Annotated in this window: 41 protein-coding genes, 2 tRNA genes, 1 other RNA gene and 1 pseudogene (1 of these 45 only partly in view); 28 read left to right on the top strand and 17 right to left on the bottom strand. The window is 51.5% G+C overall.

The window, feature by feature from the left end; translation table 11 throughout:
* From HMPREF0636_RS06020 to HMPREF0636_RS05975, 10 genes are all read right to left on the bottom strand, one after another.
* Positions 1–778: the 5' portion of a glycosyltransferase gene (locus HMPREF0636_RS06020; RefSeq protein WP_044169140.1), read on the bottom strand. It extends 341 nt beyond the left edge of the window; only the first 778 of its 1,119 coding nucleotides appear in the window; it begins with the start codon at positions 776–778; its stop codon lies off the left edge, out of view.
* A 405-nt stretch (positions 779–1,183) separates the two neighbouring features.
* Positions 1,184–2,302: a glycosyltransferase family 4 protein gene (locus HMPREF0636_RS06015; protein WP_044169138.1), complete on the bottom strand. Its 1,119-nt coding sequence runs from the start codon at positions 2,300–2,302 to the stop codon at positions 1,184–1,186.
* A 28-nt stretch (positions 2,303–2,330) separates the two neighbouring features.
* Entirely contained in the window at positions 2,331–3,455 is a 1,125-nt protein-coding gene (locus HMPREF0636_RS06010) for a glycosyltransferase family 4 protein (protein ID WP_044169136.1), read from the bottom strand.
* A gap of 5 nt (positions 3,456–3,460) precedes the next feature.
* Positions 3,461–4,717 carry a hypothetical protein gene (locus tag HMPREF0636_RS06005; protein WP_044169134.1) on the bottom strand — a complete coding sequence of 419 codons (1,257 nt, stop codon included), beginning with the start codon at positions 4,715–4,717 and terminating at the stop codon, positions 3,461–3,463.
* 3 nt (positions 4,718–4,720) lie between these two features.
* Positions 4,721–5,722 carry a glycosyltransferase family 2 protein gene (locus HMPREF0636_RS06000; RefSeq protein WP_044169132.1) on the bottom strand — a complete coding sequence of 334 codons (1,002 nt, stop codon included), beginning with the start codon at positions 5,720–5,722 and terminating at the stop codon, positions 4,721–4,723.
* A complete protein-coding gene (locus HMPREF0636_RS05995; protein ID WP_052328772.1) occupies positions 5,715–6,593 on the bottom strand; it encodes a beta-1,6-N-acetylglucosaminyltransferase in 879 nt (292 codons plus the stop codon). The genes HMPREF0636_RS06000 and HMPREF0636_RS05995 overlap by 8 nt, the downstream gene beginning before the upstream one ends.
* A gap of 251 nt (positions 6,594–6,844) precedes the next feature.
* Complete coding sequence (locus tag HMPREF0636_RS05990) at positions 6,845–8,125, bottom strand: OmpA family protein (RefSeq protein WP_052328771.1); 1,281 nt, start codon at positions 8,123–8,125, stop codon at positions 6,845–6,847.
* Positions 8,126–8,389: 264 nt separating this feature from the next.
* A complete protein-coding gene (gene rnc, locus HMPREF0636_RS05985; RefSeq protein ID WP_044169130.1) occupies positions 8,390–9,217 on the bottom strand; it encodes a ribonuclease III in 828 nt (275 codons plus the stop codon).
* An 86-nt stretch (positions 9,218–9,303) separates the two neighbouring features.
* Positions 9,304–10,560 (bottom strand): beta-ketoacyl-ACP synthase II, encoded by a 1,257-nt coding sequence (fabF, locus tag HMPREF0636_RS05980; RefSeq protein ID WP_044169129.1) that lies wholly within the window; start codon positions 10,558–10,560, stop codon positions 9,304–9,306.
* A gap of 34 nt (positions 10,561–10,594) precedes the next feature.
* Positions 10,595–10,834 (bottom strand): acyl carrier protein, encoded by a 240-nt coding sequence (locus HMPREF0636_RS05975; protein ID WP_005468435.1) that lies wholly within the window; start codon positions 10,832–10,834, stop codon positions 10,595–10,597.
* A gap of 167 nt (positions 10,835–11,001) precedes the next feature.
* Between HMPREF0636_RS05975 and purN the strand changes: the two genes are divergently transcribed.
* Entirely contained in the window at positions 11,002–11,571 is a 570-nt protein-coding gene (gene purN, locus HMPREF0636_RS05970; RefSeq protein ID WP_044169127.1) for a phosphoribosylglycinamide formyltransferase, read from the top strand.
* A 24-nt stretch (positions 11,572–11,595) separates the two neighbouring features.
* On the opposite strand, the pseudogene HMPREF0636_RS05965 reads toward purN, so the two are convergent.
* From HMPREF0636_RS05965 to HMPREF0636_RS05945, 5 genes and pseudogenes are all read right to left on the bottom strand, one after another.
* Positions 11,596–12,855, bottom strand: a pseudogene (locus HMPREF0636_RS05965) (malic enzyme-like NAD(P)-binding protein); the annotation flags it as partial.
* A 281-nt stretch (positions 12,856–13,136) separates the two neighbouring features.
* On the bottom strand, positions 13,137–13,706 hold the full coding sequence (gene pth / locus HMPREF0636_RS05960; protein ID WP_044169124.1) for an aminoacyl-tRNA hydrolase: 570 nt from the start codon (positions 13,704–13,706) through the stop codon (positions 13,137–13,139).
* 268 nt (positions 13,707–13,974) lie between these two features.
* Positions 13,975–14,484, bottom strand: coding sequence for a low molecular weight protein-tyrosine-phosphatase (locus HMPREF0636_RS05955; protein WP_044169123.1), 510 nt, complete (start codon positions 14,482–14,484; stop codon positions 13,975–13,977).
* A gap of 1 nt (position 14,485) precedes the next feature.
* Positions 14,486–16,558: an alpha-L-fucosidase gene (locus HMPREF0636_RS05950; protein WP_044169212.1), complete on the bottom strand. Its 2,073-nt coding sequence runs from the start codon at positions 16,556–16,558 to the stop codon at positions 14,486–14,488.
* Between the two features lie 222 nt (positions 16,559–16,780).
* Positions 16,781–17,455, bottom strand: a complete 675-nt coding sequence (locus tag HMPREF0636_RS05945; protein WP_044169122.1) for a YiaD family glycine zipper/OmpA-like lipoprotein — start codon at positions 17,453–17,455, stop codon at positions 16,781–16,783.
* A gap of 298 nt (positions 17,456–17,753) precedes the next feature.
* On the opposite strand from HMPREF0636_RS05945, the gene HMPREF0636_RS05940 reads away from it, so the two are divergent.
* The 23 genes from HMPREF0636_RS05940 to rpoC all read left to right on the top strand — a co-directional run bounded on the left by HMPREF0636_RS05940 (position 17,754) and on the right by rpoC (position 47,415).
* The gene (locus HMPREF0636_RS05940; protein ID WP_081748415.1) at positions 17,754–18,677 is read left to right on the top strand and encodes a mechanosensitive ion channel family protein; all 924 of its coding nucleotides are present in this window, start codon (positions 17,754–17,756) and stop codon (positions 18,675–18,677) included.
* A gap of 3 nt (positions 18,678–18,680) precedes the next feature.
* Positions 18,681–20,702, top strand: coding sequence for an excinuclease ABC subunit UvrB (uvrB, locus tag HMPREF0636_RS05935; protein WP_044169121.1), 2,022 nt, complete (start codon positions 18,681–18,683; stop codon positions 20,700–20,702).
* A 542-nt stretch (positions 20,703–21,244) separates the two neighbouring features.
* Positions 21,245–22,441, top strand: coding sequence for an N-acetylmuramoyl-L-alanine amidase family protein (locus HMPREF0636_RS05930; protein ID WP_005468446.1), 1,197 nt, complete (start codon positions 21,245–21,247; stop codon positions 22,439–22,441).
* Between the two features lie 47 nt (positions 22,442–22,488).
* Entirely contained in the window at positions 22,489–23,367 is an 879-nt protein-coding gene (locus HMPREF0636_RS05925; protein WP_044169119.1) for an MlaD family protein, read from the top strand.
* Between the two features lie 23 nt (positions 23,368–23,390).
* A complete protein-coding gene (locus HMPREF0636_RS05920) occupies positions 23,391–24,410 on the top strand; it encodes an NAD-dependent epimerase/dehydratase family protein (protein WP_044169118.1) in 1,020 nt (339 codons plus the stop codon).
* 419 nt (positions 24,411–24,829) lie between these two features.
* Positions 24,830–28,861, top strand: a complete 4,032-nt coding sequence (locus tag HMPREF0636_RS05910) for a glycoside hydrolase family 2 TIM barrel-domain containing protein (protein ID WP_044169115.1) — start codon at positions 24,830–24,832, stop codon at positions 28,859–28,861.
* A 268-nt stretch (positions 28,862–29,129) separates the two neighbouring features.
* Positions 29,130–29,538: a transfer-messenger RNA gene (gene ssrA / locus HMPREF0636_RS08355) on the top strand.
* A gap of 266 nt (positions 29,539–29,804) precedes the next feature.
* Entirely contained in the window at positions 29,805–30,344 is a 540-nt protein-coding gene (locus tag HMPREF0636_RS05905) for an SPOR domain-containing protein (RefSeq protein WP_044169114.1), read from the top strand.
* Between the two features lie 17 nt (positions 30,345–30,361).
* Entirely contained in the window at positions 30,362–30,925 is a 564-nt protein-coding gene (gene folE, locus HMPREF0636_RS05900) for a GTP cyclohydrolase I FolE (RefSeq protein WP_005468455.1), read from the top strand.
* Between the two features lie 268 nt (positions 30,926–31,193).
* A complete protein-coding gene (locus tag HMPREF0636_RS05895) occupies positions 31,194–31,649 on the top strand; it encodes a DUF695 domain-containing protein (protein ID WP_044169112.1) in 456 nt (151 codons plus the stop codon).
* Between the two features lie 2 nt (positions 31,650–31,651).
* Positions 31,652–32,344 (top strand): pimeloyl-ACP methyl esterase BioG family protein, encoded by a 693-nt coding sequence (locus HMPREF0636_RS05890; protein ID WP_044169111.1) that lies wholly within the window; start codon positions 31,652–31,654, stop codon positions 32,342–32,344.
* Positions 32,345–32,582: 238 nt separating this feature from the next.
* Positions 32,583–33,551: an endonuclease/exonuclease/phosphatase family protein gene (locus tag HMPREF0636_RS05885; protein ID WP_248616887.1), complete on the top strand. Its 969-nt coding sequence runs from the start codon at positions 32,583–32,585 to the stop codon at positions 33,549–33,551.
* Between the two features lie 868 nt (positions 33,552–34,419).
* Positions 34,420–34,491, top strand: a tRNA-Thr gene (locus tag HMPREF0636_RS05880).
* A 66-nt stretch (positions 34,492–34,557) separates the two neighbouring features.
* A complete protein-coding gene (tuf, locus tag HMPREF0636_RS05875) occupies positions 34,558–35,745 on the top strand; it encodes an elongation factor Tu (RefSeq protein ID WP_044169109.1) in 1,188 nt (395 codons plus the stop codon).
* Between the two features lie 52 nt (positions 35,746–35,797).
* Positions 35,798–35,870: transfer RNA gene (locus tag HMPREF0636_RS05870), tRNA-Trp, on the top strand.
* Positions 35,871–35,889: 19 nt separating this feature from the next.
* Complete coding sequence (gene secE / locus HMPREF0636_RS08350; protein WP_005468461.1) at positions 35,890–36,105, top strand: preprotein translocase subunit SecE; 216 nt, start codon at positions 35,890–35,892, stop codon at positions 36,103–36,105.
* A gap of 29 nt (positions 36,106–36,134) precedes the next feature.
* Positions 36,135–36,686, top strand: coding sequence for a transcription termination/antitermination protein NusG (nusG, locus tag HMPREF0636_RS05860; protein ID WP_005468462.1), 552 nt, complete (start codon positions 36,135–36,137; stop codon positions 36,684–36,686).
* A 63-nt stretch (positions 36,687–36,749) separates the two neighbouring features.
* Positions 36,750–37,190, top strand: a complete 441-nt coding sequence (gene rplK / locus HMPREF0636_RS05855) for a 50S ribosomal protein L11 (protein WP_005468463.1) — start codon at positions 36,750–36,752, stop codon at positions 37,188–37,190.
* A 14-nt stretch (positions 37,191–37,204) separates the two neighbouring features.
* Positions 37,205–37,900: a 50S ribosomal protein L1 gene (gene rplA / locus HMPREF0636_RS05850; protein ID WP_005468464.1), complete on the top strand. Its 696-nt coding sequence runs from the start codon at positions 37,205–37,207 to the stop codon at positions 37,898–37,900.
* A gap of 17 nt (positions 37,901–37,917) precedes the next feature.
* The gene (gene rplJ, locus HMPREF0636_RS05845) at positions 37,918–38,439 is read left to right on the top strand and encodes a 50S ribosomal protein L10 (RefSeq protein ID WP_044169107.1); all 522 of its coding nucleotides are present in this window, start codon (positions 37,918–37,920) and stop codon (positions 38,437–38,439) included.
* Between the two features lie 60 nt (positions 38,440–38,499).
* A complete protein-coding gene (gene rplL / locus HMPREF0636_RS05840; protein ID WP_005468467.1) occupies positions 38,500–38,868 on the top strand; it encodes a 50S ribosomal protein L7/L12 in 369 nt (122 codons plus the stop codon).
* A gap of 122 nt (positions 38,869–38,990) precedes the next feature.
* Positions 38,991–42,803 carry a DNA-directed RNA polymerase subunit beta gene (rpoB, locus tag HMPREF0636_RS05835; protein WP_005468471.1) on the top strand — a complete coding sequence of 1,271 codons (3,813 nt, stop codon included), beginning with the start codon at positions 38,991–38,993 and terminating at the stop codon, positions 42,801–42,803.
* A 259-nt stretch (positions 42,804–43,062) separates the two neighbouring features.
* On the top strand, positions 43,063–47,415 hold the full coding sequence (rpoC, locus tag HMPREF0636_RS05830) for a DNA-directed RNA polymerase subunit beta' (protein ID WP_044169106.1): 4,353 nt from the start codon (positions 43,063–43,065) through the stop codon (positions 47,413–47,415).
* A gap of 244 nt (positions 47,416–47,659) precedes the next feature.
* Here the strand turns inward: rpoC and HMPREF0636_RS05825 are convergent, their stop codons facing one another.
* On the bottom strand, positions 47,660–48,523 hold the full coding sequence (locus tag HMPREF0636_RS05825) for a nuclear transport factor 2 family protein (protein WP_081748413.1): 864 nt from the start codon (positions 48,521–48,523) through the stop codon (positions 47,660–47,662).
* Positions 48,524–48,629: 106 nt separating this feature from the next.
* Entirely contained in the window at positions 48,630–49,475 is an 846-nt protein-coding gene (locus HMPREF0636_RS05820) for an AraC family transcriptional regulator (RefSeq protein ID WP_044169105.1), read from the bottom strand.
* 1,074 nt (positions 49,476–50,549) lie between these two features.
* Here HMPREF0636_RS05820 and HMPREF0636_RS05810 point away from each other — a divergent pair.
* Genes HMPREF0636_RS05810 through HMPREF0636_RS05795 form a run of 4 tightly spaced genes read left to right on the top strand, consistent with a single transcriptional unit; the run spans position 50,550 to position 57,617 of the window.
* On the top strand, positions 50,550–53,594 hold the full coding sequence (locus HMPREF0636_RS05810) for a SusC/RagA family TonB-linked outer membrane protein (protein ID WP_044169103.1): 3,045 nt from the start codon (positions 50,550–50,552) through the stop codon (positions 53,592–53,594).
* Positions 53,595–53,632: 38 nt separating this feature from the next.
* Positions 53,633–55,270 (top strand): SusD/RagB family nutrient-binding outer membrane lipoprotein, encoded by a 1,638-nt coding sequence (locus tag HMPREF0636_RS05805; protein WP_044169102.1) that lies wholly within the window; start codon positions 53,633–53,635, stop codon positions 55,268–55,270.
* Positions 55,271–55,289: 19 nt separating this feature from the next.
* Positions 55,290–56,426, top strand: coding sequence for a glycoside hydrolase family 18 (locus tag HMPREF0636_RS05800; protein ID WP_044169101.1), 1,137 nt, complete (start codon positions 55,290–55,292; stop codon positions 56,424–56,426).
* Between the two features lie 21 nt (positions 56,427–56,447).
* On the top strand, positions 56,448–57,617 hold the full coding sequence (locus HMPREF0636_RS05795) for a DUF1735 and LamG domain-containing protein (RefSeq protein ID WP_044169100.1): 1,170 nt from the start codon (positions 56,448–56,450) through the stop codon (positions 57,615–57,617).
* Positions 57,618–57,671: the final 54 nt, after the last annotated feature.

The raw sequence follows: 57,671 nt of genomic DNA, 5'->3' as shown, positions 1-57,671 counted from the left end.
CGGGTTTGAGTTTGCTTGGGATGAAGCCTAGGAGCTTCACACGATCCACGAGTCCGAGCTCTCGGATCCGCTTCTCGAGCTCTGCTCTTAGGGGGCCATCGCCTCCGATGAGCAGTACGTACTCTTCCCCAAGGAGGCTCATGGTCTCTATGAGGTGATGGTATCCCTTGTAGGGGACAAGCCTCCCCATATTGAAGATAATCTTCTTGCCAGGGTAGGTGGCACGAATTGCCTCTATTTCATCCGCGAGCCAGGGGTAAGGATCTACGCCAATAGGGAGGAAATTTACCTTGTCCTGTACCTCTCGGAGGAAGGGCGACTCAGAGACATACACTGGGGTTGTCCCGAGGATGAGATCGGCACGACGTATCAGCCATCGTTGCAGGGGCAGGAAGAGTCTCAAGAGGTGCTTCTGCTTGAGGATATCGCTGTGCCAATGTAGCACAACCTTCCCCTTATAGCCCGAGAGCCTCAGGGCAAGTGTTGCCATGGGGTCTGGGTGATGGATATGGATGAGGTCGTAGCGATGGCAGATCCGTCTCAGACGAAGGATCATCTCTGGTGAGATCATCGTCGCTGCAGCCTTCATGAGCGTATTGGTACGCATGATACGAGACTGCTCGGAGAGGATGACGTCGTCTACCTCTCCGTCGTGAGAGGCACAAAGCATATCGCAGGAGTAGCCTCGTTCATCGAGACCCTCCGTGAATATCATCATCACCTTCTCTACGCCCCCTCGTATGGGGTAGAACTTCCCTAGCTGTAGAATCCTTGTCATACTCGATTCCGTTGTCACATCAAATCACACACTACCTCCATGAGCCAACCGAGGATCATGTTTTCGGGGGAAGGAGAGTGAGTGATACGCACTTTTGAGACTATAAAATTACGTCTAATTCCTAACACTATACTACTGACGTATTTACCTTGTTCACTTTATGGTGTTTTTTGCCTCCCTTCGCTCCCGTTTTTTACTCCCCTAGGATGGTATGAAATAGTAGTAATTAAGACGAGGAGGAGGTGCTGAGGGAACGTGCCGAGAGGTACTGAGGGAAACGAGGAAGAGGTATCGGGGGTACCTAGAGAGAGGTATCCTCAGTACCTCTAGAGAGGGAGCAAATTAAGTGATGATAATGATAATAGGAAATGATAGGCCGCGAGTAGAGGGAGAGGGGCTAGGCTACTAACTTAGGAGTAGTGTGAAGAGCTCCTGCCAGTCCAGTGCTAGAGGGGGAGCTGTCGGACGTATGGGATTGGGGTGGAAAAGCTCGGGGTCTCGCTGGATCGCTCGCTCCATCATACTGGCGAGCGCCTCTGCATTGTCTATGTCAAAGTAAGCCACTTGCCTTGCGCTAGCAGAGGTCTCATGTGCATAAGGCTGGTTAGCCAAGAGCATAGGACGATCATAGGGCATGAACTCAGAGATGGGGAGCCCCCACGTCTCAACCCGAGAAGGGAAGACCAAGCAGTCGGTGCGAGCATATAATGCTTGTAGGTCTGTGGGAGCCTGGAATCCTGCGAAGCGGAGGCTTGCTACGCCTCCCCAGTTTTCCCTGAGCCATCTTGCGTATTTATTCTCTTCCCCAGAGAGGGTGAAGATGGTCTCGAAGGTGCCTTTGCCGAGCTTGTTCTCAAGGATTTGTGAGGCAGAGGCGAGGAGCTCAAAGTTCTTATGTACGTCGGGGGTAGAGGCAAAGAGGAAGGTAAAGGGCTTTGCCTCTCCTTGGGTGGTTTGCCCTTCTGCTTGTTGAGGGGGAGAGGACTTGCGTGGGGGAGGGGCGACAATGAACTTTGCTTCATTGATCCCAAACATGCGACTGAACCCCTCCCTGAGCCAGCGTTGCTGTACTACGAGGTAGCGATTGCGGTGTATCCCGATGCGGTAGGCGAACTTTGTGAGCATCGTAAACAGCGGAATCTTCGGGTCGAAGCTGAAATCCCTAAGCCTCCACTTCATGAAGGGGAAGGAGGTCTGGCAATAGACTGCCTGGCGGAGAGCCTTCACACGAGGCGTGGTATCGTGCAGGGAGAGCCATAGCTCCGTCCCTTCCCCCAGCTCCTGCGAGATCTTGCCCATGGTGTGGTATTCGCACCAAAGTCGCTTGAGCCAGCTATCGGCAGCCCACGGGAGCTCAATGTATTGGATCGAGGGGTAATAGGCTAGCTCTCTGCGATGGACGAGTGCTACGACTTCATATCCTGCCTTGGGTGCCCACTCTGAGAGAAATGAGAGGCACTGCCTGAGGATGGTCAGTGTCCCACCCTTGCGTAGGTTTACAGCAGAGATTACTATTCGCTTCATGATTTTACGTGTAAACAAGCTATGAGGTCTAGAAAAGACCTTGGAAGAGCTCTTGCCACTGTTGCATCACCACATCTACCTGATACCGCTCAGAGGCGTGACGGGCAGCCCCTCCCATCCTACGGCGCATCGGCTCGTCTGCCATCAGCTTCTTGAGCGAAGATAAAAAACGCTCTTCGTCCCCAACTTCTACGAGGAAGCCATCTACACCATCGGTGATCACATCCCTAGGGCCGCAAGGGCAAGCAAATGAGACAATCGGTAGCCCCATCTGCTGTGCCTCTAGCAGCACCATGGGTAGACCCTCGTAGCGGGAGGTCATCACGTAGACGGAGGATGTGCGGTAGACCTCCTGCATCTGATGGGTTGGTTTCTCCAGTGTCACGGAGCTAGAGAGTCCAAGCTTCTCCACAAGAGCTGTTAGCTCCCCTCGAAGTTTTCCATCACCGAAAATATCGAGGTGCCAGTCTGGGAAGTCTGGGGCTACCTTGGCCCAGAGATGGAGTAGGAGCTCAAAGTTCTTCTGAAAGTCATACCGCCCTGCAGCAATTACACGGTGCGTAGAGCAATCCGAGGGGGAGTCTGTTGTAAAGGGAAGAGAATTGGGGATGACGTGTATATTGGGTAGTGCCCCCCAATAGCTTCGATCCTCCTCCGTGAGGACAACGAAGCTATCATAGGGGCGTACGGTGCGTTCGTCGAGTTTCGTGCGCAGGAGGTCAACGAGTCGCCAGAGTCCCTTGCGCCCATATTGTAGGCGTTTGAGTTTGGAGAAGTGATATTCTAGTACCTTCCGACTCCCATCCTGGATACTGGGTAAGATATCGGCATCATCCCCAAACATCGAGACCACCACGTCTGCCCGTAACTCAAGGAGGAGAGCGGTGAGACGTTTCCGATGCAGTCGCTTCTTCCCTGGGTACGAACGAAGCTTTGAGAGGATGCCCTCATCATTGTTTTCATCGTAGTTGATCCCAAGGTCATACTGGGCTATTCCCTCTTGGAAAGGGAAAAAGGGAGCTTTGCCTCTCTGATCTGTCGTGATGATGGTGAGTTCGTGCCCAAGTGAGGCAAGGTAGTTTGCCTTACCCGAGAGCACCCGCTCCATACCTCCAGAGTTTGAGGTGGCAGGGATACAATAGGCGATCTTCATCCGAGCTAAGCCTTTGCTTGTTGAAGGATAAGGGCATCGTCCTCTGGACGTAGCCAAAACATGAAGGTGTAGATCATTAGGATGTCTGAGGAGACCTTCACCCAAACAATGAAGGTCATGGCAAGGAAGCCTAGGAACATCCAGCGATAAGGATAGTACTTCTTCCCTAGCACATAGGCATAGAAGACGAAGGAGAGCGCAAAGGTTACAAAACCAATCAGACCCGAGTAAAGAATCAAGCGACAGTAGCCAATATCGGTACCTTGAGAGAATGTACCATATATCCCTGTCCCGATGATCCACCCCTGGGTATCGGTAGGCCACTTCCACATGGTTTGTAGAACTTCCGTTGAACTGGTAGTAAACTCCCCTCGCTCCACGAAGTTGAAGAAGCCCTCAAAGGCAAAGCGGAGCAGGTGGTAGTAGTAGGGATCAGTATTATAGAGGTAGATGAAGCCCCCTACTGCCAAGGCGGTTATCGAAGTGAAAATCAAGGCAACCTTACCTCGTGAGCGCTTGATGCTCCCAGTGAAAAGAGGGGAGTGAAGGATGTAGATTACCACCCCAACTACTGCACCGACAAAGGTTGTTCGTGCCACCATCGAGCCGATGGCAAGGATGATGAAGAAGGAGATAACGAGATAGGCTACATTGGGGGTCTTCTTTTTAAGATCTTCATCTATACATAGACAACCTGTAATCAAGACTAAGACGAGGGCAAAGCGTACCCCTGCAGGGTCTAGTGCTGTGCTGAAACAACGTAACCGATTGATATCGTCGAAGAAGTCTGTAGCAAAATAGGCTATAGAGTCCGCAAAAGCCTCGAAAGCGGGAACGTTGTCAATCAAGAGAGCGGAGATACACTGAAAGACTGACACTCCCGCTAAATAGTATGCGACGCGAGTGAAGGTGACTTTCCCATACTCCAGTCGCAGCATAGCCATAGCTGGGTACATACTGAAAACCCAAGTAAAGAAGGAGGTCAGGTAGTTGGCATAGCTATAGTCATCTGTACCATTGATGTCTACAGATACGAGATTAATGATTGAATATACTGCAGAGAAGGTAGCCCCACCCAGCATAAGAGCTGTGAAGGGGAGGCCTTTATTCTGACGCCAAGAATCGAAGAGGAACCAAGCTAGCCCGAGGGTGGCCAGCATCATCTTCGTATTGGGACCACTGAGCCAAGCGGTAAAAGAGAAGGAGTAATAGGAACAGTTAAATAATATCCCTATGAAGAGGATCTTGATGAGTTTCCACATAGACTAATGGTAAAGGAGCTTATAGAGACCCTTCATGATAACCTGTGCATATAAGGCGACGAACCAATACTGCCCACGAGCAGCCATCTGCTGGAGAAGCTTTGTGCGCCAAGGTGTCAAGTTGTTGAGCTGTATATAGGGGTGAGACTCTGGGTAAGTTATTCTCCAACGCTCGTAATCTGCTCTCCTGCCAGAGATGAGTAATGGGAGCTTGAGGTTCAACTTCATAAACTGCAGAAGCTCTAGGAGGGATGGGTTAGAAGATGTTTTCTCTAGGTATACTTCTAGCTCTCGGATGTTGGCATTTACCTCCTCCCAATGGGCATCACTATAGGAGTTCGTCAGTGAGCCATCATTACGGACATAGGTATAAAGCGGGCGGTGAATCATTGAGACTGTTTGCACTCGCTGTAGGAGCTTGCCCATGAGCATCATGTCTTCCCCCATATTCTTCCCCGGAAGAAAGCGAAGCGGTGTGGGCTGCTCCAGCACGGACCGCTTGATGAGGAAGAGCCAGAGATTCCAGCGCATCTGCCCCTTGCAACATTGCTCAAAGGCTTCATCTCCAGACTTTACCTCAGGTTGAACCATGCGTCTCTCTGAGTGTCCTTGTTTTAAGATCCATTCACATCCCGTAAGATCGGCGTCCTTCCAAATCGCCTCACGTACGAGTACCTCAATAGTATCTGGGGCAAGCTCATCGTCTGCATCGACAGAGTAGATATACTCTCCTGTCGCAGCATCTAGAGCCGTATTCCGTGCTACGGCTACACCCTTATTCTCCGTATGCCGAAGGAGTTTAACCTTTATCCCTAGCTGTTCAAGTTTGGGTGCCCTCTCTGCCACTAGCTCTGCTCCTCTATCGGGGCTACAGTCATCCACGAAGAGTAGCTCTAGATGGTGGTAGGTCTGGCTCAATAGGCTATTGATACAACTAGGGAGGGTGGCCTCGGCCTTATATATCGGAATAACCACTGATACCAGAGGTGTAGCTGGATTATCCATGTGCGTGCGAGAGCTTAAGTATTTCTTGGATGAAGTTCATGTCTCGTGTGTTAAACTTCCGAGCAAAGAGAAATTCGGACTCTTGGAGAAAGCGAAGGTCATCCCATGAGTAATCAATGAGTACTCCACCCTCGCGCCAAGCGATGGCTCGCATTGCTCCATAGCTCTCACTGGAGGGATCATAGAGCTTCTCCATGAAGGGGGTCCCCCAGATAAGTGTGGGGATGAAGAATTCGTCGGCAGCGAAGGTACCCTTGTAGCGAGCTAGTGTTTCCTCTTCCTTTGAGAGTAGGTAGCTAACTAGGCTGGGGGTGATACTTACCCATTGCCCTCCCTTATGAAAGTCAATATCTCTGTTAATCCATCCTCCCCTCAAGGTCTGAAGCCATACAAATAGGGTACGTAAGGTTTTCTTTAACGAGAAGAGCAAACCCCTTCCCCGGAAGGTGTGGGGAAATAGGTGGTAGCATCTGAGTCTCTGATTAATGAGTCTTGGGATGCTGGCTTGATGTAGGCCTACAAATTCCTTCCCTTTATGCTCTGTGAAGAACTGATGGATGTAATCTTGTGTCTTCAGTGGCAAATCGACCCCAGAGAGGAGATGAAAATAGGCATATTCCTTCCCTGAGGTATATGCCTCCTTGAAGAGAAGATATTCAGCCTTGATCATGCTCACATCTGCCCAATAAACCTTCACTCGATCCTTTAGGATGACTAGCCCCGCGTGCAGTGTTGATAGAAGAGGTAAATCTTTGACTCTTCCATCAAAGTGAATGTAAATGTCGTTGCGAGGATCATCAAGACCCTCTACTAAGAGCTTTAGTAGGTTTGGCTCATTGTGAGCAAGGATAAGATAGGCGTGTCGTATCATTATCGAGAATGATGGGGAGGCGCATCCTTATTGCGACAATAGGGTGCTACCACAGGGGTTGTGGTGGGGATAGACTTGTGGAAGGGTATGATTATAGGAAAATAGGACTCTTAGGTGCCCCTACGTAAATCAAAGACCTCCCTCATCCGCCGAACTATTGTATAGCCGTCGTGACAAGGGAGGTCTCCGATAAGTGTATGCCTCTAATTTATCACATAGTGATCTGAGGAAGAGGACAACCTAGGATGAGCTTACTCTGCGACCTTTGTCAGGACAGAGCGGCTACAACGTGGGTCATTGTAGTACATGTTGGCTACACCACCGAAGGAATCCTTAGTAAGCTGAGATTCAGATACACCGAATTCCTTAATCAGGCAGTCATAGACAACCTCTGCACGCTTACGAGCAAGGAAGATATTGCGCTTTACGCTACCTGTACCCTTATCAGCATACCCAGAGATTGAGTAAACCAGCTTGGGGTTGGCCTTAAGTGCATCAGCTAGGAAGCCAAGGTTCACACGATCCTTGTTGCTTAGTGTCCAGCGGTTGATTGGGAAGGTCACGAGCAGAGGCATTGTTGTAACCGTAGCCTCAGTAACAGGACGGTTAAGAGCTTCCTCTAGCTGCTTGCGGAGGTCTTCGTTCATGCGTTCAGCTTCGCCGAGACGGTTGCGGAGTCCTTCGAGGACGTTCTCATTTACACGGATTGTCGTAATCGTGCTACGATCCCATCCACGCTTGGGGAAGTTGTAGCTCACGCCTAGTGTAGCGGTAAGAAGACCTTCTCCGAAGCGACCTGAGCTAGGCTTGTACTGACCGGAGGCATCAATAGAGAAGTCTTCCTGGTCGAAGTGGTCACCAGTGTAAGCACCGCGGATGTCAAGGTTGATATCCCAAGCGCTATTGATGCGGAAGCGGTTGATAATACCGATGCTCCCTGTCACTTCATGAGAGTTACGTCCAGTAACAGAAGATGCCTCAAGGCTGGTAGCAAAACCAACGCCTAGATAAGGAATCAGTGAGTAGAAGCGTGTCTCATTGTAGCCACAGATCATCTGTGTTACGTTGAACATCACGTCACCATGGGCGTGGATATACTTCATGCTCGTTTCGAGAAGTTCGTAGCGATTAGCACCTTCTCCAACCCAAGCGTAGTGCTTCTTAGGCTCCTTTACGAAACCATAGTGCTTGTTCAAACCTCTGTTATAGCCAGAAAGACCCTTAATCTCATACCCGTTTGCGCCGAAGCGTACCCCAATACCTGGAGTAAACCACTTACCGAAGTACACCTCGAAGTTAGGGGTGATACGATCTAGGAACTTCATCTGCTTGTCGTGGTCACCGAAGTACATCTGTCCTCCGACACCAAGACCAAAAAACCAGTTACTGCTGAAGAGGTTGGTTTCTACCTTGTACTTATTCGCATCCTTAACCTCTACGGTGTAGACGGAATCAGTAGTCTCCTGTGCATGCAGAGCCTGACCTACGCATAGGCAAGCAAGTGCTACAACAAAAATCTTTTTTAACATCATATTCTTTTCCGTTATAGTTGTTCTTTTATGTAGTCTACTTCACGTTACCTGTTCCCTGAGTGGCAGGGGACACTCTCCCCTATACATTGTATGGCATACTCCTTTTGTAAGGTGGGTTTACAAAGATTAATCCTCATATGAGCAACCCTAATTATAATCCTCTTATATGGAGAGCTTATATGTCTCTCTGATACAGAGGGGAGACCATACGTGCTACAAAGATAATTGTTTTAATAACAACAACAAACCTGAGAGGGGCTTACGTCAATCTTTTTTTGCAGATGAAGACCTCTCTGTGCATAGGGCGGAGGGCTTGAGATCTTCGACTTTGAGCCCTAATTCCGAGGCTACAAGGGCATCTGCTTCACAGAGAGCAAGGAGGGCTCGATGTGCTGCATCCTGGTGAGCCTCCTTCTTATTTTGCCCACTACCGACACCTACCTTCTTCTCGTCTATGAAGACGGCACAGATGAATGCGGCTCCTGTCTTCTTGGGCTCTTGTAGCATCCTGAAGTCCAGTGCAAGGTGGTGTTTCTGTGTCCACTCTAGCAGGAGGGACTTGTAGTTGGTCATCTGCTCCCTTAGGCTTTGCTCCAGCTCAAGAAAGAGGGGGAGTACACGATGATGGACAAATTCCTCCGCTCGAGTATAGCCTCGGTCAAGGAAAATAGCTCCAATAAGTGCCTCAAGGGTATTACCATATATATCGGTGCTGCTATGACGTGCCTCTCGGCGTATCTGTAGCATCTTGTCTAGGCCCATACGTTGAGCTACGGCATTATTTACTGCTCGCTTGACGATTGTGCCTCTACGCTTACTCAGCTCACCCTCGTCCCATGCAGGGTAATGCAGATATAGATAGTGGCTCATCGCTGTAGCAAGCACGGAGTCTCCGAGGAACTCTAGTCGCTCATTGTTGAGCTTGAAGCCCGAAGCATCAGTCTTGCTCACTGAGCTGTGTCGAAAGGCTAGCTCATAGTAAGACATATCGTGTGGCTCAAATCCAAGAATCTCGACGAGATGGAATAAAGGCTCTTTGGACCGAAATCCAAAGAGCCTAGAGAGTGTGTTCTGAACGAGCCTTACAATCATGGATTCTAATCCCTCACTCCATACTTTGGTAGGAGGGTGTACTATTCGGTTATTGTCTGACTATCGTTCAGAGAGAGTAGTACTTGTTACTTGACGAACTTCTTGAAGATCACGCTCGCATTGTGCCCCCCGAACCCGAAGGTGTTAGAGAGCGCAGCCCGTATAGGACGGTGCTGTGCCTTGTTGAACGTGAAGTTCAGCTTGTAGTCGATCTCTGGGTCTTCATCGTCGCTGGCATGGTTGATCGTTGGAGGAACGGTATCCTCTGCAACAGCCTTGAGAGCGAACATTGCCTCAATTGCACCTGCAGCACCGAGGAGGTGACCTGTCATCGACTTCGTAGAGCTGATGTTTAGCTTGTAGGCTGCGCCACCAAAGACCTCCTTGATAGCCTTAGACTCAGATATGTCACCCACTGGTGTAGATGTGCCGTGGACGTTGATGTAGTCGATGTCCTCGGGGGATAGACCTGCATCCTCGAGTGCGTTGGTCATCACCAGCTTGGCACCTAGCCCATCGGGGTGAGTTGCCGTTAGGTGATAAGCATCTGCAGACAGACCTGTACCTACGAGTTCAGCGTAGATGTGTGCCCCACGTGATAGGGCATGCTCTAGCTCCTCGATGACGAGACATGCTGCACCCTCACCCATGACGAAGCCGTCACGTGAGGCACTGAAGGGGCGTGAAGCTCCCTCTGGATCATCGTTGCGTGTTGAGAGGGCGTTCATAGCGTTGAAGCCACCGACACCAGCTGCACAGATCGAAGCCTCTGCTCCACCGGCGATGATGACATCTGCCTTACCCAGACGTATGAGGTGGCAAGCATCAATGAGTGCATTCGTAGACGAAGCACAAGCGGATGCTGTCGAGTAGTTAGGGCCGTGGAAGCCATACTTCATCGATACATGACCTGCGGAGATATCCGAAATCATCTTAGGGATGAAGAAGGGGTTGAAGCGAGGGCCAGCCTCAGCATCATAGCCACGCACCTCTTCCTCGAAGGTACCGAGACCTCCAATACCAGAGGCGATGACTACGCCCACGCGGTTCTTATTGACCTTGTCAAGGTCTAGCTTGGAATCGGCGATACACTCTTCGGCTGCCACCATGGCAAACTGAGCATAGCGGTCTAGGCGGCGTGCCTCCTTACGGTCAATATACTTTGCTACGTCGAAGCCCTTGACTTCGCAAGCAAAGGTAGTCTTGAACTTTGAGGCATCGAAGAGCGTGATGGGACCTGCCCCGCTCTTACCCGCTACGACGGCCTCCCACGTCTCTTGGGCGGTATGCCCAAGAGGTGAGATAGCGCCTATTCCAGTGATGACGACTCTCTTGAGTTCCATCAGTCGAATCCTTTATCCTTTTAGGAGGGTGAGATTAGGCCTTCTTAGCCTTGATGTATTCGATTGCATCACCAACCGTCTTGATGCCCTGAGCATCCTGGTCGGGGATCTGAATGTCGAAGGTCTTTTCGAACTCCATGATGAGCTCTACGGTGTCAAGTGAATCTGCGCCGAGGTCGCTAGAGAAGTTTGCCTCTGGAGTTACTTCGCTTGCTTCGCAGTTGAGCTTTTCAACGATGATAGCTACTACCTTGTCTTGGATTTCTTGTGACATGTTCTTTTTCTCTTTAGCGTTATTATTATCTACGTTCGAATTGTTACCCTACCTTTGCACGTAAGAGGTGCATCGGCCTGTTGCTCTGTGTAGGGCGAAGGGGGAGGCGTGCCTCTCACCTGCACTGCACACATAGAGCAGAATTGTGCACAAAGATACGTAATTTTATGAAACAAATAGCAATACTTGCCTCGGGCAATGGTACGAACGCTGAGGCCATTACCCATTACCTGCGTGCCTCGGGGGAATCCAGGGTCTCCCTTATCATCACTAATCGCCCCGAGGCTGGAGTCGTAGAGAGGGCTCGGAGGCTAGGCATACCATGCCATGCGTTCACGAGTGCAGAGCTTCGGGAGGGAACTGCTCCCATTGCTCTGATGAAGGAGCATGGGATTGACCTCATTGTGCTGGCAGGCTACCTCTGTCTCATCACCCCTATATATATAATGGAGTACCCACAGCGCATCGTGAACATTCACCCGGCACTCCTCCCCAACTTCGGTGGTAAGGGTATGTACGGTGAGCATGTACATCGGGCGGTGCTGGCCTCGGGGGCAAAGTACAGCGGTATTACTATCCATCTCGTGGATGAGCATTATGACCATGGTCAGCACCTCTTGCAGGCTACATGCCCCGTGCTAGCAGGTGATACGCCCGAGACGCTAGCGGAGCGTATCCATGAGCTGGAGCATCGCTTCTTCCCCTCGACTATTGTGCAGTATCTCCGCTTCCTCTAGCACTCGCTACTGCAGCTGTGTCAAGAGGCGATGGCGGTAGGCGGCCCAGTCTGTGATCGTAGTGCGTGCTACCCCGCTCTCAATAGCTGCTCGAGCCACTGCGGAGGAGACCTCTACGATGAGGCGTCTATCCACAGGCTTGGGGATGAAGTAATCTGCCCCAAAGCTAAGCGTATCTAGACCATAGGCTTCCTTTACGTAGCTTGGCACAGCTTCACGAGCCAGCTCAGCGAGTGAGCGTGTAGCGGCTAGGAGCATCTCCTCGTTAATTGCTGTGGCGTGCGTGTCTAATGCCCCACGGAAGATGTAGGGGAAGGCAAGTACGTTATTGATTTGATTTGGATAGTCCGTTCGTCCCGTACCCATGAGGAGGTCGGGGCGGGCGGACTTTGCTTCTTCATAGGAGATCTCGGGCGTGGGGTTCGCCAGAGCAAAGATGATTGGGTGCTCAGCCATAGAGCGTACCATGTCGGGTGTCACGACACCGCCCTTGGAGAGACCGAGGAAGACATCCGCCCCTCGCATGGCCTCCTCGAGTGTCTTGATCTCGGTGTTGGATGAGGCAAAGGCTTGCTTGAGTTCCCCGAGGTCGGTACGATCGGTTGTGATTGCTCCTCGAGAGTCGAACATCAGGATATGCTCCCTGCGTACCCCGAGTGAGCAGTAGAGCCGAGCACATGAGAGGGCTGCTGCACCTGCGCCACTGACTACCACACGTACCTCTTCGATTCGTTTACCGGCTAGCTCTAGGGCGTTGAGTAGTCCTGCTCCCGAGACAATCGCTGTGCCGTGCTGGTCGTCATGCATGACTGGGATAGGAAGCTCTGCTTTAAGACGACGCTCGATCTCGAAGCATTCCGGGGCTTTGATGTCCTCTAGGTTGATAGCACCGAATGTAGGGGCAATGGCCTTGACCGTGCGGATGAAGGCCTCGGGGTCATTTTCGGCTACCTCGATATCGAATGCATCGATACCCGAATAGATCTTAAAGAGTAAGGCCTTCCCCTCCATGACGGGCTTGCTGGCATCGGCACCGATGTTGCCGAGCCCAAGCACAGCAGTGCCGTTGGAGATGACCGCCACGAGGTTCCCCTTGTTGGTGTAGCGGTATGCGTCGTGGGGTGTCTCGGCGATTGCTAGGCAGGGCTCTGCCACTCCAGGTGAATAGGCTAGAGAGAGGTCGTAGGGCGTGCTATGTGGCTTGGTGGGGACGACTTCGGTCTTCCCAGGCTTTCCCTCCTCGTGATAGCGGAGGGCAGCCTCTTTTGTTACTTGAATGGGCATAGGTATGGGGGTGTAAGAATGGGGTATATAAATCAAAAGAAAAGAGGGGGGTGGGGGAGAGATTCAGATCCCCAAGGATATGGTAAACGGGGCTTATACTCTAGTGGATTAAGCCTGCTGCGCTCACCCAAGGAAATCCTAGCATGGGTTTCGCTCTAAACCCATGCTAGGGTCTGCCGGGGAACCCTTGCAAGGACTTTGTTTGTACCCCTTGCAAGGGTTTCTTTCGGAGTGCATCATGGGTTTGTCTCCGTGAGGTCATGCCTCTAGATGGAGAGCCTTTAGGGGGCTGTAGCATTAAACTTATTCATCGCCGAGCTAATCCCCTCGAGGCAGAAGGCCACAGTGGCATCGACAGCATGCTCAACGAGCCTCGGTAGCTCGGCCTCCTCATCCGAGGTGAATCGCCCCAGCACATAGTCTATCTGTGCGCCCTGAGGGTAATCGTTCCCGATGCCGAAGCGTAAGCGAGGGTAGGCCTGAGAGCCTAGGAGCTGTGCGATGTTCTTCAGCCCATTGTGTCCCGCATCACTACCCTTAGACTTCAGACGGAGCGTGCCGAAGGGTAGTGCCAGATCATCCACGAGCACGAGGACGTGGTCAATAGTAATACGCTCGGTGCTCATCCAGTAGCGTACAGCTTCACCACTGAGGTTCATGTAGGTGGAGGGCTTCAAGAGGACGAGCTGGGCGTTCTTAATGCGTCCCGTAGCGACATCTCCATAGCGCTTGGTCTCGAAGCGTGTACCCATGCGCTCGGAGAGTGCGTCAGCGATGCGGAAGCCGATATTATGGCGTGTCGCTTCGTACTCCCGACCGATGTTGCCGAGACCTACGATGAGGTATTTCATATCCCTGTAGAGTATTTGGTTGTGAGAGGGTGGGTTAGCTTACCTCTTCACCACTATATAAACGAATGAGTTAGCTATATGTTCCTTAGCCACGAAGGATATAGAGGAATGTCTCGTAGACTAGGGGCCTTTCGTTGCTCTTGCAAGGGGGATGACCCTAAAGGGGCTATTATTCACGGAGCGGAAGCCTCAATAGGGCTTCCGCTCCGCCTGTTTAGTCGAATGAGTGGGGAGGAACGATGCTTTCCACCTAGAGAGGGAAGAGGATCTACCTCTCCGAGGTTTTATGGAAAAGGGCGGGGACGCATAGCTCGATGAGGTCAAGGACATGCTCGAAGCCCTCAGCTCCACCATAATAGGGATCGGGGACGTGGTCCCGTGGTGCATCCTCCAGCCAATCGGTCAGGAGCGACACCTTCCCTTGGGCTTCCTCTGTTGGGGCGAGTGCTAGCAGACGCTCCCGATTGGAGGCATCCATCCCGATTACGTAGTCGTAGTGAAAGAAGTCTTCATACGTAATTGGTCGGGAGCGGGACACTAAGGAGTAGCCTCGACGTGCAGCATGGGCACGCATCCGTCCGTCCGGTAGCTCTCCCTCGTGGTGAGCGATGAGCCCTGCAGAGTCAATCTCATAGCTTGCCCCTGCTCCCTGCTTCTCCACGTAGGCGCGGAACACTGCCTCCGCCGATGGACTCCTACATATATTTCCGAGGCAGACGAAGAGTACACGCACAGGACGCCCTTCTCTTCCCTCCTCCCGCTCTCTAGTCTGGGTCATGCTAGTTGATGCTTAGGTCTCCGAGGACAATCTCCGCAGCATCGTCCACGGTCTTTGTGACGACTAGGCGCAGCGTCTTCCCTTGGACTTCCTTCCCTAGCTCTATGGCTACGGGGATGGGATTGTGCTTGATGTTTGAGAACTCCCCTTCGGCCACCTTATGTCCGTCGATATACAGCTCGTATCGCTGTATGTGTCCACGTACGTCCCTTAGCTGTGATGGAGTGTAGACGAGTCGATGAATGCCCTTGGTCTCTCCAAGCTCTAGCGTCACCGAACGCATGCCCTTAGGGAGGACAACCTGCGTATAACCATTCCCATCGAAAAGGTGTGTACGCTCTACCTCGCTCAGCCCAGGGGTCTGTACCCGAGCAAGCGAATAGCCAGCCTCATAGGTCGTCTCTGGCCTGTCGCTGTTGGCCGCAGTAGAGACACGGGCTTTGAGTGTAAAGTGATCCCCAGGCAGATATAATGCTCCTTGGTAGGGTCTCCAAGTCACTTGTTGCTTATTCCCCTCCGTAGGGATGAGGGCATACTCTAGATGAGCATTAGCTGCTGTCGTCGTAATATAGACGCTGTCCCTGCTGTCTCGACGGACAGTGGGTGCCTCTAGGACTTCGGGGGCAAGGTAGGCAGCGACCTCGGAGAGGCATACGGGGCCTCGGGCGTCTGTCACCGTGAGGCGCAGTCGCTTGGCATGGACTGCCGAGAAGCGAATGAGTCTCTTATAGCCAATCGTCGTTAGGGTGTCTCGTGTCTCGATGGGATGGAAGTCTCCCTTGGAGCCTGCCACCTCGAGGCGGAAGCTCCTTACACGCTGTCCGAGGGCGATGTGTTCTTGCAGAGCGATGTTGTTGATTAGCTCTTCCTTGGGGAGGGTGAAGGTGAGTGTCGCAGTCGTTGTACCATCCTTTGCTGCCCAATAGGTGTCTGGGTTGCCATCGTTGATATGACAGGTGCGGAAGGTCTTGCCCGTACGGCTATCGTTGGTATGCACTGATGCCTTCCGTAGCTTATTGTGACGGAAGGCTTTCTGGAGGTGGTCATGCCATGCGATGAGCCGTGCAGAGTCTGTTGCTGAGATCTTCCCTTCGAGGTTGATTGGGCAGTTTAATAAGAGGTTGGCGTTACGCCCCACACTCTCGTAGTAGATGTTCACAAGGTTAGCTACCGAGCGGACTTGATGGTCTTCTCGATGGTGATAGAACCACCCTGGGCGGATGCTGACGTCCACCTCACCTGGGCACCACTTATCCGCAGTCTCCATCCCCCACTGTGCCTGTGTGTAGTGCTTCTGCTTGCTCTCGTCATACATAGCCCAATTGGTCTCTCCTGCCCAGCCCCGTTCGTTGCCAATCCAACGTATGGTGTGTGTGGTGCCACCGAAGATCATGATGTCCTTGTTATTCTTGAGGAGCATCTTCGTGGCACCCTCATAGTCGTAGTAGGTCAGAGGGTCAATCTTGCGAGCCGAGTCTGCACCACCATACCAGCCTGTCCCCCCATTGGCTCCATCGAACCAGTATTCGAAGAGCTTGCCGTAGTTTGTCGTGAGTTCACGGATCTGCTCATGGAAGGTTTTCTGGTACTCAGGGAAACCATATTGGGCGTTATTCCTATCCCAGGGTGATAGGTAAATCCCAAAGAGGAGTCCATGCCGACGGCATGCTTCGCTTAGGTCTTTGACAAGGTCTCCTTTCCCTCCCTTCCACGGGCTATTCTTGACTGAATATTCGGTTGTTTTTGTAGGCCAAAGACAGAAGCCATCGTGATGCTTGGCAGTAAGGATGATACCCTTCATACCTGCACGCTTGAGGGTAGTCACCCATTGCTCTACATCTAGGATTGGGGGAGCGAAGGTCGTAGCTGGTGTATTGCCGTAGCCCCACTCAAGGTCATTGAAGGTGTTCAGTCCAAAGTGTATGAAGGCATAGGTCTCTAGGCGTTGCCAATCAATCTGTGCCTGAGTAGGTATGGGTAGTATTGGCTCTGGTGCAGAGGTCTGTGCTGATATGGAGGCACTACCTAGGGTCAAAGCGCATAGCCCCAGTATGGGGGAAAGAAGCTTTCTCATCATGATGATGTGGTACATATATCGAGTAATTACTTCACTAAAATACGCCAAATCTCAGTAACCACCTTACCTTGCTCATCCTAGGTATGCTTAGATCTCTTTAGGTATGCTACCTCATGGTGTGCGATAAAGTCTTACTACAATCACCACCAGATGGATAAAAAGCAACAGCCCCGAGGGACGTCATCCCTCGGGGCTGTTGCTTTACTATGGTTCGTGTGATTACTTGAGTGTGCCGTTTTGGGCAGCCTCTACCATCGCCTTGTTAGGGATGATGTAGACCTCGACACGACGGTTCTCCTTACGACCAGAGGCAGTAGAGTTGTCTGCTACAGGCTCGTGACTACCCTTGCCATCAACACGCATACGACTAGAGTCTACGCCCTGTGCAGATAGGAAAGAGCGGACGCTTGATGCACGGTTGAGTGATAGAGGGTCATTGATGCGGTCTGAACCCGTATTGTCGGTGTGACCGATGATGAGCATATCGGTCTGGCTGTTGGCCTTTAGGTTAGCTGCGAAGCTACGAAGAGAGTTCTGTGATGTAGAGCTTAGTGTAGAAGAATTGGTAGCGAAGAGGATACCGCTATCAAAGGTCACACGAATGGCCTGACCTTCATTAACGGACTCAATCTTGGCATTCTTAACTTGCTCCTCGAGTTCCTTCTTCTGCTTGTCCATCTTCTTTCCGATAAGCGTACCTGCTGTACCACCTACGACACCACCAATGATGGCACCGAGAGCGGTGTTACCAGCTACACGACCTACACCAGCACCGATGATAGCACCAGCACCAGCACCTATACCAGCACCCTTAGCTGTGTTGCTAAGACCACAGCCAGAGAGAATGAGACCTCCAGAGAGGAGCATTGCTGCAATTGCTTTCTTGTTTAGCATATGATATTCTTTGTTTGGGATAAATTAGCGAATGAAACACTAGTTATTGTGTCCACTGCACATACTACAAAGGTATTATATTTTCTTAACACTGCTGTGTGCCAGGGAGTGTGAACGCATGGAGAGGGAATGTTTTTCCCTCGCTCTATGAATATGGAGTGGTTATAGCTGTAGGGAGTGTAGGCCTTAGTTGCATCTTTGATGAAACAGATGTCGCATAATCATGGTTATTGCTTTTCTCTCAGGTAGAAGGTAGGAATACGTACCTTTGTGCCTATGACAGAATATTAAGAGACTTATGATTTCCATACCACTACTAGCAGACATGTTGTCTGCAGACTCCACAGCAACCTCTGGGGTAACCACTGCGCTTGGGGCAGCGACTCAGCCTCTAGAGCTAGACGTGAATAAATGGTTTAGCCGTGAGATGATGAATGATTGGCTGAACTCGGGTATCAACTTCGGGATACGTGTCGTGCTAGCAATCCTTCTCTTCCTGATCGGTCGCTGGGTGATACGTCGGCTACTGCGCATCTTTGAGCGCATCCTCAAGCGTCGAGAGATCGATGGTGTGGCCGTCACGCTCCTGGGCTCTGTGCTTACGGCTCTGCTCTACATCGCCCTTTTCCTCACGCTCGGTGGGGTGCTCGGGGTGAAGTCCGTGTCCTTCGCTGCTGTGCTGGCCTCGATGGGTCTAGCTGTGGGGATGGCTCTGAGTGGGCAGTTACAGAACCTAGCTGGTGGAGTGATTATCATGGTGACCAAGCCCTTCTCGATCGGGGACTATATCTTGGCGCAGACAGTGGAGGGCTCGGTACGAGCTGTGAGCCTCTTCTACACCGAAATCCTGACGCCAGATAACAAGCGCATCTTTATCCCCAATGGCGTCCTCAGCAGTGGCGTCGTTGTGAACTATTCGCACGAGGAGACGAGGCGTATCGAATGGACGATCGGGATCGAGTATGATGAGGACTTTGCTCGTGTACGCTCGGCCATAGAGAGTCTACTGGAGAGTGACGAACGTGTGCTCAAGACCCCTGAGCCCGTCATTGTGCTGCATAAGTTAAACAGTAGCTCGGTCGATGTCCTAGTACGTGCCTGGGTACGCTCCGATGATCTATGGCCTGTCTTCTGGGACTTCAATCGTCGCGTGTACGAGGACTTCAACAAGCGAGGCATATCCTTCCCCTTCCCACAGCTCACTGTCCATCAGGGCAAGTAAGGTATGGACTTTCAGCTCACCTCTCGCTTCAAGCCTACGGGCGATCAGCCCCAGGCGATCAGCGAGCTCGTCAGTGGCTTCCAGCAGGGTATCCCCTTCCAGACGCTCCTCGGGGTGACAGGGTCGGGGAAGACCTTCACCGCAGCTAACGTCATCGCTCAGGTGAAGAAGCCCACACTCGTACTGAGCCACAACAAGACCTTGGCAGCGCAGCTCTATGCTGAGTTCAAGGCCTTCTTCCCCAACAACGCTGTGGAGTACTTCGTCTCCTACTACGACTACTACCAGCCTGAGGCCTATATCGCCGCCTCCGATACCTACATAGAGAAGGATATGGCGATCAATGCCGAGATCGAGAAGCTTCGACTCAGGACAACAGCCTCTCTGCTCTCGGGGCGTGAGGATGTGATCGTGGTCTCATCGGTGTCCTGCCTCTATGGTATGGCAGACCCGAAGGCCTTCGAGGAGAAGATTATCCGCCTCAAGGATGGGCAACGCTATAGCCAAGACCAGTTCAAGCGTGACCTCGTACTCAACCACTATGTCAATGACCGCATCACGTTCGAGTCGGGCTACTTCCGTGTCAAGGGGGATACGATAGACGTCTTCCCGGCTATCGAAGGCTTCGATGGTGTGGCATACCGCATCACCTTTTGGGATGATGAGATCGAGCGTATTGCTTCCTTTGACCCACAGAGTGGTCGGGAGTACGGGCCGATGTCTTCGCTCGTTATCCATCCAGCTAACCTCTTCGTCACGACCCAGGAGCAGGTGAATACTGCCGTAGGTCAGATAGACGTAGACCTAGGTAATAGGGTGCGGGAGCTGGAGGAAGAGGGGCACCCCTACGAGGCCAAGCGTCTCTACGAGCGAGTGACCTATGACCTAGAGATGATACGTGAGCTCGGCTATTGCTCGGGGATCGAGAACTACTCCCGCTACTTCGATGGTAGGCAACCCGGTGAACGCCCTTTCTGCCTGCTGGACTACTTCCCGAGTGACTATCTGCTGATCATAGATGAGAGCCATGTGACCGTCCCTCAGATCCATGCGATGTATGGAGGTGACCGCTCGAGAAAGGTTAGTCTCGTGGAGTACGGGTTTCGCCTGCCCGCAGCACTGGATAACCGTCCGCTGAAGTACGAAGAGTTCGATGCCCTCACCCCCCGCATCCTCTATATCAGTGCTACGCCTGCCGAGTATGAGTTGGCTAAGAGTGAGGGGATCGTCGTCGAGCAACTTATTCGCCCCACGGGGCTTCTCGATCCCGTGATCGAGGTACGCCCGACACAGCATCAGGTGGATGACCTAGAGCATGAGATCAGCCTAGCTATCCAACGTCAGGAGCGTGTACTCGTCACGACACTCACCAAGCGTATGGCAGAGGAACTCTCCGAATACCTCCTCCGCCATGGTGTCTCATGCAGCTATATCCATAGCGATGTGGATACGCTGGAGCGCATACAGATCATGGAGGATCTACGTAAGGGTGTCTATGATGTACTCATCGGGGTCAATCTCCTTCGTGAGGGGCTGGACTTACCCGAGGTGGCACTCGTGGCGGTGCTGGATGCAGATAAGGAAGGCTTCCTGCGCTCCCATCGCTCCCTCACTCAGACGGCAGGACGAGCTGCACGTAATGTGAATGGTCGGGTGATCTTCTACGCCGACAAGGTCACCGAAAGCATGCGCCTGACGATGGAGGAGACCGAGCGCAGGCGCACGAAGCAGATCGCCTACAACGAGGCCAACGGCATTACGCCCCAGCAGATCGTCAAGAACAGTGCCTCGGCCTTCCCCGACAAGAAGGATACGACTGGAGCTGTCGCCTATGTCGAGGCAGACCCGACGGTCGCCATCCCCGATCCTATCGAGGAGGTGATGGGGCTGGAGAAGCTCATGAAGCTCGCCGAAGTCAAGCGCTCCGAGATGATGGCGGCAGCCAAGGAACTAGACTTCATAGAGGCTGCTCGCCTACGCAACGAGCTACAGCGTCTGGAGGAGAAGATACGTCTCTTGCAGTAGACTTTTGTAGTCCTCTGTCTATCTTGCGTCGAAGGGTAGCCCTCTCTAGTGCGGGGGCTACCCTCTGTCTTTATATATCATAGAGAAAGAGAACAACGCTCTAAGCACCATCATCCTTCACCATTATGGGCAACCACCTTTCTGGTTAAATCTTGCTGTTGTACAGCTGTGTCGTTGGCATTGGGCTCAGGGGGGCTCTCTGAGTCTTAATGGGATGCCTTTATCTATCTAAAGTAGTTCGTGATAAAGAAGGCAGAGGCTAAATACTCCGACCCGAGTATAGTCTCTGGATCTCACTCCGTGCGTGTAGGATAGCGATTTTAGATGGAGAAACTTTGTATCTTTGTGCGGAGAAAGAGCAAAAGGTTACTTCTCGCTGACTGGGAGCAGGTTACATTTTTGAGGGGATGGAGGTAGCGAGGATAACTAAGTATGATGCTCGGAGTGTCTCTCATTCATTAAGGCTTAGTAGTCCCGACTCAATGTACGTTTCTTTACGATCCCGGTATTGTATCTTCCTTACTCTTCTTCTCTTGTTGGGGATGGCATTGGTGATGCCAATGGATCTCCAGGCGCAACGCCTCTTCTCTGTCGTGATTGATGCTGGGCATGGAGGTAAGGATCCAGGCACAGTGGGTAATGGCGGTAAGGAGAAGGAGATCACCCTTGCTGTGGCTAAGCTCGTGGGGAAGAAGATTAAGGCCTCCCACCCTGAGGTGCGTGTGCTCTTTACACGTGAGACGGATGTGTTCGTTGGGTTACAGGCGAGAGCCGACTTTGCTAACAAGCATAAGGCTTCGCTGATGCTGAGTATCCATGTTAATAGTGCGCCTACGACCTCGGTGCATGGTACGGAGACGTACGTGCTGGGGCTCTCTAAGTTCGCCAATAACCTAAGCGTTGCGATGCGGGAGAATAAAGCTATGCTCCTCGAGAGTGACTATAAGACCACTTACCGAGGCTTTGACCCGACGAGTACCGAGAGCTACATTATGTTTGACCTCATGCAGGACGCCTATATCACCAAGAGCATAGACTTTGCCAATCGCCTGCAGAAGCGGTATCGCTCCTCGGGTCGATATAGTCGTGGTGTGAGACAGGATATACTCTGGGTGCTGAGCCAGTCTGCTATGCCTAGTGTGCTGACAGAGATAGGCTTCCTCACAAACAAAGACGAGGCAGCTTTCATGTTGAGCGACAAGGGGCAGGATGTCATTGCTGGGGCAATCGCAGAGTCCTTCACGAGTTACTATCGAGCCTATCAAGGCAAGAGAGATAAGGCAACGGAAGCGAAAGCCGATACTACGAAGGCTACGGATGCTCCCCCTGCCCCCCCTCACGAGGCTTATTGCAAAGAGCCCGCAGTCGAGCCCACGGAGGTAGCTACACCTACACCTCAGAAGCAGGAGAAGGGCAAGTCCGAGAAGCCTGCTAAGGAAGAGAAAGGTAAAAACGAAAAGGACAAGAAGGAAAAGGCAGAAGCTACACCAACCAAGCAGAAGGGTCTTACCTATCGTGTGCAGTTCCTTACCTCGCCGAAGAAGCTGGAGCCAACAGATGCTTCCTTCCGTCATCTCCCCACCGCTGTAGAGCGAGCCAAGGCTGGTCAGCAGTTCATCTACCTCCTACAGCCCACGCCTTCGTTGGAGAAGGCACGCGAGCAACTACGACAGTTGCCCCCTGTTTATCGGGATGCCTTTATCGTAAGATATAAGGATGGCGTCCGTCAGAAGGGTTAGACAGCCCTTCCTCACTTCCCCCCAAAAGAAAATAGAGCATATAGATTATGAAGATGAAGAGAGAAGTGCAGATAGGTCTACTCACCATCGTTGCCCTAGCGATTTGCTATGTTGGGATTAACTTCCTGAAGGGCATCGAGATCTTCAAGAAGAGTACGACCTATTATGCACACTTTGATAACCTCAGTAGTGTCACCGTAGCAACGCCTGTTATTGTCAGTGGCTTCAAGGTCGGGACAGTACGCGACGTGAAGTTCGATTACCTCCGTGGGTATGGAGCAACGGTAGAGCTAGCCCTTGACCCCCATGTGCGTATCACTCGGGAGAGCTTGATTAAGATCAAGGTCAATCCACTTAGTGGCTCTGAGCTTGTACTCTCAATAGCAGACTCTACGAAGCGTTACCTCAACGAGGGAGATACGATCCCCAGCGTCAGCCCCACGGGTGACCTGCTCTCTGTCGCTACGGAGCAGATACTCCCCGCGGTAAATAATATGATGCCCACCATTAACGCTACGCTGGTACGTCTGAATACTCTGCTTAATGACAAGCAGATTGATACCATGCTCATGAGCCTAGCGGCCTCCACGGCTCAGCTCAATGGGATGATGGCGAACCTCAATCGCACCAGCTCCTCACTTGCCCCTGTGGTGGCGAATGTGGAGGGCTTGACCTCGAACCTAAATACCTTCAGCCGTCAGCTCACTGCCGTGCAGCTGGATTCGATGCTTCTTGCCCTACAGAAGACCACAGACCAGCTCCAGCAAGTATCGGCACAGCTCCGTAGTCGAGATAATACAGCTGGTCTACTACTCAACGACCCCTCCCTCTACAATCGCCTAGATAGCCTCGTTGGCAGCGCTGATAAGCTCATGCGTGACCTCAAGGAGAACCCCAAGAGGTACGTACACTTCTCGGTCTTCTAGTCCCCTTGTATCCTTCCCCAACTATGCAGCGTATCCTCATCACAGGTGCCTCGGGCTTCATCGGCTCTCATCTGGTGCGTGTTGCTCTGAGCCTCGGCTATGAGGTCTGGGCAGCTATCCGTCCAGAGAGCAACAGGCGAAAGCTGGAGGCTCAGGGTGTCCGCCTCGTGGAGGTGGATTACAGCGATGAGGCACGTCTTGCCCAGATGCTCCGTGCGGTGCTTCCTGCGTCCTTGGGGGAAGAGCCCATGTGGCACTACGTGATCCATAATGCAGGGATTACGAAGACGGCACATACGGAGGAGTTCCAAGAGGTGAATGCTGAGCAGACACGTCGTCTGCTCTCTGCCCTGTCTTCGCTCCCTACGCCCCCCTTGCGCTTTGTGCTGATGAGTAGCATGAGCAGCTATGGGGCTGCCAGTGGGCCGCTGGAGCCTATACGGGCGGAGGATGAGCAACATCCCCATACACTCTACGGGCGGAGTAAGTGTCTGGCTGAGCATTACACCGAGCAGTCGGGCCTTCCCTTTACGTTGCTCATGCCTACGGGTGTTTACGGGCCAGGGGATGCTGATTACCTCCTCTCCCTGCAGGGAATTGCTCGAGGGATCAATGCGATGGCAGGGTGCAAGCCTCAGTACCTGACCTTCGTCTATGGTGAAGATGTGGCTCGTGCAGCCCTCTTTGTGCTGACGAAAAAAGAGGCAGAGGGAGAGCGATACATCGTTGCCGATGGCGGTACGTACACCGATCTGGAGTTTGGCCGTATGGTACAGCGTCTCCTAGGGAAGAAGCGTGTACTGCACATCCGCATTCCCCTCCCGCTTGTTCGCCTTGTATGTGCCTTTGGTTCACTTCGAGCACGCCTGACAGGTAAGGTCTCTCCCCTCAATAGGGATAAGTATCCGCTACTTGCCCAGCGTAACTGGCGGTGTGATGCTAGCCCACTCTTTGCCCTCGGCTTCTCTCCGACGAGAAACCTCGAGGAGGGGCTTCGTGAAACAATTGCTGCTGCTCGAGCCTCTGGTGACCTACCTCAATAGCTTCTAGCTATGAGGCACCCCCATGAGAAAACTACCACGCTACACACCACCCATACGACATGACTACGACACGCCCCATTACACCTGCTATCCATCCTACTCTGAGGTATCCTCGTAACCTATCTAGAGGTATCGAGGGCTCCTCTTATGAGGTTACGGGGATACCTCATGAGGGGTATCGGGTGTACCTCTCGGAGGGATATGGAGCAGGATGCTCAGCGGGGGAGGAAGTTTGGGCTCAAAGATGGCAAGACCTCCTCGGGTATTCCAGAGAGGATAACCGACGCAGAGAGGCTGAATAGCGCGAGGCTGGATGTCCCGACTTACTCCCCGTACATGATACGACTACGATGGCTTACAAATTACGGATACTACACCATAGACAACTCTTCACTTTTACCCTATTTTACCACGACATCATGAGAAAAGACCCCACGAAGATTTTGCGCATAGGTGCGCTTGCTCTCGCTCTTCTCTCCTGCTCCTCTCTGGGGGGGGCTCAGAGCCTGATGCCAGGCTATAGCTACGCTCGCCAACAGGCACCTCAGGGCGATGAATGGCAGAGCCCTGAGCGTTACGCACTGAACAAGGAGCGTCCCCATGCCTACTTCTTCTCCTTCGCCAAGGGCGATCAGGTCACACGGGTACTTCCCGAATACAGCTCCCTGCACCAGAGTCTGGATGGCAAGTGGAGATTCCACTGGGTACGCACCCCCGAGGAGCGTCCCAAGGACTTCTACCTCCCTAGCTTCGACATCTCCTCATGGGATGAGGTCACCGTACCGATGAGCTGGAACGTCTACGGCCTACAGCGAGACGGCAAGCAGAAGTACGGCACACCGATCTACGTCAATCAGCCTGTGATCTTCTACCATCAGGTGAAGCCTGGGGACTGGAAGGGCGGTGTCATGCGTACCCCACCCAAGGACTGGACGACCTATCGTGACCGCAACGAGGTCGGCTCCTATCGCCGTACCTTCACCCTGCCTGCATCGTGGAAGGGACATAGTGTGTATCTGAACTTCGATGGGGTCGATTCCTTCTTCTACCTTTGGGTGAATGGACGTTATGTGGGCTTCTCTAAGAACTCCCGTAACCTTGCCTCTTTCGACATCAGCCCTTACCTGAATGCTCGTGGAGAGAATACCCTAGCTGTCGAGGTCTATCGCAGTAGCGATGGCTCCTTCCTCGAGGCGCAGGATATGTTCCGTCTACCGGGGATCTTCCGCTCGGTCTACCTCACGGCCAAGCCTCAGACTCAGCTACGAGACCTACAGGTGATCCCCCGATGCGACAGCAAGACCAAGGAGTGGAGCCTAGATATCACCTCCGAGATCACGTCACAGATCCTAGCGAACAAGGTGCCACAGGGCATCCTCCGCTACCGCCTCTATCGTGTTGAGCTCTACTCCGACAACGTAGCGAGTGTTCCCGATGCAGAGACCGAGGTACGCCTCCCTCTAGGGGGCTCTACGAAGGCAAACCTCGTCGTCTCACAGCCCCAACTATGGTCTGCCGAGCAGCCCAACCGCTATGTCCTCGTCGCCGAGCTCTACGACAAGAGCGGTAAGAAGCTCCTCGACCAAGCCTCCCTCTACACAGGACTACGTGTCGTAGAGATACGAGATACAGAGGCTAAGGATGATGAGTTCGGGCGCAAGGGACGTTACTTCTACGTCAATGACTGCCCCGTCAAGCTCAAGGGGACCAACCGCCACGAGACCAACCCCGAGCGAGGACATGCCATCACACACGAGCAGATGGAGCAGGAGGTCTTCCTCATGAAGCGGGCGAACATCAACCACGTGCGCAACTCGCACTACCCCCCCGCTCCCTACTGGTACTACCTATGTGATAAGTACGGCATCTACCTCGAGGACGAGGCGAATATTGAGTCGCATCAGTACTACTACGGCGAGGCCTCACTCTCGCATGTCCCCGAGTTCGAGGCCCAGCATGTCTCCCGCATGCTTGAGATGGTCTATGCCCATATCAACCACCCAAGTATTGTCATCTGGTCACTTGGTAATGAGGCAGGCCCAGGGGAGAACTTCGTCAAGAGCTATCGTGCCACCAAGGTCGTAGATACCACTCGTCCTATCCAGTATGAGCGCAACAACGACATCGTGGATATGGGTTCTAACCAATACCCTTCCATCGCATGGGTAGAGGGAGCTGTCGAGGGGAACTACAAGATTAAGTACCCCTTCCATATCTCCGAGTACGCCCACTCCATGGGGAATGCTTGTGGGGGACTCGCTGATTACTGGAAGGCGATTGAGCGCACCAACTTCCTCTGTGGTGGTGCTATCTGGGATTGGGTAGACCAAGCCCTCTACAACTATACTCCTGATGGCAAGCGTTACCTAGCCTATGGGGGAGATTTCGGTGACAAGCCCAATGATGGTATGTTTGTCATGAACGGTATTGTCTTCGCTGACCTCCAACCCAAACCCCAGTATCACGAAGTGAAGAAGGTCTATCAGAATGTGGGCATATCCCTAGAGGGCCCTGATAGCCGTACACTCAAGATCTTCAACAAGAACTACTTTACAACCCTCGATGACTACGTCCTGCGCATCTCCCTATGGCGTGATGGTGTCAAGGTCGAGGAGTCTATGGCTCCTATGCCTACTATCGCCCCCCGTGCCTCGGCCGAGATGGAGCTTCCCGAGGAATACGCACAGCGCACCCCTGGATCGGAGTACTTCGTGAAGGTCGAGTGTGTACTCTCCGTGGATAAGCCTTGGGCTAAGACGGGCTATGTACAGATGGATGAGCAGCTCCCCCTACCTATCATCAAGGCCGAGCCTCAGCTGGAGTTTTCCACTGCCTCCCCATTCGTCTCAGCGAAGACCATCGGAGATAAGTGGGAAGCTACAGGGAAGGACTTCGACGTAGCCTTTGACCTGAAGCAAGGGACGATCTCTAGCCTCGTCTACTCTGGCGATACGCTTATCCGTAAGGGCAATGAGCCACGGCTTACCGCCTTCCGTGCCCCATGTGACAACGACGTCTGGATTCGCTCGCTGTGGGTGGCCAATGGTTTACATAACCTACACCACAAGGTGCTCTCCCACAAGATTACGGAGCTTCCAGGCGGTCGTGTAGAGCTGTACTTTACCGTACGCTCGCAGGCTCCTAATGGTGCAACGCTCACGATGAAGAAAGCCTCAGGTCGCTACCAGATCACCGAGGACACCAGTCGTCCCTTCGGTGAGGAGGACTTCCACTTCATCTCGGAGGTTGTATGGACGGTGCACTCTAATGGTAAGATTACTCTGCGCTCCAACATTTCGAGCAATAAGCCAAACCTCACCCTAGCTCGCCTCGGATATGAGTTTGTCCTCCCCAAGGAATATGAGGACTATACCTACTATGGTCGTGGTCCAATCAACAACTATGGAGACCGCAAGGCTAGCCAATACATAGAGCAGTACCAGAGTAAGGTGGCCGAGCAGTTCATCTCCTTCCCTAAGCCTCAGACGATGGGTAACCGTGAGGACGTTCGCTGGGTAAGCCTCACTAAGCCTTCGGGAGAGGGTGTCCTCTTCTACACCGATAGTGTGATGACTAGTTCGGCTCTTCCTTATTCGGCACTAGAGCTTATGCTTGCCCCGCATCCTTACGAGCTACCCGAGGCAGGTGATACGCATCTTGTGCTGGCACTCTCAACGACAGCCCTTGGGGGACAAAGCTGCGGACAAGGTCCACCTCTCAAGCAATACCAGACCCTAGGTACACCTCAGGTCTTTAGCCTCTCCCTCTGTCCCTTTAAGGTAGGAGACGATGTGAAGGCTCTGACTCGTGAGAAGCCCGAGGGTACAGTTGTCCCCGCTATCACTCGCTCTATAACGGGTGATCTGCGCCTGACTAGCACCGAGGGAGCCCAGCTGATGTATACCATCGGCAAGGGCAAGGCGCTCCGCTACACTGCACCTGTACCTTTCGTCTCTGGTGGACTAGTGCGTGCTTGGGATGCTCGCTATCCTGGTCGTGTAGCTACTCGCCAGTTCTCCAAGATCGAGTACACGGCTGCCACTGTCACCTTCTGCAGCAGTGAGGATACAGAGTACGAGTGTCAGGCTACTAACCTCCTCGATGGGAAGCCCGAGACGATCTGGCACTCTATGTGGTCCGTGACTGTTGCGAAGCACCCCCACTGGATCGACTTCGACATCCTCAAGCCCAAGATGGTGCGTGGTATCACCTACCTGCCTCGTCAGGATGATAGCCTGACGGGGGACATCAAGGACTTCACCATCTCGGTAAGTCAGGATGGCAAGAACTGGACTGAGGTACTGCGCAGTGCCTTCCCCAAGGACAAGAAGGAGCAACGCATCCTCCTCACCAAGCCCGTCACTGCTCGCTACGTACGTCTCACCGCCCTCACCGCCCACGATGGTACGGACTATGCGAGTGGCTCTGAGCTCCGTATCCTAGCCGACTAAGCAGAGGGTAGGTTCGCAATGGAGGGCAGGGGGCCTACCTTTCTCTAGAGGGATAAGTCGCTTCCCCCTTACATCTACAGTTAGTTGAGCCTTACGAAAGAGGCTAAGACATGGCAGCTTGCTGGGTCTTAGCCTCTTCTTTTAGCTTCTACCCTACAGATCGTATTGTCATTTACTTTTGGGACTGAAGGCTACATATCGGGCATACCACTAGGTGTATGTGCGGAGGTACAATAAGTCTTTTTTGTACCTTTGCGGTACAGATCATGGGGATGTCCTGGCTTTGACAGCATGACGAAGTGGTTTGTAAGCATGTAGTGCTGCGCCCATAAGCACTCTAATCTCTGTGAGCAAAAATTTAACTGGCGAAAATAACTACGCTCTCGCTGCGTAACCGAAGAACAGTAGGTTCACACGCTTCATCACGGTGACAGATCACTGTGACGAGACATCACTCAGGTAGCCGTTCTCTCCGAGGCGACTTGGTTCAGTGGTGCCGGAAATTCGGAGATCGCTCCTATGAGCCTTCGCTTAGGGGTCAGATTTAGAAGGATAAGGTGTGGCTTATGGTAGCCTCAGTCGCAGGTCACACACGAAAACCCAAAGTGAGGATAAACATGTAGAAAGCAGATTAATTCCATGTTTGGACCGGGGTTCGACTCCCCGCATCTCCACAACAAGAGGCGAGAGGATAAAAAGAAGAGGGGAAGAAAGAAACGCTGAAGAGCGGAAAAGGATAAGTGATGTTGCCTGAGGAGTAACCTGGGCTCTTGTGGACATATTTATCCTTTTCCGCTCTTCAGCGTTTTGTTTATCCCCTCCCTAATGCCTCTCGTAGACCATTGGTCGCCTTCCTCTCTTCCGTTGCCTCTGTCCTCTGCCTTCCCTCCACCGAGTACTTTCTACTTATTCCCTATCTTTGTGACTAAAGATTTAGCTAGTTATGTTGGCAAATAGAATATATCAGCGCCTTCTCTTGATTCTATTTCTCGTGATGACTTTGGGACAAATATCCTTTGCTCAAAGCACAACGGAGAAGAAGAGCGCACGAAGCATCTTCGAGGCATTAGAGGAGGTTAATGAAGGTGAGGGTGTCATTACGATCTTCCAAGCCCCCGAGTTACAGCGTCTCGTTGGTCTCCCTGCTGGGCGAGGAACAACCCTCCTTGGGCATGATGGGAACTATACCCTCCTCATGGGGTATCGTGTGCAGATGTTCAATAGCAATCATCCGAATGCTAAAGCCGAGGCCTATGCTCGTGCAGAGCAGATACGTCATATCGCCCCGACGATGAGTAGCTATATTACCTTCAAGGCTCCCTTCTGGCGCCTAGCTATCGGCAACTTCCTGACACGCGAAGAAGCGAGCCAAGCACGAGCTCGTCTCGTCTCCTCTCTGCCTGCTTGGGCTCGTGAGTCCTACGTTGTACGAGACAAAGTGCGTATCCTAAACTACGTTGATCCTAACGCCACCGAAGAATAACCACACGCACCACCCCGATGACAAAAGACGAACAGCTCCAGTATCATTACTCCCAGATTCTTTCTCTCCTTGGTGAAGACCCCCAGCGAGAAGGTCTCGTGAAGACCCCTGAGCGTGTGGGGAAGGCTATGCAGTTCCTTACACAGGGAATGGCACAATCGCCCCATGAGATCCTTCGCTCTGCTATGTTTAAGGAGGACTATCGTCAGATGGTCATCGTTAAGGATATTGACTTCTATTCTCTCTGTGAGCACCATATGCTCCCTTTCTTTGGGAAGGTACATATTGGCTATATCCCTAACGGCTATATCACGGGACTCTCTAAGCTCCCTCGTGTCGTAGATGTGTTTGCACGCCGACTGCAAGTGCAGGAGAGGCTGACGATGCAGATTAAGGATTGTATCCAAGAGGCTCTTAATCCCCTTGGCGTAATCGTTGTCGTAGAGGCACAGCACATGTGTATGCAGATGCGTGGTGTGGAGAAGCAGAACTCCCTGACGACGACTAGTGACTTCACGGGAGCATTCCGTGAAGCTAAGACCCGCGAAGAGTTCATGCAGCTCATCAAGCGTACACACTAGGCCTCAGCGCCTCTATCTGTTTGGCTAGTCAATTGCTCCTTGGTTCTGTGCATGCATGAGCCAAGGAGTACTTGTTTCCCTAAGGCCCAAAGGAAGACCGTTTGATCTCAGTGAAATGTCTATCCGAAATTTCCCTTGGTGAGGAAGAAGAGGCAGAGGGAAATATCATCACCTATTTAGAGAGTGGAGTCTATATAAGACAAGAAAACAGTACTTGTGCTATATTTGAGGAAAGGACAAGTCTATATAGCAATGTAAGATTAAGACAATGAAGCTAACAGATGATTGGTTTACGGCTCTGAGTTATAGTGAGGCAGGGCAGTTGGTCTTTGTCACTGTACGCAAAGGTCTAGATGAATTTATAGCAAGCCGTAAGCTCAAGGTGAGGGTAGATATCTCCCTGCCCTATGACGCCGATAGAGAGGGGATGCCAAGTGAGGAAGCCTCCGCATTAATAGAGGAGGTTGAGCCAGTCTTGCGTCGTGTGATGGAGCGAGATAAGCTAGCTATCCTTACGGGTAACTACACGGGGGCAGGTCAGAAGGACTGGGTTTTCTATACCCGACACCTACCCACCTTCGGTGAACGGTTAAATGATTGCCTTGCTCCCTTCCCCACACTCCCATTGCAAATTCATTGTGAGGAAGACCCCGATTGGGATGATTATCATGAGATGCTCGCTCTGGAGCAAGATGATGAAGATGACCCAATAAGTGTAGAGTAAACATGCAGCATAAGTTTATCTCTGCAGTGGATGGGGGCGCCCATAAGCTCATCCTCTTCTTTAATGGTTGGGCAATGACACCCGTGACAGTGGAGCACCTGAGTATCCCAGAGGGATATGATGTCTTGATCTTTTGGGACTATCGTGATGATGAGGCGGTAGAGTTGGACTTCATGGCTTATGAAGAGGTAAGAGTTGTAGCATGGTCAATGGGTGTTTGGGCTGCAGATCGCTATCTACAGAGTCGCCCTGATCTCCGCACAAAGGTGTACTCGGCAACTGCGCTAGCTGGAACGGGTTACCCTGTCGATGATTCGGTGGGTATCCCTAGAGAGCATTGTCTGAACACCCTTAGCGAACTTACCGAAGAAAACCGCCCGCGCTTCAATCGTCGTACGTGTGGAGGCAAAAGTCTACGCCATATCTTCGATGCTCTTGCTGCTCGCAGCACGGAGGAGATTCGTAACGAGATGCTACGAGCCTATGAGTCCAGTCTTCACGAAGCGCATCCCCTACCGAAGCTCGAGGCTTTGGGGCTTTGGACGCGTAGTTATATTGGGCTTAGAGATCGTGTCCTCCCGCCATCCAATCAAGAGACTTATTGGCGTGGACAAGGGCTTGCCCCCATTCTCTTGCCCGAGGGAGAGCATTATCTCCTGCGTCACTTTGTTGCTTGGTCTGACCTCTGGCACTGATACCAGCCTAAGTCTCCCGTTGGGAATTCTGGCAGGGCATGCACGAACATAACCTTATCTATCCTCTCTATCTTCCCCTTTTTCGGTATTAAATATATGAACGGATTGGATGGGCTTCATGAATGTTGTTAGGAGCATGAAGGGGCGAAAAAGTATCTTGCTACTCATACAATTAGTCGTATTGTTTCTCCTTTGGTACAGAGGTGAGCCTGCTCTGGCACAACAGACGTTCGTTGTCATGAGCTACAATGTGGAGAACCTCTTTGACCTAGAGGATAACCCCCAGCGAGATGATGACGAATTTCTACCTGAGGGTAACCACCACTGGACTAGGGCACGCTACGAGCGGAAGCTACATCAGCTTGCCGAGGTGCTGAGCTGTGCAGGCTCTGTGACCTCCTTCCCTGACCTTGTTGGTCTTGTTGAGGTTGAGAACGCACGTGTCCTCCACGACCTGCTATACCATACCGCTTTGGGTGAGAATGCCGATTATAGCTTCGCTGTCTCTTCGGGCGAAGATCCACGTGGTATCAATGTGGCTTTGCTCTACCGCAAGTCGAGCTTTACCGTCCTATCTACCGAAGAGATTGCTCTGCATTTTCCTTTTGATTCGCTTAAACGCACACGCCCCATTCTCCATGTGTCAGGGAGGGTAAATTCGGGAGATACGTTGCATGTCTTTGTTTGCCATCTACCCTCACGCCGTGCTGGAGCTGTGCTGAGTGACAGGTACCGCCGTTATGCAGGCTTGGTCCTTCGGGCTCAGTGTGACCGCTTGGGGCTGAGGGAGCATAGACGTACCCATGCTTTGATCCTTGGGGACTTTAATGGTAATCCTGGTGAGGCGGCGACATCCGAGGCTCTGGGCTCACGTCCAATCTCGGACTATTCACTGGACTCAGTGTGTCATGGTAATAGGCTCTTTGAGCTCTCTCCTCGTAGAGGGGCGGGAGAACCTCCTGGCACGTACTGCTTCCGAGGTGTTTGGTCTCAGTTGGATCAAATCCATGTGACAGATGGGCTGATTGCCTCGGATGAAGGACTTCGCTACGAATGGGGGAGTGCAGAGATTCTCTTTCGTCCCTTCCTCGGGAAGGGCTCGCCCAATAGCTCTTTCCCCATTCCCTATCGCACCTATGGAGGCCCGCACTACCAAGGCGGATATAGTGACCATTACCCTATCCTTGCACGTTTCTGGATCCCTTAGCTTTGCATTGGACGTTGGTATAATGTCTGTATTGTTTCTCCCATTCGGAGGGGCACTGCTGGGACGAAAATTTGTGTTGAAAACTTGAGGTAGCGTATGGCAAGCTAAACTCCTTACTGTTTTTAGAAATACAGAGGCGGGGGTAGCCCATGGTTCCTTCGGATACTTTTGTGTTTTCTGCAAAGAAGTGCCTTCATGTACCCAGTCTGCTCTTGGTTTTGTTGTCGTGTGTCGTTCATAAAATAAAGGTGGGCTTATTATAGTGAGGGGGTAAGGCTTCATGCTATATAATAATGTATAAAGGTGAATTATGGTAAGTCTGCCTGCTCCGAGACAGAGGAGTTGGTATATCTAGATGTACATATTTCCCCCATACAAGCTATCTTAAACCGGTTTTTTATGTCCTCTTAATTACTTGGTCGTCAGTTGGTTGCGGGGAGTGCTCAAAGAGCCTGTTGCGAGTTGTGGTAACTCGCTTCAGCAAGTTATGGTAACTCGTTCAAACGAGTTATGGTAAGTCGTTTTGGAGAGTTATGGTAAGTCTCCGAGGCGAGTTGTGGTAACTCGTGGCGTATCTCCGCAAGCCCCCTAGTCATAGGGTGTTATGGAGGTGTAGTCCTGCTGATGGTTTATGTCTCGTTCTCCCTTTTGTTACTAGGGGTATGTGGCTTTGATATCTTGGGGTAAGGGGATAGGGTGCCAGCAGACTGGATCGCTTTATCCCTATTGCTGTGCTTATTATACATGCGTATGTTTTTGGTATATTGGGAAAAGTCTGTATATTTGCACCCGAATTGGTTCGTATGGCTTCTAGTGTCGTAAGGTCAATTCATGGGGAGGAGCGCCTCCCTCGCTATTACGTAGACAAGCCAATGTAGCTCAGCGGTAGAGCACTTCCTTGGTAAGGAAGAGGTCCCGGGTTCAAGTCCCGGCATCGGCTCTCAGGGCCGAGTCTAACGTAAAGTGATGCGAGAATATTTTCTTAAGAATAGTATAGATTTTAGTTATGGCTAAAGAAACATTTAACAGATCGAAACCACACGTAAATATTGGTACGATCGGTCACGTTGACCACGGTAAGACGACCCTTACTGCTGCAATCACGACGGTGCTTGCTAAGAAGGGACTCTCCGAGCTTCGTTCGTTCGACTCTATTGACAATGCTCCCGAAGAAAAGGAGCGTGGTATTACGATCAACACTTCTCACGTAGAGTATGAGACGGCTAACCGCCACTACGCTCACGTAGACTGCCCAGGTCACGCTGACTATGTGAAGAACATGGTAACGGGTGCTGCTCAGATGGACGGTGCTATCATCGTAGTAGCTGCTACGGATGGTCCTATGCCTCAGACTCGTGAGCACGTGCTTCTAGCTCGTCAGGTGAACGTTCCTCGCCTTGTTATCTTCATGAACAAGTGCGATATGGTAGACGACGAAGAAATGCTTGAGCTTGTCGAAATGGACATGCGTGAGCTTCTCTCTAGCTACGATTTCGATGGTGACAACACTCCTGTTATCCGTGGTTCTGCTCTTGGAGCACTCAATGGCGAAGCTAAGTGGGAAGAGAAGGTTATGGAGCTCATGGACGCAGTAGACACATGGATCCCACTGCCTCCACGTGACATCGATAAGCCTTTCCTTATGCCTGTCGAAGACGTATTCTCGATCACTGGTCGTGGTACGGTTGCTACAGGTCGTATCGAAACCGGTGTCATCCACACAGGTGACGAAGTACAGATCATCGGTCTTGGTGCTGAAAACCTCAAGTCTGTTGTTACGGGCGTAGAGATGTTCCGTAAGATCCTTGACGAAGGTCAGGCTGGTGATAACGTTGGTCTTCTCCTCCGTGGTATCGACAAGAACGAAATCAAGCGTGGTATGGTGATCGCTAAGCCTGGTCAGGTTAAGCCTCACTCTCGCTTCAAGGCTTCTGTCTACGTCCTGAAGAAGGAAGAAGGTGGTCGTCACACTCCATTCCACAACAAGTATCGTCCACAGTTCTACATCCGTACGCTTGACGTAACTGGTGAGATCACTCTCCCTGATGGTGTAGAAATGGTGATGCCAGGTGATAACGTTGAGATCAATGTTGAGCTCATCTACCCAGTAGCCTGCAACGTAGGTCTTCGCTTCGCTATCCGTGAAGGTGGTCGTACGGTAGGTTCTGGTCAGATCACCGAGATCCTCGACTAATTTTATACCTCAGATGGGTGAGGCAATATGCGTTGCCTCACCCATCTAGTCTACGGGTTTAGCTCAGTTGGTAGAGCACTGGTCTCCAAAACCAGGTGTCGGGAGTTCGAGTCTCTCAACCCGTGCAAGAGAAAAAGAACGATAATGAGTTTCCTAAACAGAGTAGGAGTCGCTTTCCGCGACTCATACACCGAGCTTACACAAAAGGTATCCTGGCCTACGCGCTCAGAGCTTACCAATAGCGCTGTGGTGGTGATGGTTGCTTCCCTCATCATCGCTGCTGTCGTTTTGGCGATGGACAAGACATTTGAGACTGCCCTGAGCCATGTGTATCGTGCTATCTCTGGCGTTAAGGGCTAGGGACGCATACTCTTGGTGAATTTTTACTTATGACTGAAGTAGCAGAAAAGAGGTTCTATGTGCTCCGTGCCGTCAGCGGTAAGGAGGCAAAGGTGCGTGAACAACTGGAGGCTGAGATGAAGAATACAAATCTTGGTCAGTACGTCTCACAGGTCATTATCCCTACAGAGAAGGTCGTTACTCAGCGTGGAGGTAAGAAGGTTATCAAGGAGCGTCCATATCTCCCTGGCTACGTCCTGGTGGAGGCTATCCTGGTGGGTGATGTGGCGCATACACTGCGCAATATCCCTAATGTGATTGGCTTCCTCGGAGCAAAGCGAGGAGGAGACCCTGAGCCACTGAAGCGTTCGGAGGTGGAGCGCATCCTCGGTCGTGTCGACCAGATGGCAGACTCTGAGGGCATCTATGACCTAGAGCTCTTCGTCGGTGATGTTGTTCGCATCATTGATGGAGCGTTTGCAAACTACGAGGCAACTGTCGAGGAGGTGACTCCTGAGAAGCAGAAGCTGCGTGTGATGGTCAAGATGTTCGGACGAAAGACTCCACTGGAGCTCAGTTATTCGCAGGTAGTGAAGGAGTAGGCTGGTTACGCAGACGACTCTTTGCTCCGCAAGTTCAGTGTGTAACACTTAAGATTCAAGAAAATGGCTAAGGAAGTTGCTGGACAACTAAAATTGCAAATTAAGGGTGGGGCTGCAAACCCCTCACCTCCCGTAGGACCAGCTCTTGGTGCTAAGGGGATCAATATAATGGAGTTTTGCAAGCAATTCAACGCCAGGACTCAAGACCAGGCTGGTAAGGTACTCCCTGTGGTGATTACCTACTACGCTGATAAGTCTTTTGATTTCATCGTTAAGACCCCCCCCGTGGCAGTACAGCTCAAGGAGGTAGCTAAGCTCAAGAGCGGCTCTGCACAGCCTAACCGAAACAAGGTGGCTGAGCTAACGTGGGATCAGGTTCGCGCGATTGCACAGGATAAGATCGTAGACCTAAACTGCTTCACTGTGGAAGCTGCGATGAAGATCGTAGCTGGTACAGCTCGCAGTATGGGTATCACTGTAAAGGGCGAATTTCCCGGTAACTAATACATCAAGCAAAGATGAGTAAACTTACGAAAAAGCAAAAGATAGCTTTTAGCAAGATCGAGCCAGGGAAAGCCTATTCACTCAAGGAAGCAGCAGCTCTTGTAAAGGAGATTACCGACACTAAGTTCGATGCTTCCATCGATGTGGATGTTCGCCTCGGTGTAGATCCTCGCAAGGCAAATCAAATGGTCCGTGGTGTCGTTACCCTTCCTCATGGTACGGGTAAGCAGGTGCGTGTGCTTGCTCTATGTACTCCCGACAAGGAGGCAGAAGCGCAAGCTGCTGGTGCCGACTATGTAGGACTAGATGAGTATATCGAGAAGATTCGTGGTGGCTGGACTGAAATAGACGTGATTATCACGATGCCTGCTATCATGGGTAAGATTGGTGCTCTTGGTCGTGTCCTCGGCCCTCGTGGTCTCATGCCTAACCCAAAGAGTGGTACAGTGACCAATGACGTTGCTGCAGCTGTGAAGGAAGTGAAGTCTGGTAAGATTGACTTCAAGGTAGATAAGACGGGTATCGTGCATACCTCAATCGGTAAGGTCTCCTTCTCTCCCGAACAGATCTACGACAATGCTCATGAGATCATCTCTACGCTCATTCGTCTCAAGCCAACGGCTGCTAAGGGGACTTATGTCAAGAGCATCTACCTCTCTAGCACTATGAGCCCGAGTATCAAGATCGATCCTAAGTCAATAGAAGAATAACAGCAAAGGAAGAAATCATGAGAAAGGAAAATAAAGGTGCAGTAGTAGAGCAGCTCAAGAGCTACCTGAACGAGTACCCACACTTCTACTTGACGAATATAGAAGGTCTCGATGCTGAGAAGACTGCTCAGCTGCGTCGTGCGTGTAACAAGGGTGGTATCAAGCTCGTCGTAGCTAAGAATACTCTCCTTCGTAGGGCTCTCTCTGAGTCTGATGTGGACTTTGCAACCTTGTACTCTGCGCTTAAGGGTAATACCGCTATCATGTTCACCACGGTAGCCAATGCCCCAGCTAAGATCATCAAGGACTTTGCTAAGGACAAGAAGGAAGAGTCTAAGCTTCGTCTCAAGGCAGCTTACGCAGAAACAGGCTTCTATGGCGCAGATCAGCTCTCAGAGCTTGTCTCAATTAAGAGCAAGGAGGAGCTTATCGCCGACGTTATTGCCCTGCTTCAATCTCCTATCCGCAATCTCGTCTCTGCTCTTGAGAATAAGGGCGAAAAGGGCGGTGAGGCGGTTGCAGATGCTGCGGCAGAGTAACGAGAAGCTCAACCCTAGTAGTAAACAAGAACAAGAAAACAAACGAAATAATCAATCGACATGGCAGATATCAAAGCAATTGCCGAACAGCTTGTAAACCTGACGGTAAAGGAAGTAAGCGAACTCGCAGCTATCCTTAAGGATGAGTACGGAATCGAACCAGCAGCTGCAGCTGTTGTCGTAGCTGGCCCAGCAGAAGGAGGACAGGAAGAAGAGAAGTCTTCTTTCGATGTAATCCTCAAGAGCGCTGGTGCTGCTAAGCTCCAGGTAGTAAAGGCTGTTAAGGAACACTGTGGTCTTGGCCTCAAGGAAGCTAAGGACATCGTAGACGCTGCTCCTGCTCCTGTGAAGGAGGGTGTAGATAAGGCTACAGCAGAGGCTCTCAAGAAGGCTCTTGAGGAAGCTGGTGCTGAAGTAGAACTTAAGTAAGCTACCACTATAGCGCCTGAAATCAGGTGATTATGGTTAAGATCCCCCGACGAGGGGGATCTTAACCATTTCGTGTCTAAGAACAACGAATCCGTACTCTTATTACCTCAAGCAATAAATAGATGGCCGCCAATCCACAAAAACGGAGAATCAACTTTGCTTCGATCAAGAATCCGCTTGTCTTCCCGGACTTCCTCGAAGTACAATTGAAGTCTTTCCGCGACTTTTTCCAGCTGGATACCGCTACAGAGTCCCGCAAATCAGAGGGGCTCTATCGGGTATTTAACGAGAACTTCCCCATTGCAGACACGCGGAATAACTTTATCCTCGAGTTTCTCGACTACTATGTCGATCCTCCTAAATACACCATTGAGGAGTGTTTCAGCCGTGGCCTAACCTATAGCGTGCCACTTAAGGCCAAGCTTAAGCTCTCTTGTACGGATCCCGACCATGAGGACTTCAGCACTGTTGTGCAAGATGTCTTCTTGGGTTACATCCCTTATATGACTGAGTCGGGTACGTTTGTTATCAATGGTGCTGAGCGTGTAGTTGTCTCTCAGCTCCATCGTTCGCCTGGCGTATTCTTTGGGACAAGTACCCACACCAACGGCTCTCAGCTTTACTCCGCACGTATCATTCCGTTCAAGGGCTCTTGGATTGAGTTTGCAACAGACATTAACAATGTCATGTATGCTTACATCGATCGTAAGAAGAAGCTCCCAGTGACGACCTTGTTGCGTGCCATTGGCTTTGAGTCTGATAAGCAGATCTTAGACCTTTTCGATCTCTCTGAAGAGATAAAGGTGACACGTGCTAACCTCGAAAAGCATGTTGGCCGACGCCTAGCAGGGCGTGTCACGAAGACCTACATCGATGACCTCAGTGATGAGGATACGGGTGAGGTCGTCTCCATGGAGCGTATCACTGTGCTTGTAGAGCGCGAGGCTGAGATCACGGAAGACAATATAGACCTCATCCTGGAGTCAAGTAATAAGACCATCCTTCTCCATAAGGAGAGAACGGAGGACTCTCTGGACTACGCCCTTATCTTCAATACGCTCCAGAAGGACCCTTGTAACTCGGAGCATGATGCTCTCTATTATACGTACCGCCAGCTACGTAATGCTGATCCTGCAGATGAGTCCAATGCACGTGAAGTATTGGCAAATCTCTTCTTCTCTGACAAGCGTTACGATCTTGGGGAAGTAGGGCGTTATCGAATCAACAAGAAGCTAGGTCTAGACATCGACCCCGACAATCGTGTCCTGACCAACGAGGACATCGTGGCAATCATCAAGTACCTTGTCGGGCTTGTGAATTCTAAGGAAGTGGTGGACGATATCGACCACCTCTCCAATCGCCGTGTACGTACAGTTGGTGAGCAGCTCTATAACCAGTTTGGTGTGGGGCTTGCACGTATGGCTCGTACAGTACGTGAGCGTATGAATGTACGTGACAACGAAGTCTTCGTACCTACCGATTTGATCAATGCAAAGGCTCTGTCCTCTGTTGTCAATTCTTTCTTTGGTACGAACGCTCTATCTCAGTTCATGGACCAGACGAACCCTCTGGCAGAGATTACCCACAAGCGCCGTCTCTCGGCTCTGGGACCGGGTGGTCTCTCTCGTGAGCGTGCGGGCTTCGAGGTACGTGACGTACACTATACCCACTATGGCCGTCTCTGTCCTATTGAGACGCCTGAAGGACCTAACATCGGTCTTATCTCCTCCCTCTGTGTCTATGCGAAGATCAATGACCTTGGCTTCATTGCCACTCCTTACCGCTCGGTGAAGAATGGTCGTGTAGACTTCTCTGAGGAAGGACTACAATATTACACAGCAGAGGAGGAAGAAGAACTCGTCGTAGCTCAGGGGAATGCCCCCCTAGATAATGCTGGTCGCTTCATCCGTGATGCAGTCAAGGCTCGTAAGGAAGCCGACTTCCCAGTTGTGTCTCCTAGTGAGGTACAGCTCATGGACGTTGCTCCTACGCAGATTGCTTCCATTGCGGCCTCTCTCATTCCATTCCTAGAGCACGATGACGCTAACCGTGCCCTCATGGGATCGAACATGATGCGTCAGGCTGTTCCCCTCCTTCGTCCCGAGGCTCCTATCGTAGGTACGGGTATTGAGGGGCAGCTAGTGCGTGACTCTCGTACACAGATCGTGGCTGAGCGTACCGGTGAAGTGGTCTTCGTCGATGCGACCTGCATTAAGATCCGCTATGATCGTACCGAGGATGAGGTCTTCGTTAGCTTCGAGGATCCCATCACGACCTACAACCTCCCCAAGTTCCGCAAGACCAACCAGAGCACGACTATCGACCTACGCCCCATCTGCTTCAAGGGGCAGCGTGTCGAGGCTGGAGACATCCTTACCGAAGGGTACTCCACACAGGCTGGTGAGCTTGCCCTTGGTCGAAATGTCCAGGTGGCTTACATGCCTTGGAAGGGGTACAACTATGAGGATGCTATTGTGCTCAATGAGCGCCTTGTTCGTGAAGACTTCTTCACCTCTGTGCACGTAGACGAATATACGCTGGAGGTGCGTGAGACGAAGCGTGGTATGGAAGAGCTTACGAGTGACATCCCGAACGTTGGGGAAGATGCCACGAAGAACCTTGATGAAAACGGTATCATCCGTATCGGGGCTCGTGTGAACCCAGGCGATATTCTTATCGGTAAGATTACTCCAAAGGGTGAGTCCGATCCTACTCCAGAAGAGAAGCTCCTTCGTGCTATCTTCGGGGACAAGGCTGGGGACGTCAAGGATGCTTCGCTTAAGGCTACTCCTTCACTCCGTGGTGTTGTTATCGACACCAAGCTCTACTCTAAGGCTACGAAGAAGAACCGTGCTGAGCTGAAGGAGGCTGTTGCTCTCCTCGATGAAAAGGGTGAGCGTAAGCAGGCTGAACTTAGAAATAGTTTCATTGATCGTCTCTTTAAGCTGTGCTCGGGTAAGACCTGTAAGAGCAGTGTGAAGGACTTCCTCGGGGTAGAAAAGCTCCGTAAGGGAACGAAGTTCACACGTGCTGAGCTCGAGGCACTGAACTACAATGAGATCATCGTCTCTGGTTGGACGGGCAATGAGCATACCGATAAGCTAATCGGCGAAGTCGTATCTAACTATCTGAAGAAGGCGAAGGAGTACGACTCCGAGCTTCGTCGTCGCAAGCTTGACGAGACGATGGGAGACGAGCTACCTTCTGGGATCATCCAGATGGCTAAGGTCTACATTGCCAAGAAGCGTAAGATCCAGGTAGGGGACAAGATGGCTGGTCGTCACGGTAATAAGGGTATTGTCTCTAAGGTCGTTCGTCAGGAAGATATGCCCTTCCTGGCCGATGGTACTCCTGTGGATCTCTGTCTGAACCCTCTGGGGGTGCCTTCGCGAATGAACCTCGGTCAGATCTTCGAGGCTGTCCTCGCATGGGCTGGACGACGTCTGGACTGCAAGTTTGCCACTCCTATCTTTGATGGGGCTTCCCTCGACGATATGAACGAATGGACCGACAAGGCAGGGCTTCCCCGCAACGGTAAGACCTACCTCTTCGATGGTGGTACGGGTGAGCAGTTTGACCAGCCTGCTACGGTTGGGGTCACTTACTTCCTCAAGCTCGGTCACATGGTCGATGACAAGATGCACGCTCGTTCCATCGGGCCTTACTCTCTGATCACGCAGCAGCCTCTTGGCGGTAAGGCTCAGCATGGTGGTCAGCGTTTCGGGGAGATGGAAGTCTGGGCACTTGAAGCCTTCGGTGCTTCACATATCCTACAGGAGATCCTCACAATCAAGTCCGACGACGTCCACGGACGCTCTAAGGCCTACGAAGCGATTGTGAAGGGAGATCCGATGCCTACGCCAGGCATCCCAGAGTCGCTCAACGTACTGCTGAACGAACTGAAGGGGCTTGGTCTCAGCTTCTCGCTTGATTAAGATTCCGAATTAGCTTCCTCCCTCTCTCCACCTACGGAGACCTCCTAGGGTGAAGAGAGGGGTGGAGCTACTGATAATACTCATTTTCTCCCCCTCTCTGGATGGTTCCCCTTGTAAGTGCTTAGGGTTTCCCCCGTAACGTCGGACGAGTTTCCCCCGATACCTGCCTAGAGGTTGTGGTAGTACCTTCTCCCCCTCTGCGGATACCCCCACCCAAAGGATAGAACCTTGAGACAACGATTCATTCCCCAGCTTGATTATGGCTTTCAAGAAAGACAATAAGATAAAGAGTAATTTCTCCCAGATTCGGATTTCTCTGGCCTCCCCAGAGGAGATCTTAGAGAACTCAAGCGGTGAGGTGCTCAAGCCCGAGACCGTCAATTACCGTACCTATAAGCCCGAGCGTGATGGGCTCTTCTGCGAACGCATCTTCGGTCCCGTCAAGGACTTTGAGTGCCATTGTGGTAAGTACAAGCGTATCCGCTATCGTGGCATCGTCTGTGACCGTTGCGGTGTAGAAGTCACGGAGAAGAAAGTGCGCCGTGAGCGCATGGGGCACATCAAGCTCGAGGTGCCCATTGCTCACGTTTGGTACTTCCGTTCACTACCGAACAAGATGGGCTATCTCCTTGGTCTTTCTACCAAGAAGCTCGAGTCCATTATTTACTATGAGCGCTATGTCCTCATTCAGCCCGGGGTACTCGCTGCTCGTATCAACGAAGACCTTGTCAAGGAGTCTGCAGCCAAGTCCCTAGAGAAGGATCCCAATCCTGTCTTCACTGAGGAGCAGTACCTTGAGTATCTTGATTACCTAGATCAGGAGTATCCAGGTAACGCACAACTCGAGGATACCGATCCCGACAAGTTTATCTGTAAGACAGGGGCTGAGGCTGTTTACGATATGCTCGCTCGCCTTGATCTTGACGCCCTCTCTTACGAGCTACGTCATAAGGCTAGCACCGATGGTTCACAGCAGAGGAAGAGCGAAGCGCTCAAGCGTCTACAAGTAGTCGAGAGCTTCCGTGCCTCTAAGAACATCAATCGTCCCGAGTGGATGATCATGAAGGTACTCCCCGTCATCCCACCCGATCTGCGCCCGCTTGTTCCTCTGGATGGTGGCCGCTTCGCTACGTCTGACCTCAACGACCTCTATCGTCGTGTGATCATTCGTAACAACCGCCTAAAGCGCATGATTGAGATCAAGGCTCCTGAGGTCATCCTTCGTAACGAGAAGCGTATGCTCCAGGAGGCGGTTGACTCGCTCTTCGATAACTCCCGTAAGTCTAGTGCCGTACGCTCTGACAACAATCGTCCGCTCAAGTCCCTCTCGGATAGCCTGAAGGGGAAGCAGGGACGTTTCCGTCAGAACCTCCTCGGTAAGCGTGTAGACTACTCCGCACGTTCGGTCATCGTCGTAGGCCCAGAGCTGAAGATGCACGAATGCGGTCTGCCTAAGTACATGGCAGCTGAGCTCTATAAGCCATTTATCATCCGTAAGCTCATTGAGCGTGGTATCGTCAAGACCGTCAAGAGTGCCAAGAAGGTCGTCGATCGTAAGGACCCTGTCGTATGGGACATCCTTGAGTACGTGATGAAGGGACACCCCGTCCTCTTGAACCGTGCTCCTACCCTGCACCGACTTGGTATCCAGGCCTTCCAGCCCAAGATGATCGAGGGTAAGGCTATCCAGCTCCATCCACTATCTTGTACGGCCTTCAACGCCGACTTCGATGGTGACCAGATGGCTGTCCACCTCCCCCTTGGCAACGAAGCTATCCTCGAGGCTCAGATGCTCATGCTTGCCTCGCACAACATTCTCAACCCTGCCAATGGTGCGCCGATTACCGTCCCTTCACAGGACATGGTGCTCGGGCTCTACTATATCACCAAGCTCCGTCCCGGGGCTAAGGGTAGCGGCTATACCTTCTATGGTGTAGAAGAGGCTACCATTGCCTACAACGAAGGTAAGATAGATCTCCATGCTCCGATTAAGGTTTATGTGGACGACATGAAGGATGGCGAGCCCGTCCGTCACATGGTCGATACTTCGATGGGGCGCCTCCTCGTCAATGAATATGTGCCTAAGGAAGTCGGCTACGTGAACGAAGTACTAGGTAAGAAGTCCCTCCGTGACATCATCGGTCGTGTGATCAAGATCTGCGGTGTGGCTACGACGGCACAGTTCCTTGATGACATCAAGAACCTCGGGTACTACATGGCCTTCAAGGGTGGGCTATCCTTTAACCTCGGTGACGTCATCATCCCAGAGGAGAAGGCTAAGCTAATCGCCGAAGGGTACGAGGCTGTCGATGAGATTATGATGAACTATAGCGGAGGGTTCATTACGAACAACGAACGCTACAATCAGATCATCGACACCTGGACGCATGTCAATAGCCAGCTCACAGGCATCCTGATGAAGCACCTGAGTGAAGACAACCAGGGCTTCAACTCCGTCTTCATGATGATGGACTCTGGGGCTCGTGGTTCGAAGGAACAGATTCGTCAGCTCTCCGGTATCCGTGGTCTTATGGCTAAGCCTCAGAAGAGCGGGAGCGAAGGGGGACAGATCATTGAGAACCCAATTCTCTCTAACTTCAAGGAAGGTCTTTCCGTGCTCGAGTACTTCATCTCTACCCACGGTGCTCGTAAGGGTCTTGCCGATACCGCTCTGAAGACTGCCGACGCAGGGTACCTCACCCGTCGTCTCGTAGACGTCTCTCAGGATGTGATCGTGACCGAGGAGGACTGTGGTACGCTCCGTGGCCTTGTTGCTACTGAGCTCACCAAGGAGGATAACGATGACGAAATCGTAGCTACCCTCTATGAGCGTATCCTTGGACGTGTCTCTGTCCATGACATCATCCACCCCTCTACGGGTGAGATCATCGTCCATGCAGGCGAAGAGATTCGTGAGGCTGCTGCCGAGCTGATTCAGGCTTCACCTATTGAGCAGGTTGAGATTCGCTCTGTGCTCACCTGTGAGTCCAAGAAGGGTGTCTGCGCCAAGTGCTATGGTCGTAACCTCGCTACCAACATCCTCGTCCAGAAGGGTGAGGTTGTCGGTGTTATCGCTGCCCAGTCCATCGGTGAGCCTGGTACACAGCTTACGCTCCGTACGTTCCACGTCGGGGGGGTTGCTTCGAACGTCGCTACCCGCAATAGCGTCGCTGCCAAGTATGATGGTATCGTGACCTTCGATGATCTTCGTGTCGCTGAGGTCGCTGGTCAGGATGGTGAAGCACCACAGAAGATCGTGGTAAGCCGAATGACTGAACTCAAGATTTCCGACAAGAACACAAAGATTGTCCTTCGCTCCGTGAAGGTACCTTATGGTGCTAAGCTCTTCTTTGATGAAGGTCAGGAGGTAAAGAAGGGTGAGACGCTCTTTGAGTTCGACCCATTCAACGCCCTTATCATCTCTGAAGTCTCTGGTAAGGTTGTCTTCGATAACCTCATCGAAGGCTCTACCTATCGTGTCGAGTCGGATGAGGCTTCAGGTCTGAAGGAGATGATTATCATTGAGTCTAAGGATCGTAACCTTGTCCCAGGTATCCATATCGAAGATGCGAAGGGCAATATTATCCGTAACTACAACCTTCCTCTCGGTGCTCACATCGTACAGGACAACCATAAGGCAATCAAGGTTGGGGAAACGCTTGCTAAGATTCCTCGCTCTATGAGTAAGGCAGGCGACATCACGGGGGGGCTACCTCGTGTGACAGAGCTCTTCGAAGCTCGCAATCCTTCCAATCCTGCTGTTGTAGCAGAGGTCGATGGGGTGGTCTCCTTCGGTAAGAGCCTCAAGCGTGGTAATCGTGAGGTCATCGTCACCACAAAGCTCGGTGCCGAACGTAAGTATCTTGTCCCCACCTCGAAGCAAATCCTCGTCCAAGAGGGTGACTCCGTCTATGCGGGTATGCCTCTCTCCGATGGTGCCATTACGCCTACGGATATCCTTGAGATCAAGGGCCCCACGGCTGTCCAGGAGTACATCGTGAACGAAGTACAGGACGTCTACCGTCTACAGGGTGTGAAGATCAACGATAAGCACTTCGAGGTCATCGTACGTCAGATGATGCGCAAGGTAGAGATTCTCGATCCAGGGGATACGCTCTTCCTCGAGCAGCAGGTCGTCGATAAGCTAGAGGTTATGGAGGAGAACGACCGCCTATGGGGCAAGGTCGTGGTCACCGACGCTGGCGACTCCGAGACGCTCAGCCCAGGGCAGATCGTCACTCTGCGTAAGCTCCGTGATGAGAATAGCTCCCTCAAGCGCCGTGACCTCCGCACCGTAGAGGTACGTGAAGCCAAGCCTGCAACTGCCCGCCAGATCCTCCAGGGGATCACACGTGCTGCCCTACAGACGAAGAGCTTCATGTCCGCAGCCTCCTTCCAGGAGACCACGAAGGTGCTCAACGATGCAGCCATCAATGGTAAGGTCGACACCCTTGAGGGTCTAAAGGAGAATGTCATCTGTGGTCACTTGATCCCTGCCGGTACGGGGCTGCGTGAGTACAAGCGACTCGTAGTGATGCCTGAGGTGGAGCATCAGAAGGCTCTAGCGGCCTCAGCTTCCTTCGATGACGAAGTCCTTGCAGTAGCTGAGTAATGCTCTGATTTAAGCTAGTTAATACGAGAGGCTGTACCCACATCGATGGGTACAGCCTCTTCTTTTTATATTCTAGTGGGTGGTATATCTCTATGTTTTGGCCAGAGAGTATCTATATTTTGCCCAGAGTGAGAGACTCTTTGCTAATTAGGGGTGCAAGTGAAATAAGTCCCCCGCCCGTGCTATAGAGTTGTAGCACGGGCGGGGGACGTCTTTGGTATAAGAAGGAGAGATGGGGCTGGCCTTAGAAGCTGAATTTCCCGTTCTTGTTTTGGTGCTGTTCGGCGGGGAGGACGGGTTCGACGACGTCCCAGTGCTCTGCTATCTTGCCGCCTTCGACACGGAAGAGGTCGTAGAAGGTCACGGCCTTACCCCCGAAGCTCCCTTCGCTGATGGCGAGGACAAAGTTCCCTTCGCCTAATACCTTGTGCACACGATCGTAGGTCATTGCGATGCCTTGCTTAGCCATTGCCTCGAGTGCAGCGCCCAGCCCAGAGAGCCCGTCGGCGATGGCAGGGTTGTGCTGGATGTAGTTGTCGCCATCGAAGTAGCTTGTGAGCTTCTCGGGAGCCTTGCCCTGCAGGACATCCGAGACGAACTGGGCGACTAGCTTCTTGTTCTCCTCGGTTTTGTCGAGATCCTTGACTTTGGTGGTGCCATCGATCATGGTGTGACCGCTGGGGTTCGCTGTAGCCGGCTTCTCCTGAAGGTTGTCCCAATGCTCGACGATCTTACCTCCCTCGAAGCGGAAGATGTCAAAGCCGATCTTGGGGCCGAAGAAGTTGTAGTCCGTATGGGCGATGACGAAGTCGCCATCCTGTAGGGCACGTACGGTGTTCACTCGTGCGGAGCCTGCGGGTAGGGCAGCGAGAGCCTCGCCGAAGCCTGCTAGGCCGTCCTTGATACCGAGGTTGTGCTGGATGTACTTCTCGGGGTTGATGACTGCGACGGGTGCGCTCTCGCCCGTCTCGATGCTCTTGAGTAGAGCGACTACTTGTTCCTTCTGATTCATAGTTGTGCTATCTGTTGAGTTGGTTCCTTCGTTCTTCTTGTCGCAGCTGACCAGTGCGAGGCTGGCAACGAGGAGGGTGATTACCTTGAGCTTCATTGTTTACGTTGTTCGTTTCTTTTTTACACTGCAAAGGTACAGCGGCTCTTACCCTCCGCTGTAATCCTTCCTCGCCCTTGTAGGGTAAATCTCCGCCGACAAGCTCCTAGTGCTCACCTTGCGCTAGTCGGAAGTCTCCGGGACTAAGCCCTGCATGCTTGCGAAAGAACTTATTGAAGTTGGTGGGCTCATCGAAGCCGAGCCCATAGGCGACCTCCTTGATGGAGAGGTCGCTGAAGGACAGTAGACGCTTCGCCTCCAGCAGACGGCGCTGGTCGAGGTAGGCCTTGGGTGTCATCCCCACAGCCTGCCGTACAGCCCCTGCTAGTTGCTTCTCCATGATCCCGAGCAGTCTCTGATAGTCTTGGATGTTGTAGAGATGGTGGTGATGCTCCTCGACCGCTGCGAAGAACCTCCCTGCCAGCTCGCCACCTCCCTCAGCCTCATGGGGCAGGCGCCGTGCCACCTCTGCCAGCAGGATGCGCAGGCAGCTCCGTGCGATGATGAGCTGGTACACACTCTCCTGTGCTGTGAGCTCTCTCATGAGCTGGTGCATGAGCCCTAGGATCGGGAGCCCATGTAGAGAACTGACCTTATAGCCCCTAAGGCTTGCGCCGAGGAGCTGGTGTAGGAGTCGGATGTCGCTAGCGGCTTCGCCTACGAACTCGGGGACGAAGAGCACGGCGAAGCCCTTCGGCAGGCTATCGAGACAGAAGCGCACGACCTGCCCTGGTGAGATGAGTAGGGCTTCTTCGTCTCTGATGCAGACGTCCTCGAAGTCTAGGCTTAGGCTGAGCCTCCCCTCCTCGACCCATAGGAGCAGGTAAAAGTCCGCCCGATGGATGGCACTTGCTTTCTCTGCCTTCTCGCTGAGGAAGGTAAGGGGCTTGACCTCGAGACCGAGGCTGGAGGGGCTATTGAAGGGGTATCTCTGTATAGTAGGCTGAGTCATGGAGCAAAGGTCGGTATTTCTAGGGATATGTTGTCCCCATATAGTCAAGGTTAGATGAGGCTGCCTTGTGGGGAAAAAGGGTAATGGATTATCTCTATTTGTCTGTAGCGGAGGGAGGATAGAGGCCATCTCTTTATTGGTCAGACGAGGCTCTGGCTCTGTCCTTAGGCTAGGGAGTCGAGCGGAGAGATCTGTTGTGTCCCATATATTCTCCCTGTTGCTGACGTTGAGTGCAGGGTTGGGGATGTCTTACTCAAATTCAGTCTTAGGTTATTCTTATGCCCTTCCCTAGGGCATTATATTGTGCTTATTGTCAGCGTTATATGTTTTGTTTAGGATATGGGCTAGCGACTTACCACAACTCGTCATGACGAGTTGTGGTAAGTCGCTTAGATGAGTTATGGTAAGTCTCTGAAGAGAGTTATGGTAACTCGTTACGGCGAGTTGTAGTAAGTCTCAGGCTTTGCTCTTAAATGCCTTTAGGTAGGAGGTTTTAGAGGGAGTGTGTTTTTACTTGAAGGAATGCTTTCCAAAGAAGATGGGAATGTGTACGGAGGCGAGGAGAAGTCGTGCCGAGGAGATAAGTGAAGGTGGGGGTAAGGTGAAAGAGAGGGGAGGAGCGGAAAGGATATTGAAAAAGTTGAAGAAAAAAGCTCGTTTTTTTGTTCTGCATTCGCAAATCGGAGAAAATATGAGTTCGGATAACATGTTTTAACTGAGTGTAAATATTTATGTATAAGGTGTTGTGATGTCGTGACTTAGTTTGTCTTTAGGGCGTTTGTGAAGGGTGCAGCAAGTGGAAATACTTTCTTAATAAATTTAATAAGTACCATTCCCTCAAAAACCCTTCATTTAATAGCTTTTTTCTCCTATTTTTGCGGACGCATCACTTAGGAAAAGATAGCCTTGCGAATTATCTTTCGGCGTTTATATCGAGGATGGGCCTTTTGGAACACAAATTCCTTTAGGAAGTTCCCAGCTTAAAGGAGTACCCCCTTGTTTGGCGTTGTGGCAAATATACTGAGGTCGGCCTATGGTGCTGTACTGTAGAGTCTTATTTTATACAATTCAGATATGAAGAAACTATTATTTCTCCTCATGAGTATCTTCTTCGTGGCTGTCTCTGCGATGGCCCAGGGGAAGAGCATCAGCGGTGTCGTGCGTGATGCTGCCGATCATGAGCCGCTGGTCGGAGCTTCTGTTATGGTCAAGGGTGCGTCTGGTCAAGGCGCTCTGACGGACATCAACGGGAAGTTCACCGTGAAGAATGTCAAGGCTGGCGCAACGCTAGTCGTTACCTACGTTGGCTACACGAAGCAAGAGGTCGTCGTAGGGGATCAAACAGAGTTGGTCATCAATATGGCCTCAGCTGACAAGCAGCTAGACAAGGTCGTTGTCACCGCTCTTGGTATTAAGCGCAGCCAGAAGGCTCTGAGCTATAATGTCCAAGAGGTGAAGAGCGATGCTCTGACTACTGTCAAGGATGCCAACTTCATGAACAGCCTCTCAGGTAAGGTCGCTGGGGTAAACATCCAGCGCAGCTCCTCTGGTGTCGGCGGTGGTACTCGTGTCGTCATGCGCGGTAATAAGTCTATCTCGGGAGACAACAACGTGCTCTACGTGGTCGATGGGGTGCCTATTGGGAATAATGCAGACCGTGCTGGTGACGGCTCGGGCTTTGGTTCAGGACGTACCTCCAGCGAAGGCATATCGAACTTCAACCCTGAGGATATAGAGTCGATCTCCGTCCTTACAGGGCCTTCGGCGGCAGCACTCTATGGTGCTTCAGCAGCGAATGGGGTAATACTTATCAATACAAAGAAGGGGGTAGCGGGGCAGTTCCGTGCGAACTTCTCCAGCTCTACAGAGTTCTCCAATCCCTTTATCCTCCCACGCTTCCAAAATATCTATGGGAACAAGCCCGGTGAAGTCTCTTCGTGGGGAGATAAGCTTGCTACACCATCAAAGCATAACGTAAAGGACTTCTTCAGAACGGGGACGACCTTCAACAACGCCTTTAGCTTCTCTACGGGTACGGACAAGAACCAGACTTATTTCTCGGCTTCGTCGATTAACTCTAGAGGGATTGTCCCCAATAACGCTTATCATCGCTACAATGTGTCGTTGCGTAACACAGCGAAATTCTTGAATGATAAGCTTACTCTTGATGTGACAGCAAACTACGTACGTGAGTATGCCAATAATATGGTCTCTTTCGGTACGTACTTTAACCCTATCGTTGGGCTTTATCTCTATCCACGAGGTATGGACTTCGATCAGGAAAAGCACTTTGAGCGTTACGATGACGCACGTCACTACAGCGTACAGCAGTGGGGACCAGGCGATATGGGGCTAGAGGCTCAGAACCCTTACTGGGTAGCCTATCGTAACCTTCGCCCAGAAGTCAAGGATCGCTACATGCTCTTTGGCTTACTGAAGTATGATATTTCGAAGGAGCTAAATGTCGCAGGTCGTGCCCGTTTGGATAAGACAGATACGGAGAATGAAGACAAGCGTTATGCAACGACAACCTCTACGCTGGCTAAGCCTCTCGGTACATATCGTTACTCCTCGGGTTACTACAAGCAGCAGTATGTAGACTTCATGGTGAACTACTCTGGGGATGTCGCAAGAGACTATCACCTTACCGCAAACGTTGGTACCTCTTACGAGGAGTATGACTCGAAGGGGAGTGGTTATGCTGGTGACTTACTTCGTATAGCGAATAAGTTCATCTACTCGAATATTGACGCCGCTAATGCTACGCCTTCGCAGACGGGGGAACGTAAGAGCAACTTCGCAGTCTTTGGCTCCGCTGAGCTAGCTTGGCGTAACGCTCTTTATCTAACAGTTACGGGGCGTACGGACAAGCCTTCACAGCTGGTCAATAGTGCAGATCCCTGGATCTTCTATCCATCTGTCGGTGTATCGGCTATCGTAACAGAACTTATCGGTGATAAAGCGCGTGCTGCACTCCGTCCCGCTCTTACCTTCCTTAAGGTACGTGGCTCTTATACCGAGGTTGGCTCACCTATCCCCTTCATTGGTCTAACTCCAGGTACGCAGACTCGTAAGCTCAAGGGTGGAAAGCTTGAACCATTCGACTACTACCCACTTCCGAACCTCAAGGCTGAGCGCACTCGCTCCTTTGAGCTAGGGATTGACTCTCGCTGGTTTGATGGGGCTCTATCTTTTGCTGCTACGATTTACCAGTCTAATACCTATAATCAGCTCCTCGGTACAGACCTAGATGCTAGCACGGGATATAAGAAGCTCTATGTGCAGGCAGGTAATGTACGCAACCGAGGGATTGAAATGACCCTAGGGTTTAACAAGACGTTTGGTCAGTTTGGCTACAACACAAGCCTCACGGCTACAGCTAACCGTAATAAGATTATCCGTCTTGGCTCAGGTGTCTACAACCCTATTACTAAGCAGCGTGTAGACCTCAACGACCTTCAGGTCGGACGCTTCCGCCTACGTGAGGGTGGAGAGATCGGGGATGTCTATGCTACGCAGGCCCTAGAGCGAGACTCAAAGGGGCGCCTAGTATACGAAGAAGGTGCACCACTCCGCACGATGACCACAGCCCCCTATAAGCTCGGCTCTGTGAATGCAAAGTGGAACCTTGGTTGGCGACATGGCTTTAGCTTCAAGGGCTTTGATCTGAATGTGCTCTTTACGGCACGCCTCGGTGGTATTGTGATTTCAAAGACACAAGCAACTCTGGATAAGTTCGGCGTATCACAAGCCACAGCGGATGCTCGTGCACAAGGGAAAGTAAACCTTGGCCCTGGCTTTGATGTCAATCCGCGTATCTACTATGATGCCGTTTCTCAGCTTGATGCTTACTACGTCTATTCAGCCACGAATGTTCGTCTGCAAGAGATGAGTCTCACCTATAGTCTCCCACAGAGTTTCATCAATAAGAGCTTCCTGGGGAAGGCCGTTCGTGGTGCTTCACTCTCTGTGTATGGTACTAATCTATGGATGATCTACAATAAGGCTCCATATGACCCTGAGCTTACTGCATCTACTGGTACCTTTGGACAGGGATACGACTACTTCATGCTCCCCAGCCAACGTACGCTTGGTGCTAGCTTGAAGCTCAACTTCTAAGCGTATCTATCCTAGAAAACTAGAAAGAATTTCGCTCTATGAAACTAAAGAAATATATCCTCCCAGCTCTCGCTCTCGTAAGCCTTGCCTCCTGCAACCAAGAGGAAGTCAATACAGATCGTCTGGGGGTAACGAAGGAAGAACTCCTGCGCGATGGACTCTCTTATGGAGCTCCGCTTCTGACTATGCAACTTAAGGTCGTCCCTGTTGGGGCTCCATCTGAGACTACTGGTCCAGGGAATGACCTTGCCGCTACAGACCTCTATTCCTCGGGTAACTATATCGGCTACTTTGGGAATAATAACAACTGGAACTTCAACATTGAGTCGAACTGGAACTTCGGTAACGGGGGGCGAATGAAGTACATTTACGAGGTGCTGTATTCTAACTTCGCAGCCTCCTATCGAGAACTCAAGCAAGCTCTCGAGGGCTCTACTGGCTCCTATGAGAAGCAAGTCCTAGCAATTGCTAATACAATGAAGGTGCTTGCTTGGACACGTGCGACCGATGGCTTTGGCCCAATCGTCTATACAACCGCAGGTGATGGTAATATCACTCCTACGCCAGACGCTCAGTCAGTGGTTTACCGTGAGATGCTCAAGGAGCTCTATGAGCAAGCTAAAATCCTCTCTCAGGGTGGTGCGAATGTTGCCTCACGATATGACCTGATCTATAATGGTGATGCTCGTAAGTGGGCAAAGCTTGCTAACTCACTGATGCTTCGATTGGCTGTACGTGTTCACTTTAAGGATCCCAATCTTGCACAAGAGTACATTGCCAAAGCCCAGGAGAATGGTGGTCCGATTAAGGATATTGCTGATCAGGCAGCTCTCAAAAGCAGTGCTAAGCAACCACTACTCAACCCTTACCTTGCAGCCATTGGTTACAATGAGACACGTATGGGGGCTACGATTTGGTCTTACCTAAAGGGTTATGATGATACCCGTATCGCAAAGTACTTCGTCGGCGTAGCTAAAATTTGGCTACCTGAGTATTATCCGATTGCACCAGAGTATACCCTGCCACGTAGTGATAATGGTGGAGCTGCTGATGCCTCTAAGCCAAACACTGATGAGGCAACGAATATCTTCTGGTTCCGTGCATCTGAGACTTCATTCCTCTTGGCTGAGGCCTCACTCTATGGCCTAACATCAGGTGATACAAAGGCTCTCTATGAGGAAGGTGTACGCAAGTCCTTTGAGGAGCAAGGGGCCGCGCTTGGAGCATACCTCTCCTCCACAAGTAAGCCTCGTCCATACAACAGCTCTACTGTCAGCCCTGTATATCCTGCTGGTTACTCTGATGATATTTCGGAAGGTAATGTGTCTCCAAGCTGGGATGATACATCGGGTACAGCTGATGAAGTGAAGGAACAACAGCTGCAGAAGATCATTACCCAGAAGTACCTTGCTCTTTACCCTAATTCGGTAGAGGCTTGGACGGAATATCGTCGTACCGGCTATCCTTTCATCATGAAGCCTGCTGATAGGGCTGCAGCTGGACGTATCGATGCTCCTGCTGACGCCCGTGCACCAGAGCGTTTTGTTTTCTCTGATCAATCCTATACGACAAATCCAAGTCTAAAGGTTGTCCCCTCTCTATTAGGTGGTCCAGACAAGGGAAGTACAAAGCTCTGGTGGGTGCGTGACAATCGCCCTAAGCAGCCGAACAACTAGAAATAAGACAAGTTAAATCATGAAGCTGACAAATCATATACTCGTAGCTGTGGCTACGATCACTTTTGCCTCTTGTGCAAAGTGGACTGAACCCGAGCGCAAGACCTTCCCTGAGCATCAGGGACCGATTGAGCGTATCACCCCAGAGAAGCCCAAGGTGGAGCTTCCTCTCATCGACATACGTACCGAGGATCAGCTCTCCGACAAGCAGCGCGAATACTTTGCTAAGGTACGTGAGGAGCGTAAGAAGCCTCATGTAAGAGGGTTCGGCTGGTATGGGAACTGGACAGGGCTTGGTAAAGACCCCATGAAGCAATTAAAGATGCTTCCTGATGGTGTTGATTTTGTCTCCATTTGGGGTACACGTCCTCCCCTGACCAAGGCGCAGCAGGAAGACTTGAAGTTTTTCCAAAAGGTCAATGGAGGGAAGGCATTACTCTGCTGGATTGTCCAAGACCTAGGTGGTCCACTCACCCCTGTCGAATATAAGGGGCGAGAACAGGAATATTGGCTGAATGTCAAGGGTGGTGGAGACAAGGTCGCTGCTGCACGTGCCTATGCCAATGCGCTGTGTGACTCGATCGAGAAGTATAACTTTGACGGTTTTGATATCGACTACGAGCCTAACTATGGACACTCAGGTAACCTCGCCAATTCCTCGACGATCTCTCCTGATGGTAATAAAGCCATGTACGAGTTTGTCAAAACAATGTATGACCGCCTTCATCCCAAGGGTCGTATGCTGGTCTTCGATGGTGAGCCTTATTGTCTTTCCACTGAGGCTTCTAAGATGATAGACTTCTATATCTATCAAGCCTATTACGAAAGTAGTCCCTCAGACGTGCTGAATAAGATCAGACGTTCACACCTTGATAAGTGGCAATCGAAGACAATCATCACGGTTGAGTTCGAGAAGTTCTGGAAAAATGGAGGTCTACCTGGCTACAGCACAAATGATCCAGTTATCCAAAATATGCCTGGTGGGCATCAGCTCACAGACTATGGTGTTCTTGACCTCCCCAATGGAAACCGTATCGCAGGTATTGGGACTTATCATATGGAATATGACAAGAGTAACAATCTGCCTTACCGATGGCTTCGTCAGGCTCTTGAGTATGCCAATAAGACAAAGCCTGGTAAGTTCGAGAACGAATAATGAGCTAGTAAAGAGAAAATCATGAAGCAACTAGTATATGCGCTCTTTGCGTCAGCTCTACTGGTGAGCTGCCAAAACGAGCTTTATAAGGATAACGCAGGTCAGTTTGAGACGGCTCAAGGGGTCTATGTACCCAAGGAAACAGGTTCGGCTCAGCTCTTCCTTGCGGATGGAGCAAATGAGACTAACACGGCTCTGCGTGTGGCACTTGCTAAGCCCCAGGGCTCTGCTGTAAAGGTTACCATTCGCTCGGGAGGGAAGGCTCAGCTTGACCGTTATAATAAGGAGAACAACACGAACTTTGTACTCCTGCCTGAGTCAATGTATGAGCTCCCAAGTGAACTGACCTTCGCTCCCAATCAGACGCACCTGTCTATCCCAGTTAAGATTAAGGGGCTCCAGTTCTCAGGTGGCACGTATGCCCTTCCTTTGGAGATTGTCTCAAGCGATAGCAAGATTATCAATTCTCAGAAGGAAGCTTACCTCTTTATTAACCAGATTACGTTGACGAAAGTCTGGAAGTCAGGTGGTAGTGAGATTGTCTCGATGTTCCCCGAGACGGTTTCTACGGGTACTTGGACGTACGAGGCAATGGTTCGCCGTAGTGCTTATAGCCAGAATAATAGATCTGTCTTCGGTAGTAAGACGGATGGTGGTGTCAACCACGAAATCTATATTCGCTTTGGTGATGTGACCATTCAGACCAATCAGCTACAGATAAAGACTGCCGGTGGACAGATTGATATACCAGCTGATAAGCTTTCTGCCAAGCCCAACGAGTGGTACATGCTCTCCTTCGTCTATGACAATACCAATGTTATTGTCTACGTAAATGGCGTTGAGGTTGCACGTGACCAGATTCGTCCCGGTGAGGTATACACGATGAAGGGTGTCTGGATCGGTGGCGCGAATGAGCTGGTGCGTGAGGTGCGTATCTATAAATCTGCTCGTACGGCTGAACAGATTAAGGCTTCGGTCTGGAAGATGGTCGATCCTAATGACGAAAACCTCATTTGCTACTTCCCTCTCAATGGTAAGAAGCGTGATGCCAGTACCGGTGTTATTACCGAGGATGAAACGGGCATTTGGGATTGGTCTAAGAATGGCTATCATATTACCGACAAGAAGGGATCAACCTTCGTAGATGATAATGGTAAGCCCTTCCGCTTCCCACTTGAGGACGGCAAGTAGTTCTTTCTCTTTGTTGAGCGTCTTTACATAAGAAGCCCAACATCTCTAGTCCCC

It is taken from the genome of Porphyromonas catoniae ATCC 51270, assembly GCF_000565015.1.
In the GTDB taxonomy this organism is placed as follows: domain Bacteria; phylum Bacteroidota; class Bacteroidia; order Bacteroidales; family Porphyromonadaceae; genus Porphyromonas; species Porphyromonas catoniae.
Note: the sequence above shows the minus strand (reverse complement) of the source record. Positions and strands in the feature narration are given on the sequence as shown.

Excerpts from the sequence above, each read along its gene's own strand:
- HMPREF0636_RS06015 (WP_044169138.1), bottom strand. The coding sequence starts at position 2,302 with ATGAAGCGAATAGTAATCTCTGCTGTAAACCTACGCAAGGGTGGGACA.
- HMPREF0636_RS06010 (WP_044169136.1), bottom strand. The coding sequence starts at position 3,455 with ATGAAGATCGCCTATTGTATCCCTGCCACCTCAAACTCTGGAGGTATG.
- HMPREF0636_RS06005 (WP_044169134.1), bottom strand. The coding sequence starts at position 4,717 with ATGTGGAAACTCATCAAGATCCTCTTCATAGGGATATTATTTAACTGT.
- HMPREF0636_RS06000 (WP_044169132.1), bottom strand. The coding sequence starts at position 5,722 with ATGGATAATCCAGCTACACCTCTGGTATCAGTGGTTATTCCGATATAT.
- HMPREF0636_RS05995 (WP_052328772.1), bottom strand. The coding sequence starts at position 6,593 with ATGATACGACACGCCTATCTTATCCTTGCTCACAATGAGCCAAACCTA.
- HMPREF0636_RS05990 (WP_052328771.1), bottom strand. The coding sequence starts at position 8,125 with ATGATGTTAAAAAAGATTTTTGTTGTAGCACTTGCTTGCCTATGCGTA.
- rnc (WP_044169130.1), bottom strand. The coding sequence starts at position 9,217 with ATGATTGTAAGGCTCGTTCAGAACACACTCTCTAGGCTCTTTGGATTT.
- fabF (WP_044169129.1), bottom strand. The coding sequence starts at position 10,560 with ATGGAACTCAAGAGAGTCGTCATCACTGGAATAGGCGCTATCTCACCT.
- HMPREF0636_RS05975 (WP_005468435.1), bottom strand. The coding sequence starts at position 10,834 with ATGTCACAAGAAATCCAAGACAAGGTAGTAGCTATCATCGTTGAAAAG.
- purN (WP_044169127.1), top strand. The coding sequence starts at position 11,002 with ATGAAACAAATAGCAATACTTGCCTCGGGCAATGGTACGAACGCTGAG.
- pth (WP_044169124.1), bottom strand. The coding sequence starts at position 13,706 with ATGAAATACCTCATCGTAGGTCTCGGCAACATCGGTCGGGAGTACGAA.
- HMPREF0636_RS05955 (WP_044169123.1), bottom strand. The coding sequence starts at position 14,484 with ATGACCCAGACTAGAGAGCGGGAGGAGGGAAGAGAAGGGCGTCCTGTG.
- HMPREF0636_RS05950 (WP_044169212.1), bottom strand. The coding sequence starts at position 16,558 with ATGAGAAAGCTTCTTTCCCCCATACTGGGGCTATGCGCTTTGACCCTA.
- HMPREF0636_RS05945 (WP_044169122.1), bottom strand. The coding sequence starts at position 17,455 with ATGCTAAACAAGAAAGCAATTGCAGCAATGCTCCTCTCTGGAGGTCTC.
- HMPREF0636_RS05940 (WP_081748415.1), top strand. The coding sequence starts at position 17,754 with ATGATTTCCATACCACTACTAGCAGACATGTTGTCTGCAGACTCCACA.
- uvrB (WP_044169121.1), top strand. The coding sequence starts at position 18,681 with ATGGACTTTCAGCTCACCTCTCGCTTCAAGCCTACGGGCGATCAGCCC.
- HMPREF0636_RS05930 (WP_005468446.1), top strand. The coding sequence starts at position 21,245 with ATGGCATTGGTGATGCCAATGGATCTCCAGGCGCAACGCCTCTTCTCT.
- HMPREF0636_RS05925 (WP_044169119.1), top strand. The coding sequence starts at position 22,489 with ATGAAGATGAAGAGAGAAGTGCAGATAGGTCTACTCACCATCGTTGCC.
- HMPREF0636_RS05920 (WP_044169118.1), top strand. The coding sequence starts at position 23,391 with ATGCAGCGTATCCTCATCACAGGTGCCTCGGGCTTCATCGGCTCTCAT.
- HMPREF0636_RS05910 (WP_044169115.1), top strand. The coding sequence starts at position 24,830 with ATGAGAAAAGACCCCACGAAGATTTTGCGCATAGGTGCGCTTGCTCTC.
- HMPREF0636_RS05905 (WP_044169114.1), top strand. The coding sequence starts at position 29,805 with ATGTTGGCAAATAGAATATATCAGCGCCTTCTCTTGATTCTATTTCTC.
- folE (WP_005468455.1), top strand. The coding sequence starts at position 30,362 with ATGACAAAAGACGAACAGCTCCAGTATCATTACTCCCAGATTCTTTCT.
- HMPREF0636_RS05895 (WP_044169112.1), top strand. The coding sequence starts at position 31,194 with ATGAAGCTAACAGATGATTGGTTTACGGCTCTGAGTTATAGTGAGGCA.
- HMPREF0636_RS05890 (WP_044169111.1), top strand. The coding sequence starts at position 31,652 with ATGCAGCATAAGTTTATCTCTGCAGTGGATGGGGGCGCCCATAAGCTC.
- HMPREF0636_RS05885 (WP_248616887.1), top strand. The coding sequence starts at position 32,583 with ATGAGCTACAATGTGGAGAACCTCTTTGACCTAGAGGATAACCCCCAG.
- tuf (WP_044169109.1), top strand. The coding sequence starts at position 34,558 with ATGGCTAAAGAAACATTTAACAGATCGAAACCACACGTAAATATTGGT.
- secE (WP_005468461.1), top strand. The coding sequence starts at position 35,890 with ATGAGTTTCCTAAACAGAGTAGGAGTCGCTTTCCGCGACTCATACACC.
- nusG (WP_005468462.1), top strand. The coding sequence starts at position 36,135 with ATGACTGAAGTAGCAGAAAAGAGGTTCTATGTGCTCCGTGCCGTCAGC.
- rplK (WP_005468463.1), top strand. The coding sequence starts at position 36,750 with ATGGCTAAGGAAGTTGCTGGACAACTAAAATTGCAAATTAAGGGTGGG.
- rplA (WP_005468464.1), top strand. The coding sequence starts at position 37,205 with ATGAGTAAACTTACGAAAAAGCAAAAGATAGCTTTTAGCAAGATCGAG.
- rplJ (WP_044169107.1), top strand. The coding sequence starts at position 37,918 with ATGAGAAAGGAAAATAAAGGTGCAGTAGTAGAGCAGCTCAAGAGCTAC.
- rplL (WP_005468467.1), top strand. The coding sequence starts at position 38,500 with ATGGCAGATATCAAAGCAATTGCCGAACAGCTTGTAAACCTGACGGTA.
- rpoB (WP_005468471.1), top strand. The coding sequence starts at position 38,991 with ATGGCCGCCAATCCACAAAAACGGAGAATCAACTTTGCTTCGATCAAG.
- rpoC (WP_044169106.1), top strand. The coding sequence starts at position 43,063 with ATGGCTTTCAAGAAAGACAATAAGATAAAGAGTAATTTCTCCCAGATT.
- HMPREF0636_RS05825 (WP_081748413.1), bottom strand. The coding sequence starts at position 48,523 with ATGAAGCTCAAGGTAATCACCCTCCTCGTTGCCAGCCTCGCACTGGTC.
- HMPREF0636_RS05820 (WP_044169105.1), bottom strand. The coding sequence starts at position 49,475 with ATGACTCAGCCTACTATACAGAGATACCCCTTCAATAGCCCCTCCAGC.
- HMPREF0636_RS05810 (WP_044169103.1), top strand. The coding sequence starts at position 50,550 with ATGAAGAAACTATTATTTCTCCTCATGAGTATCTTCTTCGTGGCTGTC.
- HMPREF0636_RS05805 (WP_044169102.1), top strand. The coding sequence starts at position 53,633 with ATGAAACTAAAGAAATATATCCTCCCAGCTCTCGCTCTCGTAAGCCTT.
- HMPREF0636_RS05800 (WP_044169101.1), top strand. The coding sequence starts at position 55,290 with ATGAAGCTGACAAATCATATACTCGTAGCTGTGGCTACGATCACTTTT.
- HMPREF0636_RS05795 (WP_044169100.1), top strand. The coding sequence starts at position 56,448 with ATGAAGCAACTAGTATATGCGCTCTTTGCGTCAGCTCTACTGGTGAGC.